Here is a 57,671-nt window from a genome sequence, read left to right as displayed (position 1 = left end):
CTCTGATTTTAGGCTTACTACTTATGGCTTCTTCTGTTTTCCCCTGGAATCAATTGAAATACAGCCCACTTGGCGTCTTTCAATGGCCGGGACGCCTGTTGACCTTTATTCCTAGCTTGGCTCTTTTAATATTCGCCATTGACAATCGTTCCCTAAAAAGAGCCATCCAATACTTTCTCATTGGCTTTGCCATGTATATGTCCATGGTGGTTCTGAGAAACCAAGGAGCAGCAGTTGCTTATAATCACTCAATGGAAAGTCAAATGAAACAGGCCTATGCTGGTGCTAATAACATTGATGGCTTTTCAGGGATGGAGTATTTGACAGTAGATGTGGACCACCACAAGGCCAATCAAAAAGCAGCTTTGAGCCAATTTCAGCGGCAGGGTCGCAACTATCACCTATCCAAGCTCAAAACGGCCTATAACCAGCTTGATTTTGACATTAGCCTGGATCACGCTCCTGCCACAGTGCAGCTTCCGCGCATCTGGTACAAAGGCTATCGGGCCACCTATTCTCAAGGCGCCAAAGGAAGTCAGCCGGCCTTAGCAACTGTGCCCCTATCAAAAAACGAAATTTCAAAAAGAGCTAAAAACCACCAGCCGCACCACCAGCAAAAGGTCCTAAATAATGGCTTAGCTCAAATCCATGTCCAAAGAAGTGGTCATGTCCACATTAGTTATCAAAAAACGCCCCTGCAAAAATTGAGCTTTGGTTTGGAGTTCTTGAGCTGGCTCTTGGTTATCCTTTGGGGATTTAAAAAAAGTAAGGACTAATCACCCCGTGTACACTCTGTCTTAACCCCTCTAGCTTAGCAAGCTAAGCTAGCAACCTTCTTATTGCGATCTGTTGTCAAAGAAAGTGGTGAACAGCTAACAAAGTAAAAATAGGGGAAAGCAAAGAGGAATCTACCTAAGTAGGAGATAGATTCCTCTTTTTTCATTTTGGTTGAACTGTAGAACTCACTTTTTCAGTGGCCTTCCAAAAATGTTTCCTCTTTTGTGATTTTTAGAGCGATTAAGAGGAGTTTACAAAACCCTGGCGTGACCTTAGCGACTCCAGAAATGGCAGAGCCCTTCTTATAAGGAGCTTTTTTGCTGGCTGTTAACACTTTGCTTTTTATGGATAAGAGCATCAGGCTACCATTTCTTGTCATGCTTTTTCAATAAATCATTCGCAATCTGAGTAGAGATTGGTATAATAGTAGAAAAGTAAATAGAAAGAGATGAGGCAAGAGATGACCAAATTAGCAACAATTTGCTACATTGATAATGGAACGTCTTTATTATTGTTGCATCGCAATAAAAAAGAAAATGATGTGCATGCTGGTAAATGGATCTCTGTTGGTGGCAAATTAGAAGCAGGCGAGACACCTGATGCCTGTGCCATTCGAGAAATCTATGAAGAAACGCACCTGCAGGTCAAAGACATGTCCTTTCGCGGCGTGATTACCTTTCCCAATTTTACCCCAAACGAAGATTGGTATACCTATGTTTTTAAGGTAACGGATTTTGAAGGGGAATTGATTGCTGATAGTGACTCTCGCGAAGGCACACTAGAGTGGGTCCCCTATGAGCAAGTCTTAGAAAAACCTACTTGGCAAGGAGACTATGAGATTTTAACATGGATTCTAGAAGATCGCCCCTTTTTTTCTGCTAAATTTTGCTATGATCAAGACAATCATTTGCTAGATAAAGAAGTAAGCTTTTATGGCAGGGGCACCCATGCAAGCACTAATGAGAAAGGAGTATTGTAGCTATGCAATTTTTAAATGACCAAGATCCCAAAGAGACTTGGTTTTATAAATGGGTTTTAAATAATAAGGCAGCTAATGCCCTCATTGTTTTATTGCTCTTATTTTTGACCATCTTGGTCTTTACAAAAATTTCTTTTCTCTTTTCTAAGGCTTCATCTTTTATCGCTGTCTTAATCTTACCCTTGGTCATTTCTACCATTCTCTATTACCTGACCAAACCCTTGGTTGATCTGATTGAAAAACTAGGTCCCAGCCGAACAGTGTCCATTTTTATTGTGTTTGGTTTGATTGTTCTTCTTTTAATCTGGGGCTTTGCTGGATTGATCCCGATGATTGGAGAGCAGATGACGACTTTTTTCCGTGATTTGCCTAACTATATCACAACCGTCAATCGGGAAATCAATCATTTACTTGAAAGCAAGTGGTTGGTCAACTACCACGCGCAGCTCCAGGATATGCTGACTAGTATTGGCCAAAAGGCCATTGGTTATGCCGAAGCCATTTCTAAAAACGCCCTTAATTGGGCAGGTTCCTTAGCAGGGACTATCGCGCGTATTACGGTATCCATTATCATTTCACCTTTTATTCTCTTTTATTTCTTGCGTGATAGCAGCAAGATGAAAGATGGCTTGGTAGATGTTTTGCCAACTGGCTTACGATTACCCGTCGGCCGCATTTTGGGTGATATTAATAAACAGTTATCCGGTTACGTGCAGGGGCAGGTTATGGTTGCGGTCACTGTTGGTATTATGTTTTCCATTATGTTTAGTGTTATTGGCTTACGCTATTCGATTACCTTTGGGATTATGGCCGGCTTTTTGAACATGATTCCCTATCTGGGTAGCTTTCTTGCGATGATCCCAGTTGTCATCATGGGTTTAGTACAAGGTCCACTTATGCTGGTCAAAGTTTTGGTGGTCTTTACCATCGAACAGACCATTGAGGGCCGCTTTGTGACCCCACTGGTTATTGGCAATAAATTAAGTATCCATCCGATTACGATTATGTTTTTATTGCTAGGCGCAGGAGCGATGTTTGGTGTTTGGGGCGTCTTCTTAATCATTCCGATATATGCTTCAATCAAAGTCATTGTAAAAGAACTGTTTGAATGGTATAAGGGGGTCAGCAACTTATATGTGGATAAAAAGATTATTGTAGAGGAGAAGGCAGATCATGTTGAATAGTGAAAAAATGCTTGCCTCCTTAGATCGGCATGATTTTGCTCGAGCAGCTAAATATTTTGAGCGGGCTTTAGCATCAGACCCCTCAGACAGTCTCTTGGCTCTCGCCGAGTATTTGCAAGGAATGGGGTATTTAGATGATGCCAAGCGTGCCTTTGAAAAGGTTCGCACTGATTATCCCGAAGCAAATATCAACTTAGCACAGATTCTGGCAGAAGACGGTGACATGGACCAGGCCTTTTTCTATTTGGATGCACTGCCCCAGGATGATCCTAACTATCCCACGGCCCTCATGGTCATGGCTGACCTGTATGATATGGAAGGCTTGGCCGATGTTGCCCATGAAAAACTCCTCTTAGCTAGTCACTATAGCCAGGACCCGCTGATTCTATTGGGTTTAGCAGAGTTAGAAATGGAGCTTGAGCGCTACCAAGAGGCTATCACCCATTATGCTGCACTTGATAATCGTGAGATTTTGGCCCAGACAGGGCTTTCGACTTATGAGCGAATTGGTAAAGCCTATGCCCATTTGGGGAAATTTGAAGCGGCCATTGAATTTTTAGAAAAAGCGCTGTCCATTGAGTATGAAGATAGCACAGCTTTGGCATTAGCGACTCTTTATTTTGAGCAAGAAGAATACCAAAAAGCCAATCTCTATTTTAAGCAAGTTGATACCATTAACCCTGCTTATCCTGGTTATGAGTGGCTCTATGCCCAAAGCCTGCACCATGACCTAAAGCCAGAAGAGGCCTTACGTGTCGTTCAACAAGGTTTACGCAAAAATGCCTTTGATAGTCAACTTTTACTTTTAGGTTCACAACTGGCTTTTGAAACCCATGATCCTCAATTAGCCGAGGACTATTTGCTAAAAGCTAAAGAAGTTGCTGATGATTTAGAAGAAATTGAGCTGCGCTTATCGTCACTCTATCTTGATCAAGAACGCTATGAGGATTTAATTGCCCTAGATCACGACCAGCTGGACCAGGTCTTAACCAAATGGAATATCGCTAAGGCCTATCATGAACTAGACCAGGAGCAAGCCCTTTTTGCCTACCAAGCGCTAGCTCCTGATTTGCAGACCAATCCGGAATTTTTACAGGAGTATGCCTATATTTTACGGGAATTTGGCCACTTGCAAGATGCAGCCCAGGTTGTAAGTGCCTATTTGGCTCTTGTGCCTGATGACATTAATATGCAGGCCTTGCGTGATCAACTAGAGTGAGTGAAAAATAGCTGAAAACGTGATGAAAAAATTCACAAATAAATGAAAAGAAGTTTGATAACAATAGTGTTATAATAGATAATATATTGTGAAATAAGGAGTAAGCGAATGACTGAATCAGAAAAAATGTATGGTGCTGACCTTGTGGTTGACAGCCTGATTAATCATGATGTCAAATACGTGTTTGGGATTCCTGGTGCCAAGATTGACCGGATTTTTGACACCTTAGAGGACAAGGGCCCAGAATTGATCGTCTCTAGACATGAGCAAAATGCTACTTTCATGGCTCAAGGTATTGGTCGGATCACCGGAGAACCAGGTGTCGTCATTGCCACCAGTGGACCAGGAATCTCTAACCTTGCGACGGGTCTAGTGACGGCAACAGCTGAAGGGGATGCCGTCTTGGCCATTGGTGGTCAGGTGAAGCGTGGGGATTTGTTAAAACGTTCCCATCAATCCATGAAAAACGTAGCCATGCTTGAGCCGATTACCAAATATTCTGTGGAAGTCCATGATTCCAATACCTTATCAGAGACTGTTGCCAATGCTTACCGCATTGCCAAAGCCGGTAAACCAGGGGCTAGCTTTATCTCTATTCCACAGGATGTCACAGACAGCCCTGTTTCTGTCAAAGCGATTAAACCTCTGACAGCGCCACAACTTGGTTCTGCTTCGGTGGCAGATATTAATTACTTAGCGCAAGCTATTCGCAACGCTGTCTTACCAGTGCTCTTGCTTGGTAATGGTGCCTCTTCTGAAAAAGTCACCGCCTCGATTCGTCGCTTGTTGGAAGCTGTTAAATTACCCGTTGTTGAAACCTTCCAGGGTGCTGGGATTGTCTCGCGTGACTTAGAAGAAGAGACCTTCTTTGGCCGCGTTGGCTTATTTCGCAACCAACCAGGAGATATGTTGCTGAAAAAAGCTGATCTTGTCATTGCTATTGGCTATGACCCGATTGAATATGAGGCCCGCAACTGGAATGCTGAATTTTCAGCTCGCACCATTGTTATTGATGTGGCTCAGGCAGAAATTGACACCTATTTCCAACCTGAGCGTGAGTTGATTGGGAGCATTGAAGATACCTTGGATCAATTGTTACCAGCCATTCGCGGCTACCAATTGCCAGAAGGCTCAGTCGAATACTTACAAAATCTCAAAAAAAATCTGGATGGGGATTTGAAGTTTGACCGCAAGTCCAAGGAAGGTTTGATTCATCCACTGGATGTGATGGAAGTGATGCAAGAGCAAACCAAGGATGATATGACTGTCACTGTTGATGTTGGTAGTCATTACATTTGGATGGCCCGTTATTTCAAATCCTATGAAGCCCGCCACCTGCTTTTCTCAAATGGAATGCAAACCCTTGGTGTGGCCCTCCCCTGGGCGATTGCAGCAGCCTTGGTTCGTCCCAACACCACTATTTTGTCTGTCTCAGGTGATGGTGGCTTCCTCTTTTCTGCGCAAGAACTCGAAGTGGCAGTTCGCCGCAAGCTGCCAATTGTCCACATGATCTGGAATGATGGCCGCTACAACATGGTGGAATTCCAAGAAGTGATGAAATATAATCGTTCTTCTGGTGTTCAATTGGGCGCCGTTGACTTTGTCAAGTATGCCGAAGCATTTGGTGCCAAAGGCTACCGCGTCAAGAGCAAAGAAGAATTCAAAGAAACGCTTGCTAAAGCCATTCAGGAATCCCAAGATGGCCCCATCTTGATTGATATTCCAATCGATTATAAGGATAATGGCCAATTAGGCGAGACAATCTTACCAGATGAGTTTTATTAAGAAGGTGCCCTATGTCAGATAAAAACACTTTATTTCAACATAATACCCTAGCTGCACTTATGGCCGGCTTGTATGAAGGGACACTTTCGCTTGAGCAATTGCTAGCGCACGGAGATTTTGGGATCGGGACGCTTGATAGCATTGATGGCGAATTGATTATTTATCAGGGCAAAGCCTACCAAGCCATCGGCACAGGCTCACAGGCAGAGGTCCTGGCCCTAAATGGGACAGAAATGGTCCCCTATGCCGCTGTTGCAAAGCATCGGGCGGACAAGGCTTTTTATCAAGCTACGCCTGTGACAGATAGTGACTTAAAAGAAAAGTTAGAAACTGCTTTTCCCAGTCGCAATCTTTTTTACAGTATCCAGATTAAAGGGACGTTTCAGCACATGCATGTGCGCATGATACCCAAAACGGCACCAGGGACCCGCTTTTCCCAAGTGGCCAGCCAGCAACCTGAGTTTCAGCAGACAGCAGTTGAAGGGGTCCTAGTAGGCTTTTGGACGCCAGAACTGTTTCATGGCGTGAGTGTTGCTGGTTACCACTTGCATTTCTTATCCAAGGATCACAGCTTTGGCGGCCACGTCATGGATTTTGTTCTGGAGGAAGGGCAGGTAGAAATTGGTATTCTTGATGCCTTGGAACAAGATTTTCCTCGCCAGAATCAAGCCTTTTTAGATCGGCAATTTGATGTTGACAGTTTGCGTGAGGACATTACGCAATCCGAATAGGCCACGCCTTACATGATTGAGGTAGTATGTGTCAGCTGAAATGATTTAAAGTAAGGACAATATTATAAAAAAAGCTAGATAAACTCTAGAATAGCAGGCTTTAGTTAAAAAAACTAAAGTTTAGCGATTCCAGGGTTTCTAGCTTTTTTGCTATTTTCCTAGTGCGAAAGAGCCTAAGCAATGCCGCCAGGCTCTAATTCAGTAGTGTTTGCTCACACAAAGCCCAATTGCTGAGTGGGGGCTCTTGTGAGTACTAGGGCTGCTTAGGTAGGGCTGATGTGGCTTGTTAATTGCAGCTCCAGCTCTGCCAGTCAGCCGCCTACCTTTGGTCCTTGTTAATGGCCATAGCTTTGATTTTTTCGGCTACCGGTGTGACTCGGAGTGTCTTTTGGCCGGTGTAAGTCACAAAACCTGGCTTTGCACCACTTGGCTTATGTAGTTTTTTAGCTTCAATCATATCAACCGGAACCAAGTTAGACAGCCTTGCCTTAGAAAAGTAAGCTGCTAATTCGGCGGCGTCTGTTTTAACCTCATCACTAGGATCTAAATTATCCTTGATAATGACGTGACTACCAGGAATGTCTTTGGCGTGGAACCAGAGTTCGCCTTTTTTAGCCATTTTAAAGGTTAAGGCATCATTTTGCAGATTATTGCGGCCAACCAAGATAAGGGTTTGACCGTCTGAAGCTAGGTAAGTTTCTGGTTTTTTACGTTTTTGCCGTTTATCACGTGTGCGCTGTTTGAGTAAGCCAGCTTCGACCAATTCTTCGCGGATATCTTCAATTTCATCCATGCCTGCTTGGGAGAGATTGTAGTCTACACTCTCTAAGTAGGCAATGCTTTGCTTGGTGTCTTGGATGAGGCCCTTGAGATGTTTAACGGCTTCTTTGAGTTTTTGATAACGTTTAAAATAGCGCTGGGCGTTTTGACTGGGCGTTAATGCCTTATCAAGAGCAATGGTCAATCTCGTATTGGTATAGTAGTTGGGTAAATCAACCTGGTCTTTATTGTTTGGAACTTGGTGTAAGAAGGTTGTGAGGAGTTCGCCCTTTTGCCGGTAGCTCTCAGCATCTTCGGTCGCTTTTAATTCGTCTTCTTGTTTTTTTAATTTTTTGATATTCTTATCCAACTCAGCTTGCACGCGATGCAGCAGGTCACTGGCTTGCTGTTGGATGCGGTCTTTTTCTGCCTTATCCTGGTAATAATGATCAAGCAGCTCAGATAGACTTGAGAAATCCTGCCGGGCATCAGGCAGCTGGATGGGGGCAAAGCCTTTTTCAGTCAAACAAGGGCTGGTCTGACGGGCAAAGAAAGCCCGAAATGCTTTCAATCGCTCGCTGGCTAATACCTGACTCAAGGCCTCTGCTGTATCTAGGCCCAACCCTTGGAAATGCTGCTGTAAGTTCTTTGGCGTAAGAGACTCAGTCTGTAAGATTTCAAACAAAGCTTGGTCGGAAATGCTAAAGGGGTTTTGCCCCTTGGTTGGTGGCGGGGCAATGTAGTCAGAGCCTGGTAAGATGGTTCGGTAGGTATTTTGACTAAATCCGACATGCTTGATTGATTCAATAATCTTGCCACTGGCGCGGTCCAATAAAATAATATTGCTATGCTTGCCCATGATTTCGACAATCAGTCTTGCTTGGACAGCATCACCAATCTCATCCTTATTAGAAAGCCCAATCTCTAAGATCCGATCGTTGTCAACCTGATTGATGGATTCAATTAAGGCGCCTTGTAAATACTTGCGCATTAACATCGTAAAGGTATTAGGAACAGCCGGATTATTGAAATCAGCCTTGGTGACTTGGACACGGCCAAAAACCGGATGGGCAGAGAGCAGCAACTTATAATTTTGTCTATGATTACGGATAGTTAGGACCAGCTCACGCTCAAAGGGCTGATTGACTTTTTGAATACGACCAAAAAGCAGTTGATTCTTTAATTCCTTGGTTAAATGATGTAAGAAAAAGCCGTCAAAGGACATGATTTCTCCCTTTCTGAATTCTAATTCCTTCATTATACCACATTTTTCACAGCTTCTTGCCCAAAGGCAGCAGTCCGACTTGCAATTTATCGTATTTACGTTATAATTGAAAAAAACGAGTAAGGATGGAAGCACCGATGAACACACTTTTAAAACATTTTTGGCAAAGCTGGCATAGATAGGTTGTGTTTATGAGTTCATAGATACAACTTTTAGTGTACCTCTAACTGTTGTCTCTATGCGCTAGCTATTCAAATAACAAGAGAGCGCCTAGTAGTAAACTACTAAGCGCTTTTTCGCTAAGTTTTCGTGATTGTGAGGATTTTTGATGAAAAATAAACCCCTAATATTAACGCTTTTTGCCCTAGTTTGTCTGGTTCTTGGGGCTATCTGGTATCAGCCCAAGCCCACGGTGAAAGACTTGCAGCATCAATCCGTCATTCGGGTTGGGATCTTGCAATTAGTGACGCATGAGGCCTTGGATCAGATTTGTGCTGGGACCATCGCAGAGCTAAAAGCCGACCTGCCCAAGGGCAAGCAGATTCATGTAGAGGTGCTTAATGCCGAAGGTGATCAAAATAAATTGCAAACCATGAGTAAGCAATTGGTCAGCAAAAACGATCTTGTCATTGGTATTGCAACGCCAGCAGCCCAAGCGCTAGCCCATGCCACCAAAGAAAAACCAGTCTTTATGTCGGCTGTTTCTGATCCTGTTGGGGCGAAATTGGTCACGAACTTGGGGCAGCCAAGGAGTAATGTGACGGGGCTTGCCACTCAGCTTCCGATAACCAAAACGCTTGACCTGATGCAGTCCTTGCTGCCTCAGCTAAAGACTATTGGTGTGCTCTATGCCAGTAGCGAAGATAATTCGGCATCACAAGTGGCTGCTTTTACCCAAAAAGCCGAAGCTAGAGGCTACCATGTCAAGCCCTATGCGGTCCCTTCAACCAACGAGATCGCAACGACAATGACAGTCCTTGCTCAATCTGTTGATGCGCTTTTTATCCCGCAAGACAATACCATCGCCTCAGCATTTCCTCTTGTTGTCAAGATAGCTCAGGCGCAGCAATTACCGGTTTTCCCTAGTGTGGACACCATGGTCAAAGCAGGGGGCTTGGCTTGTGTTTTTCAAAATCAATATCAGTTAGGGGTCAAATCGGCTAAGCAGGTCAAGCAATTGATTGCTGGCAAAAAGCTAAAGGATATTCCCATTGAGGTGGTCGATGATGGCCAAGCCTTGGTCAATAGCCAAGTCGCTGAAGCATTGAAGATCCCTCTACCGGAATCAACGAACTATCAACGTCTGCCAACTGTAACACATTAAGAAAGGTGTTTTAATGATTATATCTTCTGTTTCGCAAGGCCTGGTCTGGGGTGTTTTAGGACTTGGTATTTTCTTAACGTTTCGCATTTTGAATTTTCCTGATATGACAGCAGAAGGCGCCTTTCCATTGGGTGGCGCAGTTGTGGTCACTAGTTTGAATGCTGGTCTGTCTCCTTTTTTAGCCATGCTGCTTGCAGCTCTAGCTGGGGGAGCAACTGGCCTAATCACTGGTCTTTTATATACCAAGGGTAAAATCCCCACCCTCCTTGCTGGGATTTTAGTGATGACATCTTGTCATTCCATTATGTTAATGATAATGGGCCGAGCCAATCTGGGCCTACATCAAGTGACCCGTTTACAAGACTATCTGCCTTTTTCTGATCAGCTTAATGGTCTCATCATGGGCTTAGCTCTGGTCATACTACTGATTGCGGGCTTAATCTACTTTTTGTACACGGATCTGGGTCAGGCTTACATCGCAACGGGTGATAACCCTGAGATGGCCAGAAGTTTTGGCATTGCCACTAATCGGATGGAAATTCTTGGATTAACGGTTTCCAACATGCTGATTGCTATCTCTGGAGCCTTAGTGAGTCAGCAAGACGGTTATGCCGATGTTTCAAAGGGCATTGGTGTTATCGTCATTGGTCTAGCCAGTCTAATCATTGGTGAGGTGGTTTATTCTGTAGAATTAACCTTGCTAGAACGCTTAATCGCGATTATTGTGGGTGCCATTTTCTATCAATTTTTAATTGCTAGCGTCATAGCACTTGGTTTTAACACTAACTATTTAAAATTGTTCAGTGCCTTGATATTGGCTAGCTGTTTGATGGTCCCTAGATTAAAAGCGGCAATTTTTAAAGGAGTGAAGTTGACCCGATGAAAGAAATAGTAGTAGAACTAAAAGATGCCACCGTCCATGTGCACAATGGTCTAAGTGATCCTAAAGTAATCTTAGATCATGTCAACCTCACCATCTATGAGCATGATTTTATAACTGTTTTAGGGGGTAATGGAGCTGGTAAGTCAACTCTTTTTAATGTCATTGCAGGCACTCTGGCGTTAACAAGCGGTCGTATTTTGATTAAGGGAGAAGATGTCACGTCTTTGTCTGCGCAGCAGCGAGCCAAGTATTTGGCCCGTGTCTTTCAAGACCCTAAGATGGGAACAGCCCCGCGTATGACAGTGCTTGAAAACCTACACATCGCGAGTCAGCGCGGTGCTAAACGGCGCTTGATCAGGCGTTCTTTAGGCCAACATCACACCCAGTATCAGCAATTGCTGGCTAAGACAGGTAATGGCTTAGAGCACCACTTAGAGACCGCCACCGGTCTCTTATCGGGTGGTCAGCGTCAGGCCTTAAGCTTATTAATGGCTACGCTCAAACGCCCACAATTGCTGCTACTTGATGAACATACAGCAGCTCTTGACCCCAAAACTAGCCGCTCTTTGATGCAATTGACCGAGGACTTCGTTCAAAAAGACCAGCTGACCGCACTGATGATTACCCATCATCTCGAAGATGCTCTTGCCTATGGCAATCGTGTCTTGGTCATGCGCAATGGGCAAATCGTTCAAGACCTTTATCAATCTGAAAAAGCTGAGCTGCATTTGCAGGACTACTTTCAATTTTTTGAGTAATCTGTGCTACTTCTTGCTGTTTTTGCTAGGCCTTTTTCAAAAAAACGAGTGATTTATGATATAATTAAGAAGATTGTAGTGCAAACTACGAAGCAGTAATTCGACTTATCATTTTAAATAACCCTAAAATCATAAGGACCGTTTGTAATAATAATTTATCAAATAAAGGAGTATCATGAGTGATATAAAAATAATCCCCTTGGGGGGAGTTCGTGAATATGGTAAGAATTTTTACCTAGTAGAAATCAATGAATCGTTGTTTATCTTGGATGCCGGGCTAAAGTACCCCGAAAATGAACAGCTTGGGGTCGATGTTGTTATCCCAAATCTAGATTACCTCGTAGAAAACAAAGATAAGGTGCAGGGGATTTTCTTAACCCATGGTCATGCAGATGCCATTGGTGCTCTGCCCTATCTGATTCAGGAAGTACCCGTGCCAGTCTTTGGTTCAGAACTAACCATTGAATTGGCTAAACTGTTTGTTAAAAGCAACAATAACGTTAAGAAATTCAAAAATTTCCATGTGGTTGATGCCGACACAGAGATCGAATTTCAAGATGCCCTGGTCTCCTTTTTCAAGACGACCCACTCTATTCCAGAAAGTTTAGGTATTATTCTTGGAACCCCAGAAGGCGCAATTGTCTACACGGGAGACTTTAAATTTGACCAGACAGCACGTAAGTATTATCAAACGGATCTAGCGCGTCTTGCAGACCTCGGCAAAGAAGGCGTACTCGCTTTGCTTTCTGACTCTGCCAATGCTACCAGCAATGTCCAAATTGCCAGCGAATCAGAAGTGGGCGATGAGATGGATAGTGTGATTGGTGATGTGCAAGGACGAGTCATCATCGCTGCTGTCGCTTCCAACTTAGTGCGTATCCAGCAAGTACTCGATTCAGCCGCTAGCCATGGACGCCGAGTTGTTTTAACCGGTTCGGATGTGGAAAATATTATCCGCACAGCTATTCGCCTCAAAAAATTAACCCTTGTGGATGAAAAATTATTAATCAAACCCAAGGACATGCAAAAATACGAGGACCATGAGCTGATTATTCTAGAAGCTGGTCGCATGGGTGAACCTCTCAATAATCTGCAAAAAATGGCGATTGGCCGTCATCGTTATGTGCAAATCAAAGAAGGGGATTTGGTCTATATCGTTACCACTCCTAATGTTTCAAAAGAAGCCATGGTGGCGCGTGTGGAAAACCTCATTTACAAGGCTGGCGGTAGCGTCCAATTAATTTCACAAAATCTCAGAGTCTCAGGACATGCCAATGGCCGCGACCTGCAGTTATTGATCAATCTAACCCGTCCTAAATATCTCTTTCCCATTCAGGGGGAATACCGTGATTTAGCGGCCCATGCAGCACTAGCCGAAGAAGTTGGCATGTTACCTGAAAACATCTATCTCATGAAACGTGGGGACATTATGTCTCTAAATGAGGATGGTTTCTTACATGAAGGGAGTGTTCCAGCTAGTGATGTGATGATTGATGGAAATGCTATCGGGGATGTGGGCAATATCGTGTTGCGTGATCGCAAAGTTCTCTCAGAAGATGGCATCTTTATCGTAGCGATCACAGTCAATAAACGTGAAAAACGGATTGTCTCCAAGGCCAAAATCAATACCCGCGGTTTTGTCTATGTCAAAAAGAGCCGAGACATTTTGCGTGAGAGTGCAGAGTTAGTGAATACTACAGTGGATAATTATCTGCAACGTGAGAATTTTGATTGGGGGGAACTAAAAGGGGCTGTCCGCGACGAATTATCAAAATACTTATTTGATCAAACCAAACGGCGCCCAGCGATTTTACCAGTCGTTATGGAAGTGCGCTAGTCAAGAGCTGATGGAAGAAGCAAAGGCTGTGCTAGGCGCATGACCCTTGCCTTCAAACACTCATCACTTAAGGGAGGTTAGCTATGGCTACAATTAAGATTGAATACCGATCAGAAGTGCTGGATATGGAGCGTCAGGTCAATGTGATCTATCCTGATCAGTCCGAACTAAGAGAAGCAGACCGTGGTGATACGGATATTCCCGTCTTGTATTTATTACATGGCATGTCTGGCAATGAAAATTCTTGGCAAAAACGAACCAATATTGAACGCTTGTTGCGGCATACCAATATGATTGTGGTGATGCCCTCAACGGATCTAGGCTGGTATACTGATACCCAGTACGGGATGCATTACTACCAGGCTATTGCCCATGAATTGCCCCAGGTTTTAGCGGGCTTTTTCCCCAACATGACCAAACAGCGAGCCAAAACCTTTATAGCAGGTCTATCGATGGGTGGCTATGGCGCCTATAAATTAGCTTTGACCACCAATCGTTTTGCCTGTGCTGGCTCCTTTTCAGGGGCACTTGGTAAGCCTGATAGGCTCTTGCAGCAGCTCAGTGAGCAGGAGAAACGCTATTTTCAAGGCGTTTTTGGCCCCTTAACACCAGAAAATCTTGAGCAGCATTCTTTGCTTCATTTGGCACAAGCAAGTGATGGCAAGACAAAATTCTATGCTTGGTGCGGCTATGAAGATTTTCTATTTGCCGGCAATGAACAAGCAGTAGCAGATCTGCGAAAGGCTGGCCTTGCGATTGATTATCACACAGACCACGGCAAGCACGAATGGTATTATTGGAATCAACAGCTAGAAGCCTTTTTAGACTGGTTGCCCATTGATTATGTCAAAGAAGAGCGTCTGTCTTAATTAAAGGGGAAAGCTAGCAATGAAAACAGTGATCCGTTTGATTTTGGGGCTACCTATGGCCATCATAGGTCTGGTTTGGCGCCTTGTATGGCGCCTGGTCGAGACCTTCCTCGTCCTAGCAATTGTTTGTTTTGGACTGATTTACTACACCAATCACAGTGATTCGGCCTTGGCCAATCGCCTGGCTGCTGTGACCGACCAACTGGTCACATTTTATAAGGTAGTGACTAGTGGCCAAGACCAATAACAGTGCTTCTTGGTTTGCTAGCTGGTAAAAGACATTAACTAGACACGATGAGGCGCTTGCGCAAGAAAGTAAACCATCTGCTTACACAGTGGTCCCATTTAGTTTCAAAAAGCAAGGCTACAGCTTGCTTGCGCCTAGCACCCAGCAGAAAAAAATACCCCAAGGAGGGTATTTTTTGTTAGAATAGAAGCATGATTATTTTACAAGCAAATAAATTGGAACGCTCTTTTGCAGGGGACGTTTTGTTTGAGAACATTTCTTTACAAATAAATGAACAGGATCGGATGGCCTTGGTCGGTCCAAATGGTGCAGGAAAGTCAACGCTCTTGAAGATATTAGTCGGTGAGGAGAGTCCGACTGCAGGAGACATTAACAGGAAAAAGGATGTGCGCCTGTCTTATCTTGCGCAAAATAGTCGTTTTGCCTCAGATAAGACCATTTATGATGAGATGCTGTCGGTGTTTAGTGCTTTACGACAAGATGAAGCGCAACTGCGTCACATGGAAAGCCAGATGGGGCTGCTAGCCGGTCAAGAGTTAGAGCAGTTAATGCATCGTTATGATCAGCTCCTAGAAAGTTTTCGCCAGCGTAATGGTTTTGCCTATGAGGCAGAGATTAAAGCCATTTTGAATGGCTTTAAATTTGATGCGTCCATGTGGCACATGCCAATTGCTGAGCTGTCTGGTGGGCAAAATACCCGCCTGGCCTTAGCCAAGATGCTCTTGGAAAAACCAGATTTACTGGTGCTTGATGAGCCAACCAACCACCTGGATATGGAAACCATCGCCTGGTTAGAGAATTACCTGGTTAATTACCAAGGTGCGCTCTTGATTGTTAGCCATGACCGCTATTTCTTGGACAAGGTGGCGACCATTACCTTGGACTTAAACCGAGGCCAGCTCGATCGCTACCAAGCCAATTATTCTCAGTTTGTGGACTTAAAGGCAGAAAAATTAGCTTTAGAGGCTAAACATTATGATAAGCAGCAAAAAGAAATTGCTAAGCTAGAAGACTTTGTTCAAAAGAATTTGGTGCGAGCTTCTACCACCAAGCGGGCCCAATCGCGGCGCAAGCAATTAGCCAAAATCGAACGCCTTGACAAACCTAGCCAAGACAGCAAGCCAGCTCATATGAACTTTGAGATTGCTAAACCCTCTGGCAATGTGGTCTTAAAAGTGCAGGACTTGGCAGTTGGCTATGCAGGCGACATTCTGGCCAGTCCTATTAACCTTGAGGTTAACAAGCAAGACGCCATTGCTGTCGTTGGTCCTAACGGCATTGGAAAATCTACCCTCATCAAGACCATCATGGGCCACTTGCAGCCGATTGCAGGTGCAATCAGCTATGGAGCCAATGTTGAGATGGGCTATTATGACCAGGGGCAAAGCCGTCTGACGCCCAGCAATACGGTTTTAGAAGAGTTATGGCAAGCTTTTGCTACCACACCAGAAGTGGCCATTCGTAACCGCCTGGGAGCTTTCTTGTTTAGCGGTGACGATGTTAAAAAATCAGTCAGCATGCTCTCGGGTGGCGAGAAGGCCCGGTTATTATTAGCCAAGCTCTCTATGGAAAAGGATAACTTTCTGTTACTAGATGAGCCAACCAATCATTTGGATATTGAAAGCAGAGAAGTCTTAGAAGATGCAATGATTACCTATCAAGGGACACTGCTATTTGTCAGTCACGATCGCTATTTTATCAACCGAATTGCCACAAAAGTCCTAGAACTCAGCAAAGCAGGCGCCACTCTCTATTTAGGTGATTATGATTACTATCTGGAGAAAAAAGCAGAGCTGGCAGAGTTGGCCCAGCTTAAGGCCATGGACCAGCCACAAACAGCAGAGCCAGAGCAAGCCCCAACAGATTATCATTTGCAAAAAGAAAAACAAAAAGAAGAACGAAAGCGGCAGCGGCAAATGCTGGAACTTGAACAGCAACTAGAAGCCATTGAAACAGAACTAGTAGCTCTTAATCAAGCTATGCAGGCGACCAATAATACAGCCGAGCTTATAGCTGCGCAGGAACAATTAACACAGCTGACACAAAAACAAGATCAGCTCATGGAAGAGTGGGCCAATCTAGATACCAGTACCAGCTAAGAACAACAGCAGCAAGACCAGTAATTAAAGCGGATCTTATAAGCTGATTTCCCTGGGACGATGAGGCTAGGACAAGTGTTTCTAGCCTTTGTGCTTTGTCGTAGCTAAGTCTCTTAGCAAGTAGTTATTGCTCAGTCATGCCGGCTTGCTCCAGCTACTGGCGCCATTTTTCTAGCTCAGTCATGCTTGCCTTAATTTCTCTTAGTAGGCTGGCTCCCTTCTTCTTTGTAATTTGCTGCGCTTTTTCTTTTTGCTATTTTTGAGCAACTGTTATAGTTTTGCTAATCTGTACTAGTACAAATAAGTTTGTAACATAACAAACTATGAAAAGTAAAGGAATCCCGATTTTATAGGAAAGAAAGCGATTCAATTTCTTGCTTAATGTGAAAAAAAGCGTTACTATGAAAGAGTAATATAATATTTTGGAGGCCAAAATGGTAACAGTTTCAAAAGAAAAACATTTGGATATGTTCTTGAAAATGGAACGTATTCGTGAATTTGACTCACGTATTAATAAACTTGTCCGTCGGGGATTTGTCCAAGGGATGACCCATTTTTCTGTCGGAGAAGAAGCTGCCAGTGTCGGTGCTGTAGCCCATCTTGGCTATGATGACATCATTTTTTCTAACCACCGTGGTCATGGCCAATCAATTGCCAAAGATATGGATTTAAATAAAATGATGGCCGAGCTAGCAGGGAAAGCAACCGGTGTTTCCAAAGGTCGTGGTGGCTCTATGCACTTGGCCGACTTTGAAAAGGGCAACTACGGGACCAATGGTATCGTTGGTGGTGGTTATGCCTTAGCTGTCGGAGCAGCCTTAACCCAACAGTACAAAGGCACAGACAAGATTGTTGTAGCCTTTTCTGGCGACGGGGCAACCAATGAAGGCTCCTTCCACGAGTCTGTCAATATGGCTGCCACCTGGAAATTGCCTGTTATCTTTTTCATCATTAATAACAAATACGGTATTTCCATGAGCATCAAAAATGCTACCAATACACCGCACCTTTATACGCGGGCCGAAGCCTATGGCATTCCAGGCTTTTACTGTGAAGATGGCAATGATGTGATGGCAGTTTATGAGACCATGGGCCAAGCCGTTGAGCATGTACGTGGTGGCAAGGGCCCAGCCATTGTCGAAGTTGAATCCTACCGTTGGTTTGGTCATTCCACTGCTGACGCTGGTAAATACCGCTCCAAAGAAGAAGTGGCAGCTTGGAAAGAAAAAGACCCAATGATCAAATACAGACAGTACCTCACTAAAGAAGGCATTGCTACTGACCAAGAACTAGATGACATCCAAGCTCAAGTCAAACAAGAAATTGATGACGCTTATGAATATGCCCAAAATAGTCCGGATCCAGACTTATCTGTAGCGTTTGAAGACGTTTGGGTAGACTAGGAAACGAAAACGTAAAACACCTATCTCGCACAAGGCTAAGCCCGCCTTGGAAGGAACAGGCAATGAGTGTGTGGGCCTAGATGGCTCATAAGGATCTCATGACTATTATGGATAACAATTAGGAGAACGATTAATGAGTGAAACAAAAGTAATGGCTTTACGCGAAGCGGTAAATCTTGCCATGACTGAAGAAATGCGCAAGGACGAAAACATCTTCTTAATGGGTGAAGATGTTGGTATTTATGGAGGCGACTTTGGGACTTCAGTTGGCATGTTTGAAGAATTCGGAGCAAAACGTGTCAAAGACACTCCGATTTCTGAGGCTGCCATTTCCGGTGCGGCGATTGGTGCAGCAATCACAGGTCTTCGACCAATTGTCGATGTCACCTTTATGGATTTCTTGACCATCATGATGGATGCTATTGTTAACAATGGTGCCAAAAACAACTACATGTTTGGTGGTGGCCTAAAGACACCGGTGACCTTTCGTGTAGCTTCTGGCTCAGGTATTGGCTCAGCGGCTCAGCACTCCCAGTCTTTGGAAGCCTGGATGACTCATATTCCAGGGATTAAGGTTGTAGCACCAGGTACTGTCAACGAGGCAAAAGGCCTCTTGAAATCAGCTATACAAGATAATAACATTGTTGTGTTTATGGAACCAAAAGCCTTATATGGTAAAAAAGAAGAGGTCAATCAAGACCCCGATTTCTATATCCCACTAGGCAAAGGCGACATTAAACGCCAAGGTTCCGACCTAACCATTGTGACTTATGGTCGGATGTTAGAGCGCGTGATGCAGGCTGCAACAGAAATTGCAGAAGAAGGCATTGATGTTGAGGTCGTAGACCCTAGGACCCTAGTACCTTTAGATAAAGAACTCATCATTAATTCTGTTAAAAAAACAGGCAAGGTTATGCTGGTCAACGATGCTTACAAGACCGGTGGTTATCTAGCAGAAATGGCCACCATGATCACTGAAAGTGAAGCCTTTGATTACCTCGATCACCCAATTGTCCGTCTTGCCAGCGAAGATGTTCCAGTGCCATATGCGCGTGTACTTGAACAAGCTATCTTACCAGATGTGGAAAAAATCAAAGAAGCTATCCGCAAAATGGCCAATAATGGCAATTAATATCCCTTGAATGAAGTCTCACCCTGAGGCTTCCTTCACTGTTTATTGCTCAGCCATTATTTTTGCATGATTTGAAAATAATGTGACAAAGATATAGGAAAGGAAACATATGGCTGCTGAAATCATAATGCCAAAACTCGGTGTGGATATGCAAGAAGGCGAGATCATCGAGTGGAAAAAACAAGAAGGCGACACCGTCAATGAAGGTGATGTCCTCCTTGAAATCATGTCTGATAAGACCAACATGGAAATCGAAGCCGAAGATGCAGGTGTCCTCTTAAAAATTGTCCACCAAGCTGGAGATACCGTCCCTGTTACAGAGGTTATCGGCTACATTGGCGCCCAAGGCGAATCAATCGCCACCACGGCCTCTAGTGAACAGACCAGTGAGGTACCTGCTGCAAACTCCGCCGATGCTGCTCCAAGTCAGGCACCAAAAGAAGAGGTCAAACGTCCAGAACCAGCAGTTGCACAAACAGCGGCAGATGCCAGTACTGATCATGTCCGGGCTACGCCGGCCGCCCGCAAGGCAGCAAATGAACTCTCAATTGAACTAGGCCAAATCAAAGGTAGCGGTCCTAAAGGACGGATCCACAAAGTAGACGTTGAAAACTACAAGGGCGCTCTACCAAAAGCTTCGCCACTAGCTCAGAAGATGGCAGAAGAAAACGGCCTTGACCTAGCAACTATCACAGGCTCTGGTTTTAATGGTAAAATAATGAAAGAAGACATTCTTGCTGTCATCAATGCCAACCAGCCAGCTCAACCAGCCAGTCCACAAGCGGCCAAAGACCAAGCAAAAGCCCCAGCAGACCAAACGGATCTCCCAGAAGGGGTCGAAGTTATCAAGATGTCTGCTATGCGTAAGGCTATTGCTAAGGGCATGACTAATTCTTACCTGACTGCCCCAAGCTTTACGCTCAATTATGATATTGACATGACTGAGATGATTGCTTTGCGTAAGCAATTAATCGATCCTATCATGGAAAAAACGGGCCTCAAAGTCAGCTTTACAGATTTGATTGGTATGGCTGTGGTTAAAACCTTGATGAAACCAGAACATCGTTACCTCAATGCCTCATTGATCAACGACGCCCAAGACATTGAGCTCCACCAGTTTGTCAATATTGGTATTGCAGTTGGGCTAGATGACGGTCTCATCGTCCCTGTCGTCCATAATGCCGACAAGATGTCTCTGGCTGAATTTGTCACTGCCTCAAAGGATGTTATTAAAAAGACGCAAGCAGGTAAGCTGAAGGCCGCAGAAATGTCTGGCTCAACCTTCTCTATTACCAACCTAGGGATGTTTGGAACCAAGACCTTTAACCCTATCATCAACCAACCAAACTCAGCTATCCTAGGAGTAGGTGCAACCATTCCAACACCAACCGTTATTGATGGTGAGATTGTTGCCCGACCAATCATGGCCTTATGCCTAACCATTGATCACCGAATTGTCGATGGCATGAATGGTGCTAAGTTCATGGTTGATCTTAAAAACTTAATGGAAAATCCATTAAGCATGTTAATCTAATCAGGTTTTCAAATAATGGTTCCTAGGATGCAAAACCAGTCTAGGAAAAGACTAACTCATTGTGCGTTTGAAAAGATAAAAGGAGAAATGAATGGCTGCTGAAATCATAATGCCAAAACTCGGTGTGGATATGCAAGAAGGCGAAATCATCGAGTGGAAAAAACAAGAAGGTGACACTGTCAATGAAGGAGACATCCTCCTTGAAATCATGTCTGATAAGACCAACATGGAAATCGAAGCCGAAGATGCAGGTGTCCTCTTAAAAATTGTCCATAAAGATGGAGATACTGTCCCTGTTACAGAGGTTATCGGCTACATTGGCGCTGAAGGCGAAAGCATCGAGGGCGCTGCCACAAGCGGTTCTACAGATACTGCTCAGGCTGACAAAAAAGCTACCGCAGACTTAGAAGCTGCCGGCCTCGAAGTGCCAAAAGCACCAGCTAAAACTGCTGCTCAAGCTACCGCTACCAATAAAGAGCCGTTGGCTGAGGACGAATATGATGTGATTGTCGTAGGTGGTGGACCGGCTGGTTACTATGGTGCCATTCGTGCGGCACAATTAGGCGGAAAAGTTGCCATCATTGAAAAAAATGAGTTTGGTGGAACCTGCCTTAACGTTGGCTGTATCCCAACAAAAACCTACCTCAAAAATGCTGAAATCCTTGATGGCTTGAAGATTGCAGCTGGTCGTGGTATTAACCTCGCCTCCACCAACTACACCATTGATATGGATAAGACGGTTGATTTTAAAAACTCTGTCGTTAAAACCTTAACGGGCGGGGTTAAAGGCTTACTAAAATCTAACAAAGTTACACTCTACAATGGCTTAGGCCAAGTCAACCCAGACAAAACGGTGACTATTGGCTCTGAAACGATTAAAGGCCGCAGCATTATCCTTGCTACTGGTTCGAAGGTTTCACGGATTAATATCCCAGGGATAGATTCCAAACTCGTCATGACCTCTGATGACATTCTTGATTTACGGGAAATGCCGAAGTCGCTTGCTGTCATGGGTGGTGGTGTTGTAGGTGTTGAACTTGGTCTTGTCTGGGCTTCCTACGGTGTTGAGGTCACTGTGATCGAAATGGCTGATCGCATCATCCCAGCCATGGATAAGGATGTTTCACTTGAACTGCAAAAAGTCCTCAGCAAAAAAGGCATGACCTTCAAAACCTCTGTTGGCGTGTCTGAAATTGTCGAAGCCAACAATCTCTTGACCTTAAAATTAAACAACGGTGAAGAAGTTGTCGCTGAAAAAGCCTTGCTGTCCATCGGTCGTGTTCCACAAATGAAGGGTCTGGAAAATCTTGACCTCGCGATGGACCGTAACCGGATTAAAGTCAATGACTATCAAGAAACCTCCATCCCAGGTATCTATGCACCTGGTGATGTCAATGGTACCAAGATGCTAGCCCATGCTGCCTTTCGTATGGGCGAGGTCGCTGCTGAAAATGCTATACGTGGCAACACGCGTAAGGCCAAGTTAGACTTTACTCCAGCAGCCGTCTACACTCATCCAGAAGTTGCCATGGTCGGCCTGACCGAAGAAGACGCGCGCGCCAAACATGGTGACATCTTAATCGGTCGCAACAGCTTTACGGGAAATGGCCGTGCCCTTGCTTCTAACGAAGCTCAAGGCTTTGTCAAGGTCATTGCAGATGCTAAATACTATGAAATCCTTGGTGTCCATATCATTGGCCCAGCTGCTGCAGAAATGATTAACGAAGCTGCAACCATCATGGAAGCAGAACTCACTGTTGATGAGCTCTTACTTTCCATCCATGGCCACCCAACCTTCTCAGAAGTCATGTATGAAGCCTTTGCTGATGTCCTTGGCGAAGCCATCCATAACCCACCTAAGAAGAAAAAATAAGGTCTAACCTTTAAAAAGCCTTACCTAAGTCCACAAAGTCTTATTTAGGAAAGCCAAGCCCTAAAAACAAAAAGAAAGCCACTTTACGAAGAGAACCTGATGCGAACAGTCAGTTGCTAAGCTGCATGCTGTTTTGCATCAGGTTTTCTTTTACGCTGGGCTTTTGTGTTTTTCGTGCGGGAATGGCTAAAAAGGTAATGACAAGTTTCAGAGTTGCTTTTCAGCCAGGTTTTCAGCTGCTTCGATGAAAGAGCTTTCAACAAGGCCAGACCTGAGCCTTAAGCTTGTTTTTTGATGTGATTTACATTAAAATAATAATAGACGAAAGACAGCGTCACAAGAGGAGAGAAAAATGAAATATATTGTTAACAATAGTCACAATCCTGCCTATAATGTAGCCCTAGAAGCTTACGCTTTTCGGGAATTAGTTGACGAAGACGAACTCTTCATTCTCTGGATTAATGAACCGGCTATTATCATTGGTAAGCACCAAAACACCATTCAAGAAATTAACAAAGAATATATCGAAGAACACGGCATCCATGTGGTGCGTCGCCTCTCTGGTGGAGGAGCTGTTTACCATGACCTGAATAACCTCAACTACACGATTATTTCGAATAAGTCTGAAGAGGGAGCTTTTGATTTTAAGACCTTCTCCCAACCCGTGATTGCGACCTTGGCTGATTTGGGTGTTAAAGCCGAGTTTACCGGCCGTAACGACCTAGAGATCAATGGCAAGAAATTCTGTGGAAATGCGCAAGCCTATTATAAAGGTCGGATGATGCACCATGGCTGCCTTCTCTTTGATGTTGACATGACCGTGCTGGGCGATGCCTTAAAAGTCAGCAAAGATAAAATCGAATCCAAAGGGATCAAGTCCGTGCGCTCCCGGGTGACCAACATCCTAGACGAACTCCCTGAGAAAATCACTGTTGAGGAATTTTCCGATCGACTCCTTGCCAAGATGAAGGAAACCTATCCTGATATGGAAGAGTATGTCCTTTCTGATGCTGAACTAGCCAAGGTTCAAGCTTCTGCCGAGCAGCAATTTGGTAACTGGGACTGGACCTATGGTCAGGCACCCGAGTATACCATTGAGCGCAATGTCCGCTACGCTGCTGGTAAAATCACGACCTTTGCCAATGTCCAACAATCCCTCATCAAAAACATCAAGATTTACGGTGACTTTTTTGGGATCAAGGATGTCAAGGACATCGAAGAGCTCTTGGTGGGCTGCAAGTACAACTACCAGGATGTCTTAGAACGCCTCAAAACCATTGACACGACCAAATACTTCTCCCGGATGACCGTTGAAGAAGTGGCCAAGGCCATCGTTGCCTAATCCTAAGCAGAGAACAGGCAGTTGCTATAGGAGTGGTCTGGTCCTTAGCCTCTGGACCTGCTCCTTTGAGCAAGCTGCTGACTCTTGTAGTTGGCTTACTTGGACCTAGCCTTTCTTTTTTCTCTGTTACAGTCATCAAGCACACTCTAGAAGTACAAATAAAAAACTCCCGTTATCAACAAGTCTCTCTCCTTCATCCTTAGACCTACTGGCTAAGGATGAAGGAGCAGGGCAACTCTGGTTTCAGGGAGTTTTTTGGTTTTGCTGCTGAGCTCAGCAGCAAAAGCTTAAGTGATGTCTTTGATCGGGCTTTGTTGGAATTGCTTTGGCGATAGGCCAACGACCTCCTTAAAGGTCCGGGAAAAATGCGCAGCATCCGCATAGCCCAGGTTATTGCTCACCTCCGTCACGCTAGCACCGTTTTTTAGCATAATCTTGGCTTCCTCGATTTTCTTTTGCCGGATATACTGCTGGATCGAACAGGACATTTCCTTGCGAAAGAGCTTGCGGATACTTGGTTCACTAAAGTTAAACTGCTTGGCAATAGTCTCAATCAGGAGCTTTTGTGAGAGATTTTTATGAATATAGGCTAAAATCCGCGCCATCGTGTAGGAATGTGTATTCATCCGTCCGATTTTCTGAGTAAATAAGAGAATGGCGGATTCTCTTAGTGCGAGCACGTCTTGGACGGTCGCACACTGCTCACATTTCTTAATATAATAATCACGGATATGGTGGGCATAGTGGCTAGCTACTCCCATGCTAATCGCCAACTGGGAGAGCTTTTCAAAAATCAAAATCGAGTAGTTTTTCTCCGCTCGCGCGTTTTTTACCTGTTGTGGCCAAGGTAGGGCTTGCCGCAAAAAGGCCTGCACTTCCTTAGGGTCGCCTTTTTTAACACACTCAAGGAGCTGACACTCATAGTCAAACTGCTCTTCCTCCTCATGATAGGGGCTAAAGAGCCTCTCACTAAGTTCTTTTCGCATCTCGCTGACCATATCAGTCTCAAGCACGGCCTGTTTGCCGGCTAAACCGTACGCGTGACCGGTAAAGAAATAGTGGATGAGATGGAGCAGGTGGGAAAGATCCTGGACATAGGTCAGACATAGGCTGTCTGGTAGTATCAGGCGCTCCTGCGTCAGGTAGTAGACCCTTGCCAAAGGCCTAAGGTCGTCTAGGGGACAGGGTGTGGTAAAAGGCCCGAAGATAAAAAAATAGCTTTGCAAGGGGTAGACAGCAAGAATGCAGTCACCACCTAGGACGAGTAGTTTAAATTCGGGGGGGGGTGAAATATACCTCTGACAGCTACTTTGATCCAATTCTTGTTTCAACTGGCTACTTAGGCAATAGCTGATATTAAAAGGATAAGCCTTTAAGGGGTTAAAGGACTCATCCAAAACCAGAATCGGTACTTGTAAGCAAGTCTGTAGAGATTCGAGTAAGGGGTGTCTATACATGACGCTCTTTGGTTATCCTTTATGTTTGATGTCACTAAACGATCAGCCAACCATTAGGCGCTCTTTTGCCGGGTGTTTTGCGTCACGCAACCCAGCAAGCAGCAAAAAAGCCCGCACGACTAGCCTAGCTGGCCTCATCAGACGGTGCCTGAGTTACGCCCTAGTCGCTGGTCGGCTTTTCTAGTTACCCAGTATAGCAAAGGCCCAAGGCAAACCCTAATCACTAATTTTAAATCCTGCTCCAAAAAATGACTATGGTAAAAAGGTATCTTTAAAAGCTGTATTTTTTACCGATTTATTCAAAAAAATAGCGGATTCCTCATGTCTAACGCTGATCATCATGGCATTATAAGTGATGGTTATTGGCTGGGAAAAAGGCGGCCTGACACTCAGGTCCCTTCTGTTCTTGCAAAAGACCGCTTTGGCCATAACTAATACAGCAAATAGACACCCCCTCATCCTAGCTGAGGGGGAAGTCTTGAAAAAAGGAGATAACATGGCGAACACGAATGAAAACGTTGTCAAAAAACAACGTTCACGCTTTCGCAGAAATAGTTTTACAGCAGCATCAGTCATCCTAGGTGCCGCCTTTGCCCTTAGCCTACAAGGAACCACAGCGGAGGCATATGTTGATGTTTATCCATCAACATCAATTTATAGCCCCTATTTCCCAAGTAATGGAGGTCGGTACGGCTTAGGTATGGGTGGGCATTATCCAAACTATATTAGCGTTGGAATTCCTGGACCAATGGGTCCAAGCGGCCCAAGAGGTATCCCGGGTGAACATGGTATGCCGGGGGTTCCAGGTGCCGATGGACGACCCGGTTTGCCGGGTCCTGCTGGTCCACGTGGACCAGTAGGACCACGAGGTCCGCAGGGGAATGATGGTCGGCAAGGCCTACAAGGACAAAGAGGAGAACGAGGTCTACCAGGGCAAAGGGGACTGACAGGACTAACAGGTCAGACTGGCGCACAAGGCCCACAGGGTCCTGCTGGACGGCAGGGTGTACAAGGAACTCCAGGCCGTGATGGCGTGGATGGTGCCAAGGGTGAAGCTGGAGCACCGGGTAAACCAGGCGCAACCGGCGCCAAGGGTCAAGATGGCCGCGATGGTGTAGAAGGTAAACCAGGCCAAAACGGTAAAAATGGTCATAATGGCGCTCGAGGAGCTGATGGTCGTGACGGCGTTAACGGTCGTGATGGGAAAGATGGTGCCAAAGGTCAAGATGGTCAACGTGGTCAAAACGGCCGCAATGGCGCTAAAGGCCAAGATGGTCGTGACGGTGCTAAAGGCCGTGATGGTAAGAACGGTTCCAAGGGTCAAGATGGCCAAAATGGTACTGATGGTGCGGATGGCCGCGCTGGTACCGATGGTCGCAACGGTCGTGATGGCCGCGATGGTCGTAATGGTCTAGACGGTGTGGATGGTCGTGACGGCCTCTCACCAGTGATTAAAGCTACCAGCCATTCAGATGGTACCCACTCTATCTTCTTCATTAACCCAGATGGTACCAAGTCTGAAATCCTCTTGCGTGATGGTAAGAACGGTCAAGACGGCCGTGATGGGAAAGATGGTAAAGACGGTATGGATGGCCGCAACGGCCGTGATGGGAAAGATGGTAAAGACGGTATGGATGGCCGCAACGGTCGCGATGGCCACAATGGTCGCGATGGCCACAATGGTCGTGATGGTCATAATGGCCGCGACGGTCGCCCAGGCCAAAACGGCCAAAATGGCAGCCACTACCCTGGTAACGGCGCTGCTGGTTACGGTTCTGGTGCAAAAATCACACCACCACTACCAATGTTGATGCCATCTGGCTCAGGTTCAGGTTCAGCTCCAGCCGCAGCAGGCAATGGCAACGCCCTTCCTGCAACCGGTGAGCGCATGGGTGCCTTCTTCACCGCAGCAGCTCTAGCTGTGATTGCAAGTGCAGGTGTCCTAACCTTGTCTGCCAAACGCAAAGACTAAAAAACGACTTTTTTAAGAGAATACTTCTTTAAACGTAAAGACTAAAACACATTTTAACCCTACATTTCTTTAACTTTAAACATAAAAAAGTCTCTGAGGCATCTACCTCAGAGGCTTTTTTAAGGATTTTGCGAACACCTCCTCGTAAGCACAGGTTCTTACTCTGTAAAGGCGGCCTTGCTTTTGACATCAGCGTACTCCTCAGAGACTTCTTGGCCTAGAATCTCGTAGTAGCTTTTAAGGGCGATGTCTGGGCCGTATTTCTGGCGGAGAGCAGTTGTGACGAGCCGGTAGGCGAGATGCGCATTGCGAGATAAGATCGGCCCGTGGAAATAAGAGCCATAGACATTTTTGTAGTGGACACCTTCGGTTTGGTCTTTGTCATTGTTACCATTGCCGTAAATCAAGCGGCCCAGCGGCTTTTCGTCCTCAGCGAGAAAGGTCCGCCCCTGATGATTTTCAAAACCATAGTAGGTTTCGTTAAATTCGTCATTGTGAATTTTAATATCGCCAATAAAACGGTTGTTTTTTTGGTTGAGGGTATAGTGGCCCATCACCCCGATCCCATCAATCTTGACGCCATTAGCCTGGATGTAGTAGCGGCCCAAAAGCTGAAAGCCACCACAGATAGCGAGGATAACCTTGTCTTGCTCAATAAAATCAGCAATGGCTGCTTTTTTGCTGGGTAAATCCCGCGCCACGATACTTTGCTCGTAATCCTGGCCGCCACCAAAAAAAATCATCTCATAGGCATCAGGGTCAAAGTCATCCTCCAAGGACACAATGGCCACACTGACCCCAGCTCCCAGTTTTTCAGCTACGTATTTGAGCATAAGGACATTGCCATTATCGCCATAGGTATTGAGCAGATTGCCATAGAGATGCGCGATCCTAAGGCTATAGGGGTAATCATGCGCATCCTTGGTTTCTAAGGATATATAGGTCATCTTAGTGTCGCTCCTTTTCAACGAGTTGGCGATTGGCTAGTAGGTCACGAAATGCTAGCATGGCTGTATAGGTAGCTAGGATATAGGCGTGTGCACTGTCTTGGGCCTCAATCGCTCTTAGGACTTCCTCAAGGCTGGTTTGCTCTGCGATTTTTTGGCTATCGTAGCCTGCAACTCGCAGGCGCCGAGCCATCTCAGAATGCCGGACGCCGCCAGCATTGACGGCTGTAATCGGCATCTCGGTGATGCGCTCAAAGTCAGCATCCCATATCCAGGAGGTATCAATCCCATCAGCGTAGTTGGCATTGAGGAGGACTGAGAGGCTAAAGGGATAGTCCGCAAGCGCCATCATCTCAAGTGCCTGGCTGGCACCAACAGGGTTTTTGATGAGCACCAAAGTACAGCTCTTGTCACCAATCTTGAAGGTTTCTTGCCGGCCAAAGACGGCCCGGCTTTTCTCAAAGCCAGCACTAATCACCGCAGGAGCTAGTCCCAGGTGCTCAGCTACGGCCACCGCGGCTAGGGCATTATAGATGTTATACAGGCCACCGACATTGATCTTATAGGCCTGACCATCAATGGTGAACTCGGCCGTTTGGTTGGTGATCTTAGTGAGCTGGGTGAGGCGGTAATCGAGGTGTGGTCGCTCAAAACCACAGTTAAGACAGAGATAATCGCCGAGATTGGCATAGGTGTTGAGCCGGTAGTGCAAGATATGCTCACACCTTGGGCAGACAATGCCTTCGGTATTGTAGTGCGCTAAGCGCGGCTCATGCTTTTCAGTGTCAAAGCCATAGAACTTGATGGGATTGACTTGGTCTTTTGCGGCAAAGATCGGACTATCCCCGTTAGCAAGGATGGTTGCTGTTGGTGCATTCTTTGCACCATCACTAATCATCTGATAGGTGGTGTAGATCTCACCATAGCGGTCCATTTGGTCGCGAAAGATATTGGTAAAGACAATCAAGCTTGGCGTGATAAAGCGTGTGATGCGTGGCAAGCTCGCTTCATCAATTTCCAAAACAGCAATCTTTTTGCCACTCCGGTTGCTTTTAGCAGATAAAAAAGTGGAAACAATCCCTGTAATCATATTGGCGCCGCTAGGATTAGTGACAACCTGGCCGTAGGCTTCTTGCAAGATCCCAACGGTCAAAGCAGTGGTTAGGGTTTTGCCGTTGGTCCCTGTTATCACGACAATCTCATAGTCTTTAGCAATGGTATCTAAAATAGCAGGGTCAAAGCTTAAGGCTAGCTTGCCCGGGTAGGTGGACCCACGGCCCATTTTGCTTAGGAAGAATTGGGCTGCGCGTCCAGCCGCAATGCTCATCATCGTCTTTACTTTCATGGTTCTATTTTATCACAAGTTTGTGGCATTTGAATACAGAAAAACTTGGCCAAAAATGATATACTATGAATGATCTGTATTTTGAATAGAAAGAGAGTCCTAATGGGAAGTTTATTTAATGTTGATACAAAGTTTTTCCTAAATCTAGTCAGTGATCCGTGGATGTTAATGATTCACCTCTTAGACATCTTGATAGTTGCCTATGTCATTTACCGCTTTGTCAGGGCCTTGGCCGGTACGAAAATCATGTCACTGGTGCAAGGGGTTATTCTCTTTATTCTCTTGCGCTTTTTAGCTGAATGGATTGGTTTGATGACCATATCCTTTTTGATGAACCAGGTGATTACCTATGGGGTCATTGCAGGGGTGGTGATTTTTGCGCCAGAAATTCGCACTGGTCTGGAAAAGTTTGGCCGGACCACGCAAGTCTTTATGCAAAAAGAACGCATGAGTGATGAAGAGCGGTTGATTGATGCTATCCTCAAATCAGTTGCCTACATGAGCCCACGCAAGATTGGAGCTTTGATCGCCATTGAACAAACTCAAACCTTGCAAGAATACATTGCAACTGGGATCCCCTTAAATGCGGAAATTTCCAGTCAACTCTTGATTAATATTTTTATTCCTAATACACCACTTCATGATGGCGCTGTGATTATTTCTGATAACAAAGTTGCCACAGCGTCGTCTTATTTGCCGCTTTCTGAATCAATGTCCATTTCAAAAGAATTCGGCACACGGCACAGAGCGGCCATTGGCTTGTCTGAAAACTCTGATGCCTTAACCATTGTGGTTTCTGAGGAAACAGGTGGTATTTCCATTACACATAAGGGACAATTTACCCATGATATTTCCCGTGAAGACTTTGAAACGGTTCTTCGCTCCTATCTCATTGAAGATAAGGCTGTGCGGGTCTCATGGTATAAAAAAGTCTTTGGAGGTAAAAACAAGTGAAAAAATTTCTAAACAGTCGGTTATGGCTTGGCCTTGTTTCCATCTTCTTTGCTGTTTTATTATTTCTAACGGCTGTCTCTAGCAATCAGGCCAATTCAGCCAATCCCACTTACGGACCGGTTGAGACTTACACTCATAGCTTATCTGATGTGCCCATTGACATGAAGTATGACAGTGACAAATACTTTATCAGTGAGTATTCCTATGGAGCCCAGGTCTATCTGAGCTCTACCAATCGGGTCAAGTTAGACTCAGAAGTCAACACAGACACCCGCAAATTCAAGATTGTGGCGGATTTGTCAAAGAGCAAGCCCGGCAAGGTTAGTGTTCCTTTGAGTGTGACCAATCTCCCCTCAGGTGTGGTTGCTAAGGTGACACCAGATAAGATTTCTGTAACTATTGGTAAACGCAGAACCAAGACCTTCTCTGTTACCCCAAGCATTGATCCTAAGCAAATCCAACCTGGTTACGAAGTTGGCAAGATTGAAGTCGGGGATGCCAAGGTCAAGGTCACCAGCAATGAATCAACGATTGACACGATCGACCATGTTGTTGCTAAGCTACCTGAAAACCAAAAATTATCAGCTGACTACCATGGCTCTGTCACCCTACAAGCTGTCTCGGCTGATGGTACGATTCTTGCTAGCACGATTAGTCCAGCTACGACTGAGTTGTCTGTCTCTGTTAAGAAAATTACTAAGACCGTGCCTATCCGGGTCAATCTCTTTGGCCAGATGGATAGCAGCCTAGCCTCGATTGTCCCTAAACTTTCCAATGAAACGGCAACCATTTCTGCTAGTCAGGAGGTGCTAGATACGATTGACGAAGTCATCGTGGATGTGCCAATTTCTGGCGTCACAAAATCAACCATCAAAACGGTCAAAGTCAGCGCTGGTGACCTGGTCTCTGTTGAGCCAAAGGTGGTCTCTGTGCAGTTGACAACCAAAAAGAAATAAAGGATAATAACATGGAATATCAAATGGAGGGAGCGCTCGGCGCTTAAGAAGTTATGGGAAAATATTTTGGAACAGATGGCGTTCGTGGTGAAGCAAACGTCGAACTCACACCAGAATTGGCATTTAAATTAGGCCGTTTTGGTGGTTATGTCCTAAGCCAACACGAGACAGAGCGCCCACGCGTTTTTGTCGCACGTGACACACGCATCTCTGGAGAAATGTTAGAGTCTGCTCTAATTGCCGGCTTACTCTCAGTGGGGATTGAAGTTTATAAACTGGGAGTCTTGGCCACCCCGGGTGTTTCGTACCTGGTTCGTACGGAAAATGCTAGCGCAGGCGTGATGATTTCTGCTAGTCATAACCCAGCTTTGGATAATGGCATCAAGTTTTTTGGCAGCGACGGCTTCAAATTAGCAGACGAGCAAGAAGAGGAGATTGAAGCCTTACTAGAAGAAGGAGTTGACCTTCTTCCAAGACCAAGTGCCAAAGGCCTAGGGACACTAGTGGACTATCCAGAAGGCCTACGCAAATATGAAAAGTTCCTGGTATCCACAGGGATTGATCTAGACGGGATGAAGATTTCCTTAGATACGGCAAACGGGGCTGCTTCGACAACAGCGCGTGATGTTTTCTTAGATTTAAATGCAGATATTAATGTCATCGGGGAAAAACCAGATGGTCTTAACATTAATGACGGGATTGGCTCAACGCATCCTGAAGCATTACAGGATTTGGTCACGACAACGGGCTCAGAAGTTGGTCTGGCCTTTGATGGTGATAGTGACAGACTCATTGCCGTTGATGAGACGGGCGCGATTGTCGATGGTGATAAGATTATGTTCATTATTGGCCGCTACCTTGCTGAAAAAGGTCTCTTAGCCAAAAACACCATTGTGACTACCGTGATGTCAAATCTTGGTTTTCATCAAGCCCTGGATCAGGTCGGTATCAAAAAAGCCATCACAGCCGTTGGTGACCGTTATGTCGTTGAAGAAATGCGCAAGTCAGGCTATAATCTAGGCGGCGAACAATCGGGCCATGTGATTATCATGGATTACAACACGACAGGTGATGGTCAGTTGACCGCCATCCAGTTAGTGAAGGTCATGAAAGAAACTGGCAAAAAATTGTCAGAATTGGCTGCTCAGGTCACCATTTACCCACAAAAATTAGTCAATATTCGTGTTGACAACAGCATGAAAGATAAGGCAATGGCTATTCCGGCAATTGCTGATGTCATTGAGCAGATGGAGACGCAAATGGCAGGTAAAGGCCGCATTTTAGTCCGCCCGAGCGGGACAGAGCCCTTGCTGCGCGTCATGGCTGAGGCCCCTACAGATGAGGCGGTTGAAGCCTGTGTAACAACCATTGCTGATGTTATTCGTAGAGAAATTGGCAGTGACTAATCTATCAAAAAAAGAGGAGGACAAGCTAGCAAGGGGACAGCTTTTGCTGGCTTGTCCTCCTCTTTTTAGCTAGCTGCACCAGCACTTGGTGGATTCTTAGCCGCGTCAGATACTAAGCTAGCTCTTTAGGTCAAAATCTTCTCTAGCCAGGCGTCACGCCGCCTGACCAAGCGCAAGCGATGGCCTTTTGGACAACAAAAAAGAGTAATGGCTGCGCTTTTAGCAGGGTGGGCGAATGCTGTGAAGCTTATCTGGGCCGCGTCAGGCTAAAGGTCGCCAGGGCTTTAGCTAGTCGCAGTTACAAACCTTGGTTTTGTTTGGGAAAGTCAGGAGCGAAACGTGCGCTTTTGACCGGAACATGGTAAAATAAGTCTATGACAAAAAAACCTAGTTCGGCTTACATTCATATTCCTTTTTGTACGCAAATTTGTTATTATTGTGATTTTTCAAAAGTGTTTATCCAAAATCAGCCTGTGGATGCCTATCTTCAGGCTCTTATTAGTGAGATTAAGTCCTACCAGATGGGGCCGCTAAAAACGCTTTATATTGGGGGTGGAACGCCCAGTGCTCTGTCTGCTCAGCAGCTGAGTTACTTGCTGACAGAACTGGAGCGGACTTTGGATTTGAGCCAATTAGAGGAGTATACGATTGAAGCCAATCCTGGTGATTTGACACCAGACAAGATTGCGGTCTTTCAGTCTTCTTCGCTGAATCGGGTTTCCCTGGGGGTGCAGACCTTTGATGACCGTCATCTCAAGCAGATTGGTCGCAGTCATAATCAGGCGCAAATTTATCAAACGATTGCTGCTTTAAAGGCGGCGCATTTTGACAATATTTCCATTGATTTGATTTATGCCCTGCCGGGTCAAACATTGGATCAGGTCAAAGAGAATGTCAAGAAAGCTTTAGCCCTTGACATTCCACACCTTAGCCTTTACAGTTTGATTTTAGAACACCATACGGTTTTTATGAATAAGATGCGTAGAGGCAAGCTCAATCTGCCAACAGAAGACCTAGAAGCAGAAATGTTTGAGTACATTATCGGGCAAATGGAAGCTCATGGCTTTGAGCATTATGAGATTTCCAATTTTACCAAGCCAGGCTTTGAGAGCCGCCATAATCTGATGTACTGGGACAATGTGGAATACTATGGCTGTGGTGCAGGTGCCTCAGGCTATCTTGATGGTGTGCGCTACCAGAATCGTGTGCCCATCCAGCACTACCTCAAGGCAGTGGCAAATGGCAATGCCAGGCTAAATGAAGAAGTGCTAACCAAGCAAGAAATGATGGAAGAGGAGCTTTTTTTGGGCCTGCGCAAGAAATCAGGCGTCTCGATTGAGCGCTTTGAAAGTAAATTTCAAACTTCCTTTGCCAAGCGTTATGGAGCGATTGTGTCTGACTTGCAAGCTTCTGGCTTGGTTACAGTCACAGACAACCGTGTTCGGATGACTAAAAAAGGGCTTTTTCTCGGGGACACTGTAGCCGAACGCTTTATCTTAGATTAATCAAGGAGAACCAAATGGGTCAAACTTATCAAGAATACCTAACGATACCTTTTGACTTATGTGATGAAAAAGGTGATATTCAACTGCCTTTATTGCTAGCTTATTGCATTGCTCTTTCAGGCAAGCAGACCAGACTGCTTAACCGTAGTGATAGTTATATTTTTGAGCACTATCATTGGGTCTGGATTGTTACTGATCATGAAATGACATTTCACCAGATACCGCACTGCCATCAGACGATCAGCATTGAAACCGAAGCTGTTTACTATAATAAATTTTTCTGTTACCGTCATTTTAAAATCTACGACCAAGCCGGTCAGCTCATGGTCGAGATTGTCTCGCATTTTGCCCTGATGGATCCAGAGACGCGTAAGGTTCAGGTCATACCAGAGGAGCTGGTGGCGCCATTTGAATCGGCCTTTGTCAAGCGGATCCGGCGCGTGCCTAAGCTTGAGCCGCTTTTGACTTACCAGGAGCAGACCTATCAAGTCCGCTATTATGATATTGATATGAATGGCCATGTCAATAATGGTGTTTACATCCAATGGGCTTATGATGCACTTGGCTATGAGTTCTTGCACCGCCATCGTCCTAAAAGCTTACAGTTAAAATATATTAGAGAAGTAAAACCTGGTGGAACCGTACAATCTCGGGTCTACCAAGACCAGCTAACCAGTTACCATGAAGTAACCTCAGCTGGTCAGCTCAATGCTCAGGCACTTTTTACCTGGCAAACCATTGAAGGAGAGGCTAACTAAAATGAGCTATAAAGGCTATTTAATTGACCTAGATGGGACCATCTATAAAGGAAAAGATCGCATCCCGGCTGGTGAGCGCTTTATCCACCGTCTGCAAGCAGCCAATATCCCCTATCTGCTTTTGACTAATAATACCACTCGAACACCAGAAAAGGTCCAAGAAATGCTAAGAGGCTTTAATATTGAGACGCCATTAGCTTCGATTTATACTGCTACCATGGCTACAGTGGATTATATGTTGGACCAAAACAAGGGCAAGACTGTCTATGTTATTGGTGAAGCTGGGCTCAAATCAGCCATTGCCCAAGCCGGCTTTGTCGAAGACACGGAGCAGCCGGCCTATGTCGTGGTTGGTTTGGACTGGGCTGTAACCTATGAAAAATTAGCCATTGCCACCTTAGCTATCCAAAAAGGGGCAATCTTTATCGGCACCAACCCGGACTTGAATATTCCGACCGAGCGGGGTCTCTTACCAGGTGCTGGTTCGCTTGTGGCCCTTTTAGAAGCAGCCACACGGGTTAAGCCCATCTTTATTGGTAAGCCCAATGCCATTATTATGACTAAAGCCCTCGAAGTACTAGGTTTACAGCGCAGCGATGCCCTGATGGTGGGGGATAATTACCTCACAGACATTATGGCGGGCATCCAAAACGATATTGATACGCTCTTAGTCACTACTGGCTTCACTCTGCCGGAGGAAGTCCCTCACTTGCCGGTTCCGCCGACGCATGTCGTGGATAGCTTAGATGAGTGGGGCTTATGATGACTTTTTTAAGATTTTCCCTAGTTTGGCTGTGGGTTATCGCCATGGCGGTGCTGTTTACAATTGCCCTTGCCTGGCTTAGCTATCCTTTGGCGATTGATTATTTCAAAATCAGTGACCAAGTCTTTATGAGTAAGTCCTCCATCCTCTATAATTTCAGAGAGCTGATGCATTATCTGACCTATCCCTGGGTTAGCAAGCTTGCCTTGCCGAGCTTTTCAAGTTCGCAAGCTGGTCTAGCGCATTTTAAGGATGTCAAGGGTCTGTTTCATTTTACCCAGGCTGTTGCTCTTGTCTTAGCCTATCCCAGCTTTAGACTTTTAAGGTCAAAACAAACTGATTTGTTTGAGCGAAGCAAATGGCAAGGCTTTTATCTCCTTGCTCTGGCTTTGCCTTTAATCTTAGCGCTTTTTGCTATCTGTATTGGCTTTGAACAATTTTTTACCCTCTTTCACCAGGTTCTTTTTCCTGGAAAGAGCAACTGGGCTTTTGATCCCTTGACCGATCCAGTGATTTGGCTATTACCGGAGCAGTTTTTCATGGACTGCTTTATCCTCTTTTTTGTGCTTTATGAGGGCAGCATTGGGCTCCTCTATGGCTTAAATCGCCGTCATCTCTTAAAAAGCAAGCTCTAAAGTTTTTCGATTATCAGTCTTACACACCAATTTTTCCAGCTGAGATTTGCTTGGCTATGGTATAATGAAAGAAAAAATAATGAGGTTATCTGATGGAACGGACATTTTTTATGATTAAGCCAGATGGCGTTCGCCGCGGTTTGGTGGGTGACATTCTTAAGCGTATTGAACAACGTGGCCTTAGGATTGAGGCTTTGGAAATGCGCCAAGCAGATCAAGCTATTTTGCAAGCTCATTATGAGCATTTAGTTGATAAGCCCTTCTTTCCAGCTGTGCTGGATTATATGTCTGATGGGCCACTGATTATTGGTATCCTTTCTGGACCAGAAGCAGTAAGTGTCTGGCGCTCAATGATGGGAGCAACCAATCCCAAAGATGCCCTGCCAGGGACAATCCGCGGGGACTTTGCTCTACCACCACAGCCTAATCAACCCATGCAAAATGTCGTCCATGGTTCAGATGCAGTCAGCTCAGCACAACGCGAATGCCAACTCTGGTTTGGCCAATCCCGATAATACCCTATGTCCAAGGAAGACTTGCTTCCTTGGCTTTTTTTGTCAGAGTTGTGCGGTGCTTGTTTGAGATCTGTCTGTGCAGAGTCAGCTTTTAAACCAGGCTGCTGCGTCTAAAACTGAAAGTGGCGGTAGGGGGTTCTTTTTGGTATAATAAAAGGAAACGAAAAATGTGTATAGGACGATAAAATGATTATTCAAGAACTTAAAAAACGGCAGGAAATGATTCGTAATTTTTCGATTATTGCCCATATTGACCATGGGAAATCGACCTTGGCGGATCGGATCCTGGAACAGACCGAGACGGTTTCTAGTCGTGAGATGCAGGCCCAATTGCTTGACTCGATGGATTTGGAGCGTGAGCGTGGCATCACGATCAAGTTAAATGCAATCGAGCTGAATTACCAGGCTAAAGATGGTAAGACCTATATTTTTCACCTGATTGACACCCCTGGTCATGTCGATTTCACCTATGAAGTCTCGCGCTCTTTGGCTGCCTGTGAAGGGGCAGTCTTAGTAGTGGATGCGGCTCAAGGAATTGAAGCACAAACACTGGCAAATGTTTACTTGGCCTTAGATAATGATTTGGAAATTCTACCAGTCATCAATAAAATTGACTTACCAGCTGCTGATCCTGAGCGAGTGCGGCAAGAAATTGAGGATGTGATTGGCTTAGACGCTTCCGAGGCTGTGCTTGCTTCAGCTAAGGCTGGCATCGGTATCGAAGACATCCTCGAACAAATCGTTGAGCAGGTCCCAGCCCCAACAGGTGATGTGGAGGCGCCCTTGCAGGCCTTAATTTTTGACTCAGCCTATGATGCCTACCGCGGGGTCATTCTGCAAGTGCGGGTCGTCAATGGGCTGGTCAAACCTGGTGATCGAATTCAGATGATGTCAAATGGCAAAACCTTTGATGTCACTGAGGTTGGTATTTTCACCCCTAAAGCTGTGGGGCGTGATTTCTTGGCAACGGGTGATGTGGGCTATATTGCGGCTTCGATAAAAACAGTAGTTGATACGCGGGTTGGTGATACGGTTACCTTAGCCAATAGACCCGCCAGTGAACCCTTACATGGCTATAAGCAGATGAACCCGATGGTCTTTGCTGGCTTGTATCCAATTGAGTCAAATAAATACAACGACCTACGCGAAGCCTTGGAAAAACTACAACTCAATGATGCCAGTTTACAGTTTGAACCAGAAACGTCCCAAGCTCTTGGTTTTGGTTTTCGTTGTGGCTTTCTTGGCCTGCTGCACATGGATGTCATCCAGGAACGCTTGGAGCGGGAATTTAACATTGACCTAATTATGACAGCTCCTTCGGTAGTTTACCATGTCAATACTACTGATGGTGACGTGTTAGAAGTCTCTAACCCTTCAGAATTTCCTGATCCCACCCGGGTTGACACGATTGAAGAGCCTTATGTTAAGGCACAGATCATGGTACCACAAGAGTTTGTAGGGGCTGTTATGGAATTAGCCCAGCGTAAGCGTGGTGACTTTGTCACCATGGACTACATTGATGATAATCGTGTCAATGTCATCTACCAAATTCCCTTGGCCGAGATTGTCTTTGATTTCTTTGATAAATTAAAGTCATCAACCCGTGGTTATGCCAGTTTTGATTACGACATTTCAGAATACCGCAAATCACAGCTGGTCAAAATGGATATTTTGCTCAATGGTGATAAGGTTGATGCCCTTAGCTTTATTGTTCACAAAGAGTTTGCCTATGAGCGTGGCAAATTAATCGTTGAAAAACTCAAGAAAATTATCCCGCGCCAGCAATTTGAAGTGCCAATCCAGGCCGCCATTGGCCAAAAGATTGTCGCGCGCTCAGACATCAAAGCCTTGCGCAAAAATGTCCTAGCCAAGTGCTATGGTGGTGACGTTTCACGTAAACGCAAATTGCTAGAAAAGCAAAAAGCTGGTAAAAAACGAATGAAAGCCATCGGATCAGTGGAAGTCCCACAAGAGGCTTTCCTTAGTGTGTTATCAATGGATGACGATAGCAAATAAGCAAGCCAAGAAGCACCAAGGCTGTGCCTGGTGTCTAGCGCAAGCCTTCAATGACTGGTGGTAACTAAAGCGAGCTTGCAGCAGACAAAAGCTTGGTTTGCTGCGGCTTGCTCGTATGTTTTGCAAAGAAGAATAGGAGTTGTTGATATGGAATCAAAAGAAGCATTAAAGAAGCGAATTGGTGATCTGGCCTATGAAGTGACCCAAAATGCGGCTACCGAACGAGCTTTTACCGGTCAATACGACCAATTCTTTGAAGAAGGGCTGTATGTTGATGTGGTTAGCGGTCAGGTCCTCTTTTCCTCACGCGACAAATTCAATGCTGGTTGCGGCTGGCCAGCCTTTAGTAAGCCAGTCAATAATCGCCTAATCACCAACCATGAGGATACCTCACATGGTATGCGACGTATCGAGGTGCGTAGCCGTGAGGCAAATTCTCACCTGGGCCACGTTTTTAATGATGGTCCAAAAGAACAAGGTGGCCTTAGATACTGCATCAACTCAGCTGCTCTGCGATTTATCCCCAAAGATCAACTGCAAGAACAAGGCTATGGAGACTATCTGGCGCTTTTTGAGGAAAAATAGCTGGCGCAGCTCTAGAAAGCAGCCTTATTAGAGCCAACCGTGCAAGGCTCTGGCTTAGTGAGGCTGCTGTCTCTTTGTGATGTGGCTTAGTGGGCTTAAGCTAGTACAGAAATGTGGAAAAGGAGGATGGCTGATGCCAGCATTGGCTGACTATGTGCGTGCCAATCAAAATCGGGCTTTTACAGAAATGCCGCTCAATGTGCTAGACATTGCAGCTATCAATGAGTTGGCCTATCTGACCTTTGATCAGGCTTTTGCTCACCAGATTTTTGGTCAAACCAGTTTTACTCTTGCTGAATTGACCTGTCTGGAACAAGGACAAGAGCACACTTCCTTTTATGATCGCTGGTTTACTAAGGGGCGTTTGGAGATTTTTTATGCCATGCAGGCGGCTCCTCGCTTTGCGGATTTAAGGTTATCGCATTACTGTAGTCATATTGATGCCGATCTTGAAAGGCAGTTTGGTGCCATGCTCTTTTCCTTACCGCAGTTAGGGCATTTTCAATTAGTCTTTCGAGGGACAGATGACAGTGTGATTGGCTGGAAGGAAGATCTAAAATTAACCTATCTGACAGAATTGCCTGCCCACCGTTTGGCTATTGCTTATCTGCAGCATTATCTAGTCTCAGCCCAGGAGCCCTTTATGGTTACGGGCCACTCTAAGGGTGGTAATTTGGCCCTTTATGCCTTATGTGCTTTGCAGCCGCAGCAAACAGCTTTGATTTCTGCGGTCTATCTTTTTGATGCGCCTGGTCTACCAAAGCCAGCACTCCAAGCCAGCAGTTATCGCTTGCTTCGACCGAAGCTTCGAATTTTTCGACCAGAGCTGTCCATTGTCGGCACGGTCCTCTACTGTGATGTCCGCCCGACCATTGTTAAGAGTAATGCCTTTGGTATTTTCCAGCATAAAACCGCCAGCTGGCAGGTCGACCTTAGGGGGCAATTTCTGACTAGCCAAGCGGCAGCACCCTTTAGTCAGCGAATGGAATTAGCGCTTAAAGAGTGGATGCTGACACTGTCACACCAGGAATTTAAACTGGTGATAGATAGTCTTTTTGATAGCCTGCTGGCGAATGATATTAAGAGTTTACGGAGCTTTGGCTATAATCGAAAAACCTTAAAACAGCTCTATCAAATCCTGGCTAGCCTTTCTTCTATGGATATGACCAAAAAGCGCGTGCTTTGGAAGTCATTGCGTTGTTTGCTAAAAGCCTATCGGCATATCTGGCGCAAGGACCAACTCTTAGCTTTGCGGGCGCAGTTAGCTTTCCTGACAAAGTGGTAGTGGTAAAAAATGCGGAAGCATTGGCCAAACGTAGCAATTGTGTGAGTTTGGCAGCTTCCTTTTTTGCTAGCGATTTTTTTCATCCCTAATTTTTGGACGCATGGTATAATAAGAATTAGAAAGGGAGAAGACCAATGGACGATTACATTAAACTAAGAACAGGCTTGTCCTTGCCCCAACTCGGTTTTTCTACGTTTGGGGCTGATGATCAGATGGCAGAGCCTTTGGTTTTGCAAGCTCTAAAATTGGGCTATCGCTATGTGGCAACTGCGCAAACCAATGGCAATTTAGTAGGAGTCGGTCGTGGCCTTTTTTTATCAGGCTTACCTCGAGAAGAAATAGTTGTGTCTTCCATTATTCATCCCAGGTCGCACCATTATGATCAGATTATTCGTTCCTTCAACCAGCTGATGAATCAACTGGGTTTGGAAACCTTAGATGTCTTACTTTTACCGAGACGTTCTCCGGTAACACTAGCCCAATCTTTTGATCATTATTATACTCAAGCCTGGAAAGCCTTTGAGGACCTTTACCGTCGAGGGAGGGTTGGCGCCATTGGTGTGGTGGATTTTTCCCTTCCTGAACTCGAGGCTTTGATGGCTAACGCTGTGATTGCACCTCATGTTTTGCATACACGTATCCATGTTGGCTACATACCAGAGCAAGTCTTGAGCTTTTGCCAAGGCCAGCAAATTGGGCTGGTGGCCGATGCGCCAATTGCCCATGGCTTGTTACTAGAGAATCCTTTTTTAGAAGCTATTGCTGCGTACTATGAAGTTAGCACGGTTCAGCTGTGCCTGCGTTATCTGGTCCAAAAGGGTATTGTTGCGCTCCCTAGGACCTCTAATCCTTGCCATTTGTTTACAAATAAAACCCTGCAATTTGACATATCCCACAGTGATATGGCTTTGCTAGAAGAATTCAATCTTTTTATTGAAAAAGATAATCGCCTTCAACTATAGCTTATGTAAAAAAGTTCTTGAATGACCAGTCCGATTTTAATGACCAACTTTCATGAATAGCAGTATCAGCTACTGCTGATAAGCAGGATTAATCACTATCTATGCGCTGGTTTGGTCGGTTTCTTTTTTAGGTTTGCTGTTTTTAATCAATTGTGATAGAAACAGGATTAATCACTAAGCCATGTCACCCCAGTGGCCTGGCCTAGGATGAAAAACTGCTCTGACAATCTAAATGCCCCTAATAAGACCGTTCAAGCTGGCCGTGCTTTATGACTTGGCTAGTGTTTGCTGTCAACTTAACCAAGATGTTTAACCTTAAGCTAACCTTAAGCTAACCTTAAGCTAGCTTTGAGCTGTCCTGGTTGGTCCAGGTCCTAACCTAAATTCCCATTCAAGGGACAGATGATTAAAAGATGATTTCAAGAAGAAGTCATCTTTTTTTGGCCTTGGTGGTAAAGCTTGTTTTTTGTGCTTACAAGTAAGAGCTAAAGACCTAAAGAAGCAAGGTTTTTTAATCTGAGATTAGCTATGGCAGGGCTGTATTTTTCGTCCTTAGAAGAAACACTTAATCTGATCCTGTTTTACAAAAGTGTGAAAAGACCTTATAATATTAGCAAAAGGAGTATAAAAAGATGTTATCAGTCAAAAAACACTTATTTGGTGTTTTGATTTGTTTAGGGATTGCCCTACCAGCTTGGTTTTTGGGGTCTTGGCTGCCTTTGATTGGTGCCCCAGTCTTTGCTATTTTAATCGGGATGCTTCTTGCAGTCGTTTACCAGGAGCGTTCTAGGAGCAAAGCCGGTATTGCCTTTACGTCAAAATATGTGTTACAAGGAGCGGTTGTCTTACTTGGATTTGGTCTCAATCTGACCCAGATTATGAAGGTGGGCTTGTCGTCTTTGCCCATTATTATGGCGACAATCCTTACGGCCCTTGTGCTCACCTATATCCTGCAAAAGCGACTTCGGCTAGATCGTAATACAGCAATTCTGGTCGGTGTTGGGTCTGCGATCTGTGGCGGCTCAGCTATTGCAGCAACGGCACCTGTCATTTCTGCTAAGGATGAAGAAATCGCCAAGGCTATTTCGGTTATTTTTTTGTTTAATGTGCTAGCTGCTATTTTGTTTCCAACATTTGGGCATGCCATTGGCCTTTCTAATCATGGTTTTGCTTTATTTGCTGGTACAGCTGTTAATGACACCTCCTCTGTGACTGCAACTACAACAGCTTGGGATGCTCTTTACCATGCCAATACCCTTGCTCGTGCGACCATTGTCAAATTAACACGAACCTTGGCTATCATCCCTATTACACTTGGTTTATCTTACTACCAAGCACGTAGTAGAGGCAGTAAAGACGCTTCTTTTAGTCTCAAACGTGCCTTTCCAACTTTTATTGTTTACTTTTTATTGGCTTCTGTCCTAACGACTCTGGTCAGTGCCTTAGGCCTACCAACTGCTTTTTTTGAACACTTAAAAACCCTATCCAAGTTTTTCATTGTTATGGCCATGGCAGCGATTGGTTTAAATACTAATATTGTTAAACTGCTTAAAACAGGTGGTCAGGCTATCACCCTGGGTGCTATTTGCTGGCTTGCCATCACCTGCGTTAGCCTTCTAATGCAAGCACTGCTTGGAACATGGTGATAAAAAATGCAGCTAGCTTCCAAATGAATAGAGACTTGCTGTTTATAAAGTTATTTGGCTGATGCTAATGCCTGTCTTTTTAGGCTAATTAATCTTAGTGGCAAGAGCCGATAACATTTGATAGGCTAGTAGTAATGAAACGAAACGTGTTTATTAGAATTGTTAAAAAGCTTCTCTTTTTGCTATTGGAGCTAGTCATCTTGACCCTCTTTTTCTTTAATGTGGCAACCTTGTTACCCATTCCCTATCTAGGTTCGATTGCTAACCACTATACAGTGCCCTATGTGCGTTATTGGCTGCCCAGTTTACTGGTGTTATTTGTGATTAGTGCAGTCATTTCCTATCGGCACCGACATAGTAAATGGCATACGCTCAATGCTTGGGTGGCATTTGCTAGTTTTCTAATTGGGGCTTTTATCATTATTGACCTTCAGACGCATATTAATCAATTGGGAGCAAAAACCAGTTTTTTAAAATCTTATCAGCCAGAAACGACCGCAGGAGTTGCTGTAGAGGTGGCAACCTATGACCATTCTGATCTTGGTGACCTTAAATTAAACGTTTATCAGGTGCCTGATGGCAAGAAAAATAAGCCCGTTTTAGTTTATATCCATGGTGGAGGCTGGGTTGCTGGTTCTAGACATTCACATGGGTACTATTGGAAATCTTTTGCTAAAGACGGTTATGTTGTGGTCAGCTTGGACTATCATTTATCTAGTCGAAAACGCCATTTATCCTACCTCACCGAACAAGAACTCTGCCGTGGCTTTGCCTGGCTCCAAGACCATATCAGCACTTATGGCGGTAACCCCAAACAGCTAGTTGTGACAGGGGTTTCAGCAGGTGGTAATCTAGCTCTGGAATTGGCTTATAAGATTAATAGTGGTCAGTTTGAAAAAAGCCAAGGTGTGCTTTTGCCCAAAGTGAAGGCAGTCTCGGTCCTTTATCCTGTAGCAAGCCCCAGAACATTCTATTTAAATAATGATCCTGTGAAAGACCATATTTCAAAGGCGATGGCCCTGGCTTACTTAGGAGGGACCCCTGATCAGCTTCCAGGCCAATACGCTGAGCTAACACCCCAAAATGCCGTCAGTAAGCAGACGCCACCAACGCTTTTCTTATCAGGGCAACGCGATACCCTGGTGCCGCAGGAAGCAACCTATGAATTGGCCATTTATTTATCCCAGCATGACATTCCTAATAAATTGGTTATTTTCCCCTTTACCAATCATGCTTTTGATCGGATTGATGGTAACTTAGGTAGCCAAGCTTACCTTAATCTAACCAAAGATTGGTTTAGTCAGTACCTATACCCCTAGTAGTATTTTTTACTAACACACCCTTAAAAGGAGAATCCTATGCGTCGTCTTTTTCAAAAACGGTTGATTGAAGTTGCTCACTACTTGGAAATCTTAATTGCTATTTTATTGGCAATCTCCCTGGTCTTTTTTGCCATTAATCTTTTTGATGATATTTTTGGTTTGCTGGTTTCACACAAAGAAGCTGAGCAGCAGTTTCAAATGTTACTTGGTCACTTTATGTCACTGGCAGTGGGTGTGGAATTGATCAAAATGCTCACCAAACCCACACCTAGCATTACCATCGAAGTGCTGCTTGTGGCCATGACCCGTCAATTGATTGTTTCACACGGTTCGATTACCGAATTTGTAATAGGTATCGTGGCTGTCATGTTGCTCTTTGCAATTCGCAAATTTTTGTTTAGTCAGGATGATTTCTTTGTCAAAGACGAAGAGTGATGCTTATGTCATCACTTTTTTTGTTTTGAAATAGCTCTGCTTGGCAATTGGCCAAAAAATGTCACAAAGGCAATTGACAAGAAATTTCAGGGTGCTATAATAGCATAGGTAAAGCCGATTTAGCTCAGTTGGTAGAGCAACGCACTCGTAACGCGTAGGTCACAGGTTCGATCCCTGCAATCGGCATTCATAAGAACAGTCAGTTAAGCTAAATGGTGGCTTAGCTTTTTTTGTAACAAACCAAGCGATCTGCTGCCTCAGGAACTTTGATTTGGCAGGTTACACTCAAGCAAAAAACGGCTAGCTTAAGAGTTCCTAGCTAGGTTACAGATATAGCAGAGCCATTTAAGCAAGCTAGCTCGGGCTTTAAGCCAGTTGCCCATTTCCTTTCAGACGGTGGGGCTGTGCTTGTGGTATAATGATAAAAACGTCAGTATGATTTACTTGATGACTGGCAGTGACAAAGTATAGAGAGGAAACCTTAATCTTGGCTTATCAGTATTTACTTTTTGATCTTGACCACACCTTGTTGGACTTTGAGGCAGCAGAAGAGATTGCTTTAACCCAGCTTTTAAAAGAAGCTCAGGTGCCGGATTTAGCAGCCTATAAAGCTTATTACATTCCTATGAATAAAGCCCTTTGGGAAGATCTAGCCCATCAACGCATCAGTAAGGCGGAGTTGATTAACACCCGTTTTGCCAAATTATTTGCCCACTTTGGCCAGGTAGTTGACGGGCGTTATTATGCCGAACGCTACCAACATTTCCTGAGTCAGCAAGGCCAATTGTTACCAGGAGCAAAAGAACTCTTGCTTGAATTAAAAGCATTAGGCTACCAGCTATTTGCGGCTACCAATGGCGTGACCTTTATTCAAAAGGGGCGGCTCCAAGCTGCTGGGCTGCACACTGTTTTTGATGCGGTTTTTATTTCAGATGAACTAGGTGCGCAAAAGCCGCAAAAAGCCTATTTTGAAGCTATTAAGGCAGCTATTCCTGCTTTGACTTTTGCGCAAACCCTGCTGATTGGTGATAGTTTGACTGCAGATATTCAAGGGGGAAATAATGCCGGAATTGATACAGTCTGGTATAATCCTTCACAGCTGACGAATCAGCAAACGGCGGCTCCTACTTATACTATTACTAATTTGCGCCAGCTGTTACCTCTCTTAGCAAAAACAGCCAGCTCAAAAATGAAATGATGTAGCAAATTTTTGATATCGTTTTTTATTTCTGTTACACTCAAGGTAGCAAAACAAGGAGGCAAATTATGGCTTATAAAACAATTTACCCTTATACCAACGAAGTGCTCCAGGAATACGAAAACATGACTGATCAACACGTGGAAGACGTGTTAGAAAGGGCTCATCTCCTTTACAAGAAATGGCGCCAAGAAGACCATCTCAACGAACGTAAAACACAATTAAAAGCAGTAGCGTCATTATTGCGCCGTGACCGTGATAAATATGCCGAAATCATGACCAAGGATATGGGGAAACTTTTCACCGAAGCCCAAGGCGAAGTAGAATTATGCGCAAAGATTGCTGATTACTATGCAGATAATGCTGATCAGTTTCTCACTTCTGTACCACTTGAAACGGATACAGGAAAAGCTTATTATCTCAAACAAGCGACAGGTGTTCTATTAGCAGTTGAACCTTGGAATTTCCCTTACTACCAAATCATGCGGGTATTTGCACCGAACTTTATTGTTGGTAACCCGATGGTTCTAAAACATGCCTCAATCTGTCCACGCTCAGCCCAATCCTTTGAAGAGCTCGTGCTAGAAGCAGGTGCTGAAAAAGGTGCCTTCACTAATCTATTCGTAACTTACGATCAAGTTTCAAATATTATTGCAGATAAACGTGTGGTTGGTGTCTGCCTAACAGGTTCTGAACGCGGTGGAGCTTCCATTGCTGAAATAGCCGGCAAAAATTTGAAGAAGACTACCTTAGAGCTCGGGGGAGACGATGCCTTTATCATCTTGGATGATGCCGATTGGGATCAAATTGCTGATGTTCTTTACTTCTCGCGTCTCTTTAATGCTGGGCAAGTCTGTACCTCTTCCAAACGCTTTATCGTTTTAGAAAAGGACTACGACCGTTTTGTTAAGCTTTTAACCGAAACATTTAAAACGGCAAAATGGGGTGACCCAATGAATCCAGAAACAACTCTGGCCCCATTGTCATCTGCACAAGCTAAAAAAGATGTGCTAGCGCAGATCCAATTAGCCCTTGATAATGGTGCAGAATTGTTATATGGTAATGAGCCAATCGACCACCCAGGAAACTTTGTCATGCCAACCATTATCTCTGGTATGACCAAGGATAATCCTGTTTACTATCAAGAAATCTTTGGACCAGTAGGCCAAATCTATAAAGTCGCCTCTGAAGAAGAAGCGATTGAAGTGGCTAATGATTCTAATTATGGATTAGGTGGCACTATTTTCAGTAGTAATCAAGAACACGCAGAAGCAGTCGCTGCTAAGATTGAGACTGGTATGTCCTTTATTAACTCTGGCTGGACCAGTCTTCCAGAACTGCCATTTGGCGGTGTGAAAAATTCTGGCTATGGACGAGAATTAAGTGAGCTTGGCTTTACATCCTTTGTTAATGAACACTTGGTTTACACACAAAAGAAATAGCCAGTGCCTGAGCGAGCAAATAAGATAAGAAAAAGGTCGCCCTTATGCGGCTTTTTTCCTTTTCTGCTTAATTTTTGATAAAATAAAAGCTATGAACGAACTGATCAAACATAAACTCGAGCTCTTGCCAGATAGCCCTGGTTGCTATCTGCACAAGGATAAAAATGGCACTATTATTTATGTTGGTAAGGCTAAAAACCTGCGCAATCGGGTCCGATCCTATTTTCGAGGCAGTCACGACACTAAAACAGAATTATTAGTCTCTGAAATTGAGGACTTTGAATTTATCGTTACAGGTTCCAACACTGAGGCTCTCTTGTTGGAAATCAATCTGATTCAGGAGAATATGCCCAAGTACAATATCCGCCTGAAAGACGATAAGTCTTATCCTTTCATCAAGATTACCAATGAAACCTTTCCTCGCTTACTGATAACCAGGCAGGTCAAAAAGAATGATGGTCTGTATTTTGGTCCCTATCCGGATGCCTATACAGCTAATGAGGTCAAGAAGCTTTTAGATCGCATTTTTCCCTTTAAAAAATGTAAAAACCCCGTCAACAAGGTGTGTTTTTACTATCATATCGGCCAATGTCATGCACATACGATTTGCCATACGGACAAGGCCTACTGGGATGATTTGGTTGAGCAAGTTAAGCACTTCTTAAAAGGGCAAGACGATCAGATTGTTAACCAGCTTAAAAGCAAAATGCAGGCGGCTGCCGAAGCGATGGAATATGAGCGAGCTGCTGAATACCGAGACTTGATTTCAGGGATTGCAACCATGCGAACCAAGCAGCGGGTGATGAGCCAAGACTTACAAGATCGGGATATTTTTGGCTATTATGTGGACAAGGGCTGGATGTGTGTGCAGGTTTTCTTTGTCCGCCAGGGTAAGTTGATCCAGCGGGATGTGAATCTATTTCCTTACTACAATGATGCAGAAGATGATTTTCTCACCTACATTGGCCAGTTCTATCAAGACCAAAAGCATTTTGTTCCTAAAGAAATCTTTATTCCTATGGCAATTGATCGCTCCATGGTTGAGGCGATTGTTCCAGCTAAGGTTATCCAACCACAGCGCGGCGAAAAGAAGCAACTGGTGTCGCTAGCTACCAAAAATGCGCGGGTTAGCTTGCAACAAAAATTTGACCTGCTTGAAAAAGATTATCAAAAAACCCGCGGCGCCATTGCTAATCTGGGAGACTTGCTCCATATTAAGACGCCACATCGTATTGAAGCTTTTGATAACTCCAATATTCAAGGGACTAGTCCAGTAGCAGCCATGGTTGTCTTTGTTGATGGCAAACCAAGTAAAAAGGACTATCGAAAATTTAAAATTAAGACGGTCCTTGGTCCTGATGATTATGCCAGCATGCGGGAGGTTATTTATCGCCGCTATAGTCGTGTACTTAAGGATGAGTTAGTGGCACCTGATTTGATTATTATTGATGGTGGTCAAGGGCAAGTCAATGTGGCGCGTGATGTTATCGAAAACCAACTGGGCTTAGCTATTCCAGTGGCTGGCCTGCAAAAAAATGATAAGCACCAAACTCATGAGCTGCTTTTTGGTAAGCCGCTAGAAGTAGTCGCATTAAAGAGGCAATCAGAAGAGTTTTTCTTGCTGCATCGGATTCAAGATGAAGTGCACCGCTTTGCGATTACCTTTCACCGCCAGGTACGAAGCAAAAATTCCTTCTCGTCAAAATTGGATGGAATCGCTGGACTTGGTCCCAAGCGCAAGCAACGGTTATTGCGACATTTTAAAAATGTAGCGGCGATTAGCAATGCTTCAATAGATGAGATCAAGGCCTTGGGAATTCCAGAAAGTGTCGCCCAAGCTGTTGTGGCTAGCTTTCACAATCAAACGCCAGCTCAAACCTCAGTTGTCCAGTAAACTGCTGTCGCTAGCTGCTTACTCGTTCGTATTTCTGGTTTGCCGATTACTAGCAAGAGATTTATTAATCCCAAGAACTTGAAAAATAAAACAGCAAATGACAGCAAAACTCTTACAAAAAATGATAGAATAGGATAAAAGATTAATTAGATTGGAAGTTCACAGATGAAATTTCTCGAACTCAACAAAAAACGTCATGCTGTCAAGCAATTTAATGATCAAAAAGTTGATGTTAATGATTTAAGGACAGCTATCGAGATTGCGACTTTGGCTCCTAGTGCTAATAACATCCAACCCTGGAAATTCGTGATTGTCAAAGACAAAAAGGCAGAATTGGCCAAAGACCTGCCGCAGGGCAATAAGCAACAAGTCCTATCAGCACAATACGTGATTGCTCTTTTTTCTGATACGGACTTAGTGCAGCGTTCGCGAAAGATTGCCCGCATTGGGGCAAAGGCCCTACCTGATGACTTGATTGGTTATTATATGGAAACTTTGCCAGCACGCTTTGCCCAATTTAATGAGGTCAAAATTGCTGAGTACCTGGCTTTGAATTCAGGGATTGTAGCTATGAACTTGGTTTTAGCCTTGACCGACCAAAAGATCAGCTCCAATATGATCCTTGGCTTTGATAAAACAAAAACCAATGCTATTTTAGATATTGACAATCGCTTTCGCCCAGAATTATTGATTACCGTGGGGTACAGTGATGATCAGCTAAATCCTAGCTATCGCCTGCCCGTGGATGAATTGATTGAACGCCGCTAAGCCAGCGTCTAGTCTGAGCGAGTCCCCCTCACCGGCCTGATTGAAGCCTTCAGGCCATTTAACAAAATAAGGAGAAGAACGAATGATTGATTTTAAAGCTGAAGTTGACAAACGTAAAGAGGCAATGCTTGAGGACCTTTTTAGCCTCCTTCGTATTAATTCAGAACGTGATGATAGCCAAGCTGACAAGGAACATCCCTTTGGACCTGGACCTGTTAGAGCTTTGGAACATTTCTTAGCAATGGCGCAACGTGATGGTTACCAAACGCGCAATATTGACAATTATGCTGGTGATTTTGAGTTTGGCGAAGGCGAAGAAGTCCTAGGTATTTTTGCCCACCTTGACGTGGTTCCTGCCGGTAGTGGCTGGGATACTGAACCTTATGAGCCTGTCATCAAAAATGATCGTGTGTATGCGCGTGGCTCATCTGATGATAAGGGTCCAACTTTGGCTTGTTATTATGCTTTAAAAATCATTAAAGAATTGGGTCTACCTGTTTCAAAGAAAGTTCGGTTTGTGGTTGGAACAGACGAAGAATCAGGTTGGGGCGATATGGACTACTATTTTGCCCATAACGGCTTGAAGAACCCCGATTTTGGCTTTTCACCAGATGCTGAATTCCCGATTATCAATGGAGAAAAAGGGAACATGACGGAGTACCTGCATTTTGCTGGTGCTAACCAGGGTCCATTTATCTTGCATAGTTTTAAAGGTGGCTTGCGTGAAAATATGGTACCAGAATCAGCAACAGCTATGATAACTGCTCCGCATCCTCTTGCTACTTTGCAAGCTTCACTCGAAGATTTTCTAAGTAAGCATAAGAGTGTCAAAGGCTCAATGGTGGAAAAAGACGGGCAATACCAAGTGACTATGATTGGAAAATCTGCACATGGTTCTACACCTGAGGCTGGGATAAATGGTGCAACCTTCCTTGCTAAATTCTTAAATCAGTTTGCCTTTGAAGGACCAGCCAAGGCCTTTTTGGACAATGCAGGGACGATTTTGCATGAAGACTTTGATGCTAAGAAAGTTGGCTTGGCCTTTACTGATGAGAAAATGGGGCCACTCAGCATGAACGCTGGTGTCTTTACATTTGATGAAACTTCTAAAGATAACACCATTGCCCTTAATTTCCGCTATCCAAAAGGCATTGATCCAGAAGGCTTGAAAGCAGGTCTTGAAAAATTAGCAGGTGTTAGCAAAGTAACCCTTTCTAAGCATGGCCATACGCCGCACTATGTTTCAATGGATGATCCATTAGTGTCAACACTTTTGGCCGTTTATGAAAAACAAACAGGCCTTAAAGGTTACGAACAAGTCATTGGTGGGGGTACTTTTGGCCGCTTGTTAGAACGTGGTGTGGCCTTTGGTGCAATGTTCCCAGGAGATGAAAACACTATGCACCAAGCTAATGAATACATGCCACTAGATAATATTTTCCGCTCAGCAGCCATCTACGCAGAAGCGATCTATGAGCTCATCAAATAATAGCTATTAAAGCAGCAAATACGTTAGTTATAAACAACGCAGTCTTATAGACAAAAAAGCTCTAAGAAAAGGGGTTACAGCCTTTACTTAGAGCTTTTTTATTTTCCGGTCTTTAGTGTGTTAAACAACCAGCTATTTTTAGAAGGTTGCGACGCAATCATGCCTGTTTTTGGTCAGACTAAAGCACACTAGCAGCAAGTGGTTTATAGTTCAAAGGTATGGTATTAGGATCGTTGCCAATTTTGAGGCGCTAGCTTGGTGGTAATAGGCTGGCGCAGGTCTACTTAATCAAGCTGATTATTTTCCTAAACAGAATTGGCTAAAGAGCTTGGTAATCAGCTCATCAGGTGCGGCCTCACCGGTAATTTCTCCCAAAATTTCCCAGGTCCGGGTTAAATCAACCTGCAAGAGATCAACCGGCATACCTAAGGCCAGGCCTTCATTGACGGCTTCTAAAGACTGCACTGCTTTTTCAATTAAGGCAATATGCCGAGAATTGGATAAATAGGTTGCATCTTGTTCAACTAGGCCAGCATTATCAAAGAAGAGCTGATTAATGCGCTCTTCAATCTGATCGATATTTTTGTTGGTTAAGACAGAAATTGCAATAGTATCTAAGGGAAGGTGCTCTGTCTCGATTACTTGTGGTAAGTCTGTCTTGTTTAAAAGGACGATGCGGTTGCTATCTTGGCTGAGTTCCAGTAGCTGACGATCTTGTGCTGTTAACGGCTCAGCAGCATTGAGTACCAAGAGGACTAAATCAGCATCCTTAAGGGCTTTTTTGGAGCGCTCAACGCCAATTTGTTCAACAATATCATCTGTTTCCCGGATGCCAGCCGTGTCAACTAGCTTGAGGGGGACACCCTTGATGTTGACATATTCTTCAATGACATCTCGAGTGGTCCCGGCAATATCTGTGACGATAGCCTTTTCTTCTTGTAACAAATTGTTTAGCAGGCTTGATTTGCCAACATTCGGTCGTCCGATGATAGCAGTGGCAATTCCTTCTCGCAATATCTTTCCTCGCTTGGCGGTCCGTAAGAGGTTTTCGAGTAGCGTTTGAAACTCCAGCGTCTTTTCACGCATGAGAGCGGTTGTCATTTCTTCAACGTCATCGTACTCAGGATAGTCGATATTAACCTCTACCTGGGCTAGAGTATTGAGGATTTCTTGGCGCGTTTGATTGATTAATTGGGATAAAGAACCGTCTAATTGTTTGACAGCGTTGTTCATGGCTTTATCCGTCTTGGCTCGAATAATGTCCATGACAGCCTCGGCCTGAGTGAGATCCACCCGGCCATTTAAAAAAGCCCGTTTGGTAAATTCGCCCGGCTCTGCTAAGCGGGCCCCCTGCCTTAACAGCAGTTGCAAAATTTCATTTGTCACAGCGATCCCACCGTGGGTATTAATTTCAACCACATCCTCACGGGTAAAGGTCTTTGGAGCCAACATGACGGAAGCCATGACTTCATCCATTATTTCTGCTTGGTCAGGATCTTGGATATGACCATAATTGATCGTATGGCTTGGAACTTTGCTTAAGTCCTTGCCTTTAAAAACTTTATTTGCAATGGAAATTGCTTCGCTGCCAGAGAGACGGACAATTCCAATAGCCCCTTCGCCCAGGGGAGTTGAAATAGCAGCGATTGTGTCAAATTCTTTTGTTATACTCATGTGTCTTATTTTAGAATAAGTCTAGCTAGAAAGCAAGATTTTGCTTTAGCTAGAAGGAGCTGCAAGGTTGGATTCAGAATGCCTTTAAGAAACGTGCTGAGCGGAGCAGTCTTTTCCCCATTTTTAATTGTAATTTAAAAAAGATAGAAGCATTTTCCAAAATTTGGAAGGACTTAGTTTCACGAGCACTCCTAGTAAACTGCTTATTTTTTCATTAACAAGTGGGCGCTTTCATGGTATAATAAAGTGTTGGAACTCATTATCATTTAGGAGGAAACATGGAAGCCTTGAAGAAAATTGCTGGTGTCACCGCTGCACAGTATGTGACAGATGGAATGACAATTGGTCTTGGGACTGGCTCAACGGCCTATTATTTTGTAGAAGAAATAGGTCGGCGGGTCCAAGAAGAAGGGTTAAATGTTCTTGGTGTCACCACTTCAAGTGTCACTACTAAGCAAGCCCAAAGCTTGGGTATTCCCTTAACCTCAATTGATAACATTGATAGCATTGACTTGACTGTTGATGGTGCTGATGAGGTGGATCAAGATTTTAATGGCATTAAAGGTGGTGGAGCAGCTTTGCTTATGGAGAAGATCGTAGCTACACCGACTAAAGAATACATCTGGGTAGTTGATGAATCAAAGCTGGTGAGACACCTAGGCGCTTTCAAATTACCAGTTGAAGTCGTGCAATATGGCGCTGAGCGGTTATTCCGTGTTTTTGAAAAAGCTGGCTATCATCCTGCTTTTAGACAAAAAGGCGGCCAGCGGCTGATTACTGATATGCAAAATTATATCATTGATTTGGATTTGGGCTATATTGAAAATCCTCAGGCTCTTGGTCAGAAACTAGATCAAACAGTTGGTGTTGTTGAACATGGACTGTTTAATGGCATGGTTGATAAGGTGATTGTGGCTGGTCACGATGGTGTTCAGGTACTTTCAGCGCCAAAGCAATAATGAGTTCTAGATAAACTGCTTACTAAATTATAGGTTTTGGGGAGCTAACCGTAACCTCCCTTAGATTGGAGACATTTTGTCAAAATTTGAACGTATTCATTTGGTAGTTCTTGATTCTGTAGGAATTGGGGCAGCGCCTGATGCTAATCATTTCCAAAATGCCGGTGTGCCTGATGGTTCGGCAGATACCTTAGGGCACATTGCCAAAACAGTGGGGCTAGATGTGCCGCATATGGCCAAAATTGGTCTGGGTAATATCCCACGTCCGCAGGCGCTGGCTACAGTAGCTGCAGAAGCAAATGCTAGTGGTTATGCGACCAAGTTAGAGGAAGTCTCTCTTGGAAAAGATACCCTGACGGGCCACTGGGAAATGATGGGGCTTAAGATTACCGAGCCGTTTGATACTTTCTGGAATGGCTTTCCAGAAGAAATCATTACTAGAATCGAAGACTTCTCTGGCCGCAAGGTCATCCGTGAAGCTAATAAGCCCTACTCAGGGACAGCCGTTATTGCTGACTTTGGTCCAAGGCAGATGGAAACGGGTGAGTTGATTATCTATACTTCAGCTGATCCGGTCTTACAGATCGCAGCCCACGAAGATGTGATCCCAGTAGAGGAGTTGTATCGGATTTGTGAATTTGCACGGTCTATTACCTTAGAGCGTCCCGCCTTGCTTGGTCGGATTATTGCCAGACCTTATGTCGGGGAACCAGGCAACTTTACCCGGACAGCAAATCGTCATGACTATGCCTTATCACCGTTTGCAGATACTGTGTTGAATAAACTAGATCAGGCGGGCATAGATACCTATGCTGTTGGAAAGATCAATGACATCTTTAACGGCTCGGGTCTTAACCATGATATGGGGCATAACCAATCGAACAGTCATGGGATTGATACCTTGGTTAAAACCATTGGTCTGAGTGAGTTTACAAGGGGCTTATCCTTTACGAATTTGGTTGATTTTGATGCCATGTATGGTCATCGTCGCAATCCTGCAGGTTACAGGGATTGCTTGCAAGAATTTGATAGGCGTTTGCCAGACATTATGGCTGCGATGCGTGAGAAAGACTTGCTTTTAATCACAGCAGACCATGGTAATGATCCGATCTATGTTGGTACGGATCATACCCGTGAGTACATCCCTTTGTTGGCTTACAGTCCAGCATTTAAGGGCAATGGGGTATTGCCAGTTGGCCATTTTGCTGATATTTCTGCGACCATTGCTGAGAACTTTGGTGTGGAGACTGCCATGATTGGCCAGTCATTCTTAGCTGACTTAAACTAATGTCTGTAAGGTGTTTTCATAATGGAGACGGTTACGATTTATCATCTCAATCATGAGACATGGTAAACTGTTTTTACCCTTTTTGCGAGATGCAGGACTTACTATAAATGTTAGTGAATATTTAAAGCTCCTCCAAGTAAAACAAGTCTACTTCAACTGCTAGCAGAAATGGCTATGCTATACAATAGTAATCAAAAAATGTACTAGGACTATGCGCAGCCCGGTTTAGAAAATCTAACGAAAACGGTTGAGGACATGGTTGAGGAGATTAACGAAGCGATGAGGGTTGGTATCATTTTAATTCATCGTCTTTATATGAAAATACCTAAAAGCTTGGCTCTTTGTCGCCTTGTGGAGAGAGTTCTTATGATTTGGCCTGTGCCGCTTCCAAAACCTTTTGTCAAAGAGGTTGGCGAAGTGGTTAAGCCACTGGAATATAAAGGAGTGCGTGGATGTCATTGATGTCAAAAATAAAGGAAACTCAAGCCTTTTTAAATACCAAAGGAATTACAGAACCTGATTTTGGATTAATTTTGGGTTCAGGGTTGGGAGAATTAGCAAGTGAAATTGAAAATGCTGTTGTAGTGGACTATGCAGAAATCCCAAACTGGGGTCGCTCGACAGTTGTTGGGCATGCCGGTAAATTAGTATATGGTGATTTAGCAGGCCGTAAAGTGATGGCATTACAGGGCCGCTTTCATTTTTACGAAGGCAATCCAATGGAGGTTGTGACCTTTCCAGTTCGAGTGATGCGAGCCCTTGGTTGTAAAGGGGTTATTGTAACCAATGCAGCAGGAGGAATCGGTTATGGTCCAGGTACCTTGATGGCGATTACGGACCATATCAATCTAACGGGCCAAAATCCATTAATTGGCGAAAATCTAGAAGACTTTGGTCCGCGTTTTCCAGACATGTCGGATGCCTATACTGCAGATTACCGTCAAATCGCTAATAGGGTAGCAACATCATTGGGGATTAAGCTTGAAGGTGGTGTTTATCTAGGGGTAACTGGTCCTACCTATGAAACGCCAGCAGAGATTCGGGCATTTAAAACCATGGGAGCAGATGCAGTTGGGATGTCAACAGTACCAGAAGTGATTGTCGCTGCGCATTCTGGGATGAAGGTGCTAGGAATCTCAGCGATTACTAACTTTGCTGCTGGTTTTCAATCTGAGCTCAATCATGCAGAAGTAGTTGAAGTTACAGAACGCATCAAAGAGAACTTTAAAGGCTTGGTTAAGGCTATTTTGGCTGAACTACCCTAGTTTTCCTTATATTATTATTCGAAAAAATAAGAAATATTGTCTAAAAAATTAGGTTAAAGGGATTTTTTTCTGTGCCTCTTTGTCACCTAATGCTTAACTTAATCTCATAGCAAGGTTAGGAGTGAGAGTTCTGATGATTTGAACTGGGACTCTGGCTTTTTAACACTAACGTAATCAAAGGAAAGGAAGAGAGTTGGTTCTTTTTGATGGGAACTTGAACGAAAAACTTGGCAAAACGAGGAATTGTCTAAGAAATCAGGATTTCTTGTT

At 44.5% G+C, this 57,671-nt stretch carries 47 protein-coding genes and 1 tRNA gene (1 of these 48 cut by a window edge); 43 read left to right on the top strand and 5 right to left on the bottom strand.

Features of this window, described 5'->3' with window-relative positions:
* The 6 genes from K5J94_RS07890 to budA all read left to right on the top strand — a co-directional run.
* Positions 1–776, top strand: partial view of a glycosyltransferase family protein gene (locus tag K5J94_RS07890; RefSeq protein WP_231700351.1) — the 3' end only. The gene continues 964 nt to the left of window position 1, outside the view; only the last 776 of its 1,740 coding nucleotides appear in the window; its start codon lies off the left edge, out of view; it ends in the stop codon at positions 774–776.
* A 461-nt stretch (positions 777–1,237) separates the two neighbouring features.
* Positions 1,238–1,756 carry an NUDIX hydrolase gene (locus tag K5J94_RS07885; RefSeq protein WP_159544880.1) on the top strand — a complete coding sequence of 173 codons (519 nt, stop codon included), beginning with the start codon at positions 1,238–1,240 and terminating at the stop codon, positions 1,754–1,756.
* 2 nt (positions 1,757–1,758) lie between these two features.
* A complete protein-coding gene (locus tag K5J94_RS07880; RefSeq protein WP_159544878.1) occupies positions 1,759–2,940 on the top strand; it encodes an AI-2E family transporter in 1,182 nt (393 codons plus the stop codon).
* A complete protein-coding gene (locus K5J94_RS07875) occupies positions 2,930–4,159 on the top strand; it encodes a tetratricopeptide repeat protein (protein WP_159564229.1) in 1,230 nt (409 codons plus the stop codon). Before K5J94_RS07880 ends, K5J94_RS07875 begins: the two co-directional genes overlap by 11 nt.
* A 108-nt stretch (positions 4,160–4,267) precedes the next feature.
* Complete coding sequence (gene alsS, locus K5J94_RS07870; protein ID WP_159548663.1) at positions 4,268–5,944, top strand: acetolactate synthase AlsS; 1,677 nt, start codon at positions 4,268–4,270, stop codon at positions 5,942–5,944.
* Between the two features lie 11 nt (positions 5,945–5,955).
* Entirely contained in the window at positions 5,956–6,675 is a 720-nt protein-coding gene (gene budA / locus K5J94_RS07865) for an acetolactate decarboxylase (RefSeq protein ID WP_159720641.1), read from the top strand.
* Positions 6,676–6,994: 319 nt separating this feature from the next.
* Here the strand turns inward: budA and K5J94_RS07860 are convergent, their stop codons facing one another.
* Complete coding sequence (locus tag K5J94_RS07860; protein WP_159548792.1) at positions 6,995–8,659, bottom strand: Rqc2 family fibronectin-binding protein; 1,665 nt, start codon at positions 8,657–8,659, stop codon at positions 6,995–6,997.
* Between the two features lie 328 nt (positions 8,660–8,987).
* Here K5J94_RS07860 and trpX point away from each other — a divergent pair, with 328 nt between their 5' ends.
* The 12 genes from trpX to K5J94_RS07800 all read left to right on the top strand — a co-directional run bounded on the left by trpX (position 8,988) and on the right by K5J94_RS07800 (position 23,960).
* A complete protein-coding gene (gene trpX / locus K5J94_RS07855; RefSeq protein WP_159564233.1) occupies positions 8,988–9,983 on the top strand; it encodes a tryptophan ABC transporter substrate-binding protein in 996 nt (331 codons plus the stop codon).
* Between the two features lie 13 nt (positions 9,984–9,996).
* Positions 9,997–10,866 (top strand): ABC transporter permease, encoded by an 870-nt coding sequence (locus K5J94_RS07850; RefSeq protein WP_159548654.1) that lies wholly within the window; start codon positions 9,997–9,999, stop codon positions 10,864–10,866.
* Entirely contained in the window at positions 10,863–11,624 is a 762-nt protein-coding gene (locus K5J94_RS07845; protein WP_221912821.1) for an ABC transporter ATP-binding protein, read from the top strand. Before K5J94_RS07850 ends, K5J94_RS07845 begins: the two co-directional genes overlap by 4 nt.
* Positions 11,625–11,799: 175 nt before the next feature.
* The gene (locus tag K5J94_RS07840; protein WP_159548650.1) at positions 11,800–13,461 is read left to right on the top strand and encodes a ribonuclease J; all 1,662 of its coding nucleotides are present in this window, start codon (positions 11,800–11,802) and stop codon (positions 13,459–13,461) included.
* An 83-nt stretch (positions 13,462–13,544) separates the two neighbouring features.
* Positions 13,545–14,330 (top strand): alpha/beta hydrolase, encoded by a 786-nt coding sequence (locus K5J94_RS07835; protein ID WP_159548647.1) that lies wholly within the window; start codon positions 13,545–13,547, stop codon positions 14,328–14,330.
* A gap of 19 nt (positions 14,331–14,349) precedes the next feature.
* Positions 14,350–14,577, top strand: coding sequence for a hypothetical protein (locus tag K5J94_RS07830; RefSeq protein WP_159544861.1), 228 nt, complete (start codon positions 14,350–14,352; stop codon positions 14,575–14,577).
* 191 nt (positions 14,578–14,768) lie between these two features.
* Positions 14,769–16,676 carry an ABC-F family ATP-binding cassette domain-containing protein gene (locus K5J94_RS07825; protein WP_221912819.1) on the top strand — a complete coding sequence of 636 codons (1,908 nt, stop codon included), beginning with the start codon at positions 14,769–14,771 and terminating at the stop codon, positions 16,674–16,676.
* 434 nt (positions 16,677–17,110) lie between these two features.
* Entirely contained in the window at positions 17,111–18,079 is a 969-nt protein-coding gene (locus K5J94_RS07820; protein ID WP_159544857.1) for a thiamine pyrophosphate-dependent dehydrogenase E1 component subunit alpha, read from the top strand.
* A gap of 133 nt (positions 18,080–18,212) precedes the next feature.
* The gene (locus K5J94_RS07815; protein WP_159544855.1) at positions 18,213–19,211 is read left to right on the top strand and encodes an alpha-ketoacid dehydrogenase subunit beta; all 999 of its coding nucleotides are present in this window, start codon (positions 18,213–18,215) and stop codon (positions 19,209–19,211) included.
* A gap of 109 nt (positions 19,212–19,320) precedes the next feature.
* The gene (locus tag K5J94_RS07810; RefSeq protein WP_221912817.1) at positions 19,321–20,745 is read left to right on the top strand and encodes a dihydrolipoamide acetyltransferase; all 1,425 of its coding nucleotides are present in this window, start codon (positions 19,321–19,323) and stop codon (positions 20,743–20,745) included.
* Positions 20,746–20,836: 91 nt separating this feature from the next.
* Positions 20,837–22,618 (top strand): dihydrolipoyl dehydrogenase, encoded by a 1,782-nt coding sequence (gene lpdA / locus K5J94_RS07805; RefSeq protein WP_221912815.1) that lies wholly within the window; start codon positions 20,837–20,839, stop codon positions 22,616–22,618.
* A gap of 352 nt (positions 22,619–22,970) precedes the next feature.
* Complete coding sequence (locus tag K5J94_RS07800; RefSeq protein WP_159548635.1) at positions 22,971–23,960, top strand: lipoate--protein ligase; 990 nt, start codon at positions 22,971–22,973, stop codon at positions 23,958–23,960.
* Positions 23,961–24,247: 287 nt separating this feature from the next.
* Here the strand turns inward: K5J94_RS07800 and K5J94_RS07795 are convergent, their stop codons facing one another.
* Complete coding sequence (locus tag K5J94_RS07795; RefSeq protein WP_221912813.1) at positions 24,248–25,417, bottom strand: YSIRK-targeted surface antigen transcriptional regulator; 1,170 nt, start codon at positions 25,415–25,417, stop codon at positions 24,248–24,250.
* Positions 25,418–25,913: 496 nt separating this feature from the next.
* Between K5J94_RS07795 and K5J94_RS07790 the strand changes: the two genes are divergently transcribed.
* Positions 25,914–27,389, top strand: a complete 1,476-nt coding sequence (locus K5J94_RS07790; RefSeq protein ID WP_221912810.1) for an LPXTG cell wall anchor domain-containing protein — start codon at positions 25,914–25,916, stop codon at positions 27,387–27,389.
* A gap of 158 nt (positions 27,390–27,547) precedes the next feature.
* On the opposite strand, the gene gatD is transcribed toward K5J94_RS07790, so the two are convergent.
* Entirely contained in the window at positions 27,548–28,336 is a 789-nt protein-coding gene (gene gatD / locus K5J94_RS07785; protein WP_221912808.1) for a lipid II isoglutaminyl synthase subunit GatD, read from the bottom strand.
* Between the two features lies 1 nt (position 28,337).
* Positions 28,338–29,681: a lipid II isoglutaminyl synthase subunit MurT gene (murT, locus tag K5J94_RS07780; RefSeq protein WP_221912806.1), complete on the bottom strand. Its 1,344-nt coding sequence runs from the start codon at positions 29,679–29,681 to the stop codon at positions 28,338–28,340.
* Between the two features lie 102 nt (positions 29,682–29,783).
* Here murT and cdaA point away from each other — a divergent pair, with 102 nt between their 5' ends.
* The 21 genes from cdaA (at position 29,784) to pepV (ending at position 52,215) form a co-directional block, all read left to right on the top strand.
* Entirely contained in the window at positions 29,784–30,635 is an 852-nt protein-coding gene (gene cdaA, locus K5J94_RS07775; protein WP_159548620.1) for a diadenylate cyclase CdaA, read from the top strand.
* A complete protein-coding gene (locus tag K5J94_RS07770; protein WP_159544833.1) occupies positions 30,632–31,591 on the top strand; it encodes a CdaR family protein in 960 nt (319 codons plus the stop codon). The genes cdaA and K5J94_RS07770 overlap by 4 nt, the downstream gene beginning before the upstream one ends.
* A gap of 53 nt (positions 31,592–31,644) precedes the next feature.
* Positions 31,645–32,997 (top strand): phosphoglucosamine mutase, encoded by a 1,353-nt coding sequence (gene glmM / locus K5J94_RS07765; protein ID WP_221912804.1) that lies wholly within the window; start codon positions 31,645–31,647, stop codon positions 32,995–32,997.
* 374 nt (positions 32,998–33,371) lie between these two features.
* Positions 33,372–34,502, top strand: coding sequence for a radical SAM family heme chaperone HemW (hemW, locus tag K5J94_RS07760; RefSeq protein ID WP_221912801.1), 1,131 nt, complete (start codon positions 33,372–33,374; stop codon positions 34,500–34,502).
* A 14-nt stretch (positions 34,503–34,516) separates the two neighbouring features.
* Positions 34,517–35,260, top strand: coding sequence for an acyl-ACP thioesterase domain-containing protein (locus K5J94_RS07755; RefSeq protein ID WP_221912800.1), 744 nt, complete (start codon positions 34,517–34,519; stop codon positions 35,258–35,260).
* A 1-nt stretch (position 35,261) separates the two neighbouring features.
* Positions 35,262–36,023, top strand: a complete 762-nt coding sequence (locus K5J94_RS07750) for a TIGR01457 family HAD-type hydrolase (protein ID WP_221912799.1) — start codon at positions 35,262–35,264, stop codon at positions 36,021–36,023.
* Positions 36,020–36,658, top strand: coding sequence for a TIGR01906 family membrane protein (locus K5J94_RS07745; RefSeq protein ID WP_159548605.1), 639 nt, complete (start codon positions 36,020–36,022; stop codon positions 36,656–36,658). Before K5J94_RS07750 ends, K5J94_RS07745 begins: the two co-directional genes overlap by 4 nt.
* Before the next feature lie 92 nt (positions 36,659–36,750).
* Positions 36,751–37,173, top strand: a complete 423-nt coding sequence (gene ndk, locus K5J94_RS07740) for a nucleoside-diphosphate kinase (RefSeq protein WP_159544821.1) — start codon at positions 36,751–36,753, stop codon at positions 37,171–37,173.
* A 186-nt stretch (positions 37,174–37,359) separates the two neighbouring features.
* A complete protein-coding gene (lepA, locus tag K5J94_RS07735; RefSeq protein WP_159546096.1) occupies positions 37,360–39,189 on the top strand; it encodes a translation elongation factor 4 in 1,830 nt (609 codons plus the stop codon).
* A 147-nt stretch (positions 39,190–39,336) separates the two neighbouring features.
* Positions 39,337–39,774: a peptide-methionine (R)-S-oxide reductase MsrB gene (gene msrB, locus K5J94_RS07730; protein ID WP_159546098.1), complete on the top strand. Its 438-nt coding sequence runs from the start codon at positions 39,337–39,339 to the stop codon at positions 39,772–39,774.
* Between the two features lie 133 nt (positions 39,775–39,907).
* The gene (locus K5J94_RS07725; protein WP_221912798.1) at positions 39,908–41,059 is read left to right on the top strand and encodes an Mbeg1-like protein; all 1,152 of its coding nucleotides are present in this window, start codon (positions 39,908–39,910) and stop codon (positions 41,057–41,059) included.
* A 134-nt stretch (positions 41,060–41,193) separates the two neighbouring features.
* The gene (locus K5J94_RS07720; RefSeq protein WP_221912796.1) at positions 41,194–42,021 is read left to right on the top strand and encodes an aldo/keto reductase family protein; all 828 of its coding nucleotides are present in this window, start codon (positions 41,194–41,196) and stop codon (positions 42,019–42,021) included.
* Between the two features lie 632 nt (positions 42,022–42,653).
* Positions 42,654–43,667: a YeiH family protein gene (locus K5J94_RS07715; RefSeq protein WP_159561352.1), complete on the top strand. Its 1,014-nt coding sequence runs from the start codon at positions 42,654–42,656 to the stop codon at positions 43,665–43,667.
* A 146-nt stretch (positions 43,668–43,813) separates the two neighbouring features.
* A complete protein-coding gene (locus K5J94_RS07710) occupies positions 43,814–44,986 on the top strand; it encodes an alpha/beta hydrolase (protein ID WP_231700350.1) in 1,173 nt (390 codons plus the stop codon).
* A gap of 39 nt (positions 44,987–45,025) precedes the next feature.
* Positions 45,026–45,424, top strand: a complete 399-nt coding sequence (locus K5J94_RS07705) for a phosphate-starvation-inducible PsiE family protein (protein ID WP_159546106.1) — start codon at positions 45,026–45,028, stop codon at positions 45,422–45,424.
* Between the two features lie 113 nt (positions 45,425–45,537).
* A tRNA-Thr gene (locus K5J94_RS07700) sits at positions 45,538–45,610 on the top strand.
* Positions 45,611–45,911: 301 nt separating this feature from the next.
* The gene (locus tag K5J94_RS07695; RefSeq protein ID WP_159565034.1) at positions 45,912–46,622 is read left to right on the top strand and encodes a YjjG family noncanonical pyrimidine nucleotidase; all 711 of its coding nucleotides are present in this window, start codon (positions 45,912–45,914) and stop codon (positions 46,620–46,622) included.
* Positions 46,623–46,690: 68 nt separating this feature from the next.
* Positions 46,691–48,064 (top strand): NAD-dependent succinate-semialdehyde dehydrogenase, encoded by a 1,374-nt coding sequence (locus K5J94_RS07690; RefSeq protein WP_221912795.1) that lies wholly within the window; start codon positions 46,691–46,693, stop codon positions 48,062–48,064.
* A 91-nt stretch (positions 48,065–48,155) separates the two neighbouring features.
* Positions 48,156–49,958, top strand: coding sequence for an excinuclease ABC subunit UvrC (uvrC, locus tag K5J94_RS07685; RefSeq protein WP_159549135.1), 1,803 nt, complete (start codon positions 48,156–48,158; stop codon positions 49,956–49,958).
* A 165-nt stretch (positions 49,959–50,123) separates the two neighbouring features.
* Positions 50,124–50,726 (top strand): nitroreductase family protein, encoded by a 603-nt coding sequence (locus K5J94_RS07680; protein WP_159549138.1) that lies wholly within the window; start codon positions 50,124–50,126, stop codon positions 50,724–50,726.
* An 82-nt stretch (positions 50,727–50,808) separates the two neighbouring features.
* A complete protein-coding gene (gene pepV / locus K5J94_RS07675; protein WP_221912794.1) occupies positions 50,809–52,215 on the top strand; it encodes a dipeptidase PepV in 1,407 nt (468 codons plus the stop codon).
* Between the two features lie 297 nt (positions 52,216–52,512).
* On the opposite strand, the gene mnmE is transcribed toward pepV, so the two are convergent.
* Positions 52,513–53,889 carry a tRNA uridine-5-carboxymethylaminomethyl(34) synthesis GTPase MnmE gene (gene mnmE / locus K5J94_RS07670; RefSeq protein WP_159546118.1) on the bottom strand — a complete coding sequence of 459 codons (1,377 nt, stop codon included), beginning with the start codon at positions 53,887–53,889 and terminating at the stop codon, positions 52,513–52,515.
* Positions 53,890–54,167: 278 nt separating this feature from the next.
* Here mnmE and rpiA point away from each other — a divergent pair, with 278 nt between their 5' ends.
* The 3 genes from rpiA (at position 54,168) to K5J94_RS07655 (ending at position 57,401) form a co-directional block, all read left to right on the top strand.
* Positions 54,168–54,848, top strand: coding sequence for a ribose-5-phosphate isomerase RpiA (gene rpiA / locus K5J94_RS07665; RefSeq protein WP_159565030.1), 681 nt, complete (start codon positions 54,168–54,170; stop codon positions 54,846–54,848).
* A 76-nt stretch (positions 54,849–54,924) separates the two neighbouring features.
* Positions 54,925–56,136, top strand: a complete 1,212-nt coding sequence (locus K5J94_RS07660; RefSeq protein WP_221912793.1) for a phosphopentomutase — start codon at positions 54,925–54,927, stop codon at positions 56,134–56,136.
* Between the two features lie 452 nt (positions 56,137–56,588).
* On the top strand, positions 56,589–57,401 hold the full coding sequence (locus tag K5J94_RS07655) for a purine-nucleoside phosphorylase (protein ID WP_159564038.1): 813 nt from the start codon (positions 56,589–56,591) through the stop codon (positions 57,399–57,401).
* Positions 57,402–57,671 lie beyond the last annotated feature (270 nt).

It is taken from the genome of Streptococcus halichoeri (assembly GCF_019774635.1).
In the GTDB taxonomy this organism is placed as follows: Bacteria; Bacillota; Bacilli; order Lactobacillales; family Streptococcaceae; genus Streptococcus; species Streptococcus halichoeri.
The sequence above is the reverse complement of the archived record's forward strand: the minus strand, read 5'-3'. Positions and strand labels throughout refer to the sequence as shown.

Coding starts and splice junctions, on each gene's coding strand:
- K5J94_RS07850 (WP_159548654.1), top strand. CDS start 9,997: ATGATTATATCTTCTGTTTCGCAAGGCCTGGTCTGGGGTGTTTTAGGA.
- K5J94_RS07815 (WP_159544855.1), top strand. CDS start 18,213: ATGAGTGAAACAAAAGTAATGGCTTTACGCGAAGCGGTAAATCTTGCC.
- rpiA (WP_159565030.1), top strand. CDS start 54,168: ATGGAAGCCTTGAAGAAAATTGCTGGTGTCACCGCTGCACAGTATGTG.
- ndk (WP_159544821.1), top strand. CDS start 36,751: ATGGAACGGACATTTTTTATGATTAAGCCAGATGGCGTTCGCCGCGGT.
- K5J94_RS07690 (WP_221912795.1), top strand. CDS start 46,691: ATGGCTTATAAAACAATTTACCCTTATACCAACGAAGTGCTCCAGGAA.
- K5J94_RS07795 (WP_221912813.1), bottom strand. CDS start 25,417: ATGTATAGACACCCCTTACTCGAATCTCTACAGACTTGCTTACAAGTA.
- K5J94_RS07825 (WP_221912819.1), top strand. CDS start 14,769: ATGATTATTTTACAAGCAAATAAATTGGAACGCTCTTTTGCAGGGGAC.
- K5J94_RS07875 (WP_159564229.1), top strand. CDS start 2,930: ATGTTGAATAGTGAAAAAATGCTTGCCTCCTTAGATCGGCATGATTTT.
- murT (WP_221912806.1), bottom strand. CDS start 29,681: ATGAAAGTAAAGACGATGATGAGCATTGCGGCTGGACGCGCAGCCCAA.
- uvrC (WP_159549135.1), top strand. CDS start 48,156: ATGAACGAACTGATCAAACATAAACTCGAGCTCTTGCCAGATAGCCCT.
- trpX (WP_159564233.1), top strand. CDS start 8,988: ATGAAAAATAAACCCCTAATATTAACGCTTTTTGCCCTAGTTTGTCTG.
- alsS (WP_159548663.1), top strand. CDS start 4,268: ATGACTGAATCAGAAAAAATGTATGGTGCTGACCTTGTGGTTGACAGC.
- K5J94_RS07830 (WP_159544861.1), top strand. CDS start 14,350: ATGAAAACAGTGATCCGTTTGATTTTGGGGCTACCTATGGCCATCATA.
- K5J94_RS07860 (WP_159548792.1), bottom strand. CDS start 8,659: ATGTCCTTTGACGGCTTTTTCTTACATCATTTAACCAAGGAATTAAAG.
- K5J94_RS07715 (WP_159561352.1), top strand. CDS start 42,654: ATGTTATCAGTCAAAAAACACTTATTTGGTGTTTTGATTTGTTTAGGG.
- lpdA (WP_221912815.1), top strand. CDS start 20,837: ATGGCTGCTGAAATCATAATGCCAAAACTCGGTGTGGATATGCAAGAA.
- K5J94_RS07845 (WP_221912821.1), top strand. CDS start 10,863: ATGAAAGAAATAGTAGTAGAACTAAAAGATGCCACCGTCCATGTGCAC.
- K5J94_RS07820 (WP_159544857.1), top strand. CDS start 17,111: ATGGTAACAGTTTCAAAAGAAAAACATTTGGATATGTTCTTGAAAATG.
- msrB (WP_159546098.1), top strand. CDS start 39,337: ATGGAATCAAAAGAAGCATTAAAGAAGCGAATTGGTGATCTGGCCTAT.
- K5J94_RS07885 (WP_159544880.1), top strand. CDS start 1,238: ATGACCAAATTAGCAACAATTTGCTACATTGATAATGGAACGTCTTTA.
- K5J94_RS07705 (WP_159546106.1), top strand. CDS start 45,026: ATGCGTCGTCTTTTTCAAAAACGGTTGATTGAAGTTGCTCACTACTTG.
- budA (WP_159720641.1), top strand. CDS start 5,956: ATGTCAGATAAAAACACTTTATTTCAACATAATACCCTAGCTGCACTT.
- K5J94_RS07745 (WP_159548605.1), top strand. CDS start 36,020: ATGATGACTTTTTTAAGATTTTCCCTAGTTTGGCTGTGGGTTATCGCC.
- mnmE (WP_159546118.1), bottom strand. CDS start 53,889: ATGAGTATAACAAAAGAATTTGACACAATCGCTGCTATTTCAACTCCC.
- K5J94_RS07835 (WP_159548647.1), top strand. CDS start 13,545: ATGGCTACAATTAAGATTGAATACCGATCAGAAGTGCTGGATATGGAG.
- K5J94_RS07880 (WP_159544878.1), top strand. CDS start 1,759: ATGCAATTTTTAAATGACCAAGATCCCAAAGAGACTTGGTTTTATAAA.
- K5J94_RS07790 (WP_221912810.1), top strand. CDS start 25,914: ATGGCGAACACGAATGAAAACGTTGTCAAAAAACAACGTTCACGCTTT.
- K5J94_RS07755 (WP_221912800.1), top strand. CDS start 34,517: ATGGGTCAAACTTATCAAGAATACCTAACGATACCTTTTGACTTATGT.
- K5J94_RS07750 (WP_221912799.1), top strand. CDS start 35,262: ATGAGCTATAAAGGCTATTTAATTGACCTAGATGGGACCATCTATAAA.
- hemW (WP_221912801.1), top strand. CDS start 33,372: ATGACAAAAAAACCTAGTTCGGCTTACATTCATATTCCTTTTTGTACG.
- K5J94_RS07680 (WP_159549138.1), top strand. CDS start 50,124: ATGAAATTTCTCGAACTCAACAAAAAACGTCATGCTGTCAAGCAATTT.
- cdaA (WP_159548620.1), top strand. CDS start 29,784: ATGGGAAGTTTATTTAATGTTGATACAAAGTTTTTCCTAAATCTAGTC.
- gatD (WP_221912808.1), bottom strand. CDS start 28,336: ATGACCTATATATCCTTAGAAACCAAGGATGCGCATGATTACCCCTAT.
- pepV (WP_221912794.1), top strand. CDS start 50,809: ATGATTGATTTTAAAGCTGAAGTTGACAAACGTAAAGAGGCAATGCTT.
- K5J94_RS07720 (WP_221912796.1), top strand. CDS start 41,194: ATGGACGATTACATTAAACTAAGAACAGGCTTGTCCTTGCCCCAACTC.
- lepA (WP_159546096.1), top strand. CDS start 37,360: ATGATTATTCAAGAACTTAAAAAACGGCAGGAAATGATTCGTAATTTT.
- K5J94_RS07840 (WP_159548650.1), top strand. CDS start 11,800: ATGAGTGATATAAAAATAATCCCCTTGGGGGGAGTTCGTGAATATGGT.
- K5J94_RS07725 (WP_221912798.1), top strand. CDS start 39,908: ATGCCAGCATTGGCTGACTATGTGCGTGCCAATCAAAATCGGGCTTTT.
- glmM (WP_221912804.1), top strand. CDS start 31,645: ATGGGAAAATATTTTGGAACAGATGGCGTTCGTGGTGAAGCAAACGTC.
- K5J94_RS07655 (WP_159564038.1), top strand. CDS start 56,589: ATGTCATTGATGTCAAAAATAAAGGAAACTCAAGCCTTTTTAAATACC.
- K5J94_RS07800 (WP_159548635.1), top strand. CDS start 22,971: ATGAAATATATTGTTAACAATAGTCACAATCCTGCCTATAATGTAGCC.
- K5J94_RS07810 (WP_221912817.1), top strand. CDS start 19,321: ATGGCTGCTGAAATCATAATGCCAAAACTCGGTGTGGATATGCAAGAA.